The 55,739-nt window shown below is 73.8% G+C and carries 53 protein-coding genes (1 of these 53 running past the window's edge); 19 read left to right on the forward strand and 34 right to left on the reverse strand.

Translation table 11 applies throughout. The features are described 5' to 3' along the window. Positions 1-90: 90 nt before the first annotated feature. From ABZ923_RS07550 to ABZ923_RS07560, 3 genes are all read right to left on the reverse strand, one after another. Positions 91-720, reverse strand: coding sequence for a hypothetical protein (locus ABZ923_RS07550; protein WP_361468010.1), 630 nt, complete (start codon positions 718-720; stop codon positions 91-93). Between the two features lie 124 nt (positions 721-844). After that, positions 845-3,205, reverse strand: a complete 2,361-nt coding sequence (locus tag ABZ923_RS07555; RefSeq protein WP_361468013.1) for a PQQ-binding-like beta-propeller repeat protein — start codon at positions 3,203-3,205, stop codon at positions 845-847. A 179-nt stretch (positions 3,206-3,384) separates the two neighbouring features. Then, positions 3,385-4,119, reverse strand: coding sequence for a VOC family protein (locus ABZ923_RS07560; RefSeq protein WP_361468016.1), 735 nt, complete (start codon positions 4,117-4,119; stop codon positions 3,385-3,387). A 122-nt stretch (positions 4,120-4,241) separates the two neighbouring features. Between ABZ923_RS07560 and ABZ923_RS07565 the strand changes: the two genes are divergently transcribed. Next, on the forward strand, positions 4,242-4,889 hold the full coding sequence (locus tag ABZ923_RS07565; protein ID WP_361468018.1) for a TetR family transcriptional regulator: 648 nt from the start codon (positions 4,242-4,244) through the stop codon (positions 4,887-4,889). A gap of 76 nt (positions 4,890-4,965) precedes the next feature. On the opposite strand, the gene ABZ923_RS07570 is transcribed toward ABZ923_RS07565, so the two are convergent. Continuing rightward, positions 4,966-5,418 (reverse strand): Lrp/AsnC family transcriptional regulator, encoded by a 453-nt coding sequence (locus ABZ923_RS07570; RefSeq protein WP_030341781.1) that lies wholly within the window; start codon positions 5,416-5,418, stop codon positions 4,966-4,968. Between the two features lie 82 nt (positions 5,419-5,500). Here ABZ923_RS07570 and ABZ923_RS07575 point away from each other — a divergent pair, with 82 nt between their 5' ends. Together ABZ923_RS07575 and ABZ923_RS07580 are read left to right on the forward strand one after the other, a co-directional pair. Further along, on the forward strand, positions 5,501-6,118 hold the full coding sequence (locus ABZ923_RS07575; protein ID WP_361468021.1) for a LysE family transporter: 618 nt from the start codon (positions 5,501-5,503) through the stop codon (positions 6,116-6,118). Between the two features lie 87 nt (positions 6,119-6,205). After that, positions 6,206-6,589, forward strand: a complete 384-nt coding sequence (locus ABZ923_RS07580; RefSeq protein WP_361468023.1) for a VOC family protein — start codon at positions 6,206-6,208, stop codon at positions 6,587-6,589. Between the two features lie 15 nt (positions 6,590-6,604). On the opposite strand, the gene ABZ923_RS07585 is transcribed toward ABZ923_RS07580, so the two are convergent. Both ABZ923_RS07585 and ABZ923_RS07590 read right to left on the reverse strand, forming a co-directional pair. Further along, complete coding sequence (locus ABZ923_RS07585; RefSeq protein ID WP_361468026.1) at positions 6,605-7,123, reverse strand: nitroreductase/quinone reductase family protein; 519 nt, start codon at positions 7,121-7,123, stop codon at positions 6,605-6,607. After that, positions 7,123-8,310 (reverse strand): acyl-CoA dehydrogenase family protein, encoded by a 1,188-nt coding sequence (locus tag ABZ923_RS07590; RefSeq protein ID WP_361468028.1) that lies wholly within the window; start codon positions 8,308-8,310, stop codon positions 7,123-7,125. The genes ABZ923_RS07585 and ABZ923_RS07590 overlap by 1 nt, the downstream gene beginning before the upstream one ends. A gap of 74 nt (positions 8,311-8,384) precedes the next feature. Here ABZ923_RS07590 and ABZ923_RS07595 point away from each other — a divergent pair, with 74 nt between their 5' ends. From ABZ923_RS07595 to ABZ923_RS07605, 3 genes are all read left to right on the forward strand, one after another. Next, on the forward strand, positions 8,385-9,557 hold the full coding sequence (locus tag ABZ923_RS07595) for an acetyl-CoA acetyltransferase (RefSeq protein WP_361468031.1): 1,173 nt from the start codon (positions 8,385-8,387) through the stop codon (positions 9,555-9,557). A 28-nt stretch (positions 9,558-9,585) separates the two neighbouring features. Then, positions 9,586-10,254 carry a pyridoxal 5'-phosphate synthase gene (locus tag ABZ923_RS07600; protein WP_361468034.1) on the forward strand — a complete coding sequence of 223 codons (669 nt, stop codon included), beginning with the start codon at positions 9,586-9,588 and terminating at the stop codon, positions 10,252-10,254. 134 nt (positions 10,255-10,388) lie between these two features. Further along, entirely contained in the window at positions 10,389-10,895 is a 507-nt protein-coding gene (locus ABZ923_RS07605; RefSeq protein ID WP_361468037.1) for a carboxymuconolactone decarboxylase family protein, read from the forward strand. Here the strand turns inward: ABZ923_RS07605 and ABZ923_RS07610 are convergent. After that, positions 10,876-11,316, reverse strand: a complete 441-nt coding sequence (locus tag ABZ923_RS07610) for a Zn-ribbon domain-containing OB-fold protein (RefSeq protein WP_361468040.1) — start codon at positions 11,314-11,316, stop codon at positions 10,876-10,878. The two genes, ABZ923_RS07605 and ABZ923_RS07610, sit on opposite strands and share 20 nt — an antisense overlap. Then, positions 11,316-11,765 (reverse strand): DoxX family protein, encoded by a 450-nt coding sequence (locus ABZ923_RS07615; protein WP_361468043.1) that lies wholly within the window; start codon positions 11,763-11,765, stop codon positions 11,316-11,318. The genes ABZ923_RS07610 and ABZ923_RS07615 overlap by 1 nt, the downstream gene beginning before the upstream one ends. A gap of 198 nt (positions 11,766-11,963) precedes the next feature. On the opposite strand from ABZ923_RS07615, the gene ABZ923_RS07620 reads away from it, so the two are divergent. From ABZ923_RS07620 to ABZ923_RS07635, 4 genes are all read left to right on the forward strand, one after another. After that, positions 11,964-13,151, forward strand: a complete 1,188-nt coding sequence (locus ABZ923_RS07620; RefSeq protein ID WP_361468045.1) for an NAD(P)/FAD-dependent oxidoreductase — start codon at positions 11,964-11,966, stop codon at positions 13,149-13,151. 105 nt (positions 13,152-13,256) lie between these two features. Further along, positions 13,257-15,476 (forward strand): acetate--CoA ligase family protein, encoded by a 2,220-nt coding sequence (locus tag ABZ923_RS07625; protein ID WP_361468275.1) that lies wholly within the window; start codon positions 13,257-13,259, stop codon positions 15,474-15,476. Then, complete coding sequence (locus ABZ923_RS07630) at positions 15,467-16,261, forward strand: enoyl-CoA hydratase-related protein (protein WP_361468047.1); 795 nt, start codon at positions 15,467-15,469, stop codon at positions 16,259-16,261. Before ABZ923_RS07625 ends, ABZ923_RS07630 begins: the two co-directional genes overlap by 10 nt. A 50-nt stretch (positions 16,262-16,311) precedes the next feature. Continuing rightward, positions 16,312-16,908 (forward strand): flavin reductase family protein, encoded by a 597-nt coding sequence (locus ABZ923_RS07635; protein ID WP_361468278.1) that lies wholly within the window; start codon positions 16,312-16,314, stop codon positions 16,906-16,908. 157 nt (positions 16,909-17,065) lie between these two features. Here ABZ923_RS07635 and ABZ923_RS07640 read toward each other — a convergent pair whose 3' ends face one another. After that, complete coding sequence (locus ABZ923_RS07640; protein WP_361468050.1) at positions 17,066-18,373, reverse strand: MFS transporter; 1,308 nt, start codon at positions 18,371-18,373, stop codon at positions 17,066-17,068. 71 nt (positions 18,374-18,444) lie between these two features. On the opposite strand from ABZ923_RS07640, the gene ABZ923_RS07645 reads away from it, so the two are divergent. After that, positions 18,445-19,470, forward strand: a complete 1,026-nt coding sequence (locus ABZ923_RS07645; RefSeq protein WP_361468053.1) for a helix-turn-helix domain-containing protein — start codon at positions 18,445-18,447, stop codon at positions 19,468-19,470. Here ABZ923_RS07645 and ABZ923_RS07650 read toward each other — a convergent pair. From ABZ923_RS07650 to ABZ923_RS07665, 4 genes are all read right to left on the reverse strand, one after another. Further along, positions 19,372-20,637, reverse strand: coding sequence for an MFS transporter (locus ABZ923_RS07650; RefSeq protein WP_361468056.1), 1,266 nt, complete (start codon positions 20,635-20,637; stop codon positions 19,372-19,374). The two genes, ABZ923_RS07645 and ABZ923_RS07650, sit on opposite strands and share 99 nt — an antisense overlap. 119 nt (positions 20,638-20,756) lie before the next feature. Then, positions 20,757-21,806, reverse strand: coding sequence for an alcohol dehydrogenase catalytic domain-containing protein (locus ABZ923_RS07655; RefSeq protein WP_361468059.1), 1,050 nt, complete (start codon positions 21,804-21,806; stop codon positions 20,757-20,759). Continuing rightward, on the reverse strand, positions 21,806-22,954 hold the full coding sequence (locus tag ABZ923_RS07660) for an acyl-CoA dehydrogenase family protein (RefSeq protein ID WP_361468062.1): 1,149 nt from the start codon (positions 22,952-22,954) through the stop codon (positions 21,806-21,808). Before ABZ923_RS07660 ends, ABZ923_RS07655 begins: the two co-directional genes overlap by 1 nt. A 161-nt stretch (positions 22,955-23,115) precedes the next feature. After that, entirely contained in the window at positions 23,116-24,027 is a 912-nt protein-coding gene (locus ABZ923_RS07665; protein WP_361468065.1) for an SDR family NAD(P)-dependent oxidoreductase, read from the reverse strand. 102 nt (positions 24,028-24,129) lie between these two features. On the opposite strand from ABZ923_RS07665, the gene ABZ923_RS07670 reads away from it, so the two are divergent. Beyond that, a complete protein-coding gene (locus ABZ923_RS07670) occupies positions 24,130-25,056 on the forward strand; it encodes a cyclase family protein (protein WP_361468068.1) in 927 nt (308 codons plus the stop codon). Between the two features lie 275 nt (positions 25,057-25,331). Here ABZ923_RS07670 and ABZ923_RS07675 read toward each other — a convergent pair whose 3' ends face one another. The 4 genes from ABZ923_RS07675 to ABZ923_RS07690 all read right to left on the reverse strand — a co-directional run bounded on the left by ABZ923_RS07675 (position 25,332) and on the right by ABZ923_RS07690 (position 29,554). Continuing rightward, positions 25,332-25,805: an ATP-binding protein gene (locus tag ABZ923_RS07675; protein WP_361468281.1), complete on the reverse strand. Its 474-nt coding sequence runs from the start codon at positions 25,803-25,805 to the stop codon at positions 25,332-25,334. A 553-nt stretch (positions 25,806-26,358) separates the two neighbouring features. Then, positions 26,359-27,225, reverse strand: coding sequence for an acyl-CoA dehydrogenase family protein (locus tag ABZ923_RS07680; RefSeq protein WP_361468070.1), 867 nt, complete (start codon positions 27,223-27,225; stop codon positions 26,359-26,361). A gap of 2 nt (positions 27,226-27,227) precedes the next feature. Then, positions 27,228-28,361 (reverse strand): acyl-CoA dehydrogenase family protein, encoded by a 1,134-nt coding sequence (locus ABZ923_RS07685; RefSeq protein ID WP_361468073.1) that lies wholly within the window; start codon positions 28,359-28,361, stop codon positions 27,228-27,230. Further along, on the reverse strand, positions 28,361-29,554 hold the full coding sequence (locus ABZ923_RS07690; RefSeq protein WP_361468284.1) for an amidohydrolase family protein: 1,194 nt from the start codon (positions 29,552-29,554) through the stop codon (positions 28,361-28,363). The genes ABZ923_RS07685 and ABZ923_RS07690 overlap by 1 nt, the downstream gene beginning before the upstream one ends. A gap of 88 nt (positions 29,555-29,642) precedes the next feature. On the opposite strand from ABZ923_RS07690, the gene ABZ923_RS07695 reads away from it, so the two are divergent. After that, entirely contained in the window at positions 29,643-31,154 is a 1,512-nt protein-coding gene (locus tag ABZ923_RS07695; protein WP_361468287.1) for an AMP-binding protein, read from the forward strand. On the opposite strand, the gene ABZ923_RS07700 is transcribed toward ABZ923_RS07695, so the two are convergent. Continuing rightward, positions 31,138-31,650, reverse strand: coding sequence for an EF-hand domain-containing protein (locus ABZ923_RS07700; RefSeq protein ID WP_361468074.1), 513 nt, complete (start codon positions 31,648-31,650; stop codon positions 31,138-31,140). The two genes, ABZ923_RS07695 and ABZ923_RS07700, sit on opposite strands and share 17 nt — an antisense overlap. A 146-nt stretch (positions 31,651-31,796) precedes the next feature. Next, positions 31,797-32,177, reverse strand: coding sequence for an STAS domain-containing protein (locus tag ABZ923_RS07705; RefSeq protein ID WP_361468076.1), 381 nt, complete (start codon positions 32,175-32,177; stop codon positions 31,797-31,799). Positions 32,178-32,512: 335 nt separating this feature from the next. Between ABZ923_RS07705 and ABZ923_RS07710 the strand changes: the two genes are divergently transcribed. Beyond that, positions 32,513-33,070 (forward strand): sigma-70 family RNA polymerase sigma factor, encoded by a 558-nt coding sequence (locus ABZ923_RS07710; protein WP_361468078.1) that lies wholly within the window; start codon positions 32,513-32,515, stop codon positions 33,068-33,070. Between the two features lie 143 nt (positions 33,071-33,213). Further along, on the forward strand, positions 33,214-34,425 hold the full coding sequence (locus ABZ923_RS07715; protein WP_361468290.1) for a zf-HC2 domain-containing protein: 1,212 nt from the start codon (positions 33,214-33,216) through the stop codon (positions 34,423-34,425). A gap of 48 nt (positions 34,426-34,473) precedes the next feature. Here ABZ923_RS07715 and purU read toward each other — a convergent pair whose 3' ends face one another. Continuing rightward, positions 34,474-35,358, reverse strand: a complete 885-nt coding sequence (gene purU, locus ABZ923_RS07720) for a formyltetrahydrofolate deformylase (RefSeq protein ID WP_361468080.1) — start codon at positions 35,356-35,358, stop codon at positions 34,474-34,476. Positions 35,359-35,404: 46 nt separating this feature from the next. Beyond that, complete coding sequence (locus ABZ923_RS07725) at positions 35,405-35,905, reverse strand: hypothetical protein (protein ID WP_361468082.1); 501 nt, start codon at positions 35,903-35,905, stop codon at positions 35,405-35,407. A 117-nt stretch (positions 35,906-36,022) separates the two neighbouring features. Here ABZ923_RS07725 and ABZ923_RS07730 point away from each other — a divergent pair, with 117 nt between their 5' ends. Then, on the forward strand, positions 36,023-37,348 hold the full coding sequence (locus tag ABZ923_RS07730; protein WP_361468085.1) for an ABC transporter substrate-binding protein: 1,326 nt from the start codon (positions 36,023-36,025) through the stop codon (positions 37,346-37,348). 40 nt (positions 37,349-37,388) lie between these two features. Here the strand turns inward: ABZ923_RS07730 and ABZ923_RS07735 are convergent, their stop codons facing one another. Together ABZ923_RS07735 and ABZ923_RS07740 are read right to left on the reverse strand one after the other, a co-directional pair. Beyond that, on the reverse strand, positions 37,389-39,047 hold the full coding sequence (locus ABZ923_RS07735; RefSeq protein ID WP_361468088.1) for a hypothetical protein: 1,659 nt from the start codon (positions 39,045-39,047) through the stop codon (positions 37,389-37,391). A 200-nt stretch (positions 39,048-39,247) separates the two neighbouring features. Next, positions 39,248-40,633 (reverse strand): transcriptional regulator, encoded by a 1,386-nt coding sequence (locus ABZ923_RS07740; RefSeq protein ID WP_361468091.1) that lies wholly within the window; start codon positions 40,631-40,633, stop codon positions 39,248-39,250. A gap of 295 nt (positions 40,634-40,928) precedes the next feature. Between ABZ923_RS07740 and ABZ923_RS07745 the strand changes: the two genes are divergently transcribed. Next, the gene (locus ABZ923_RS07745; protein WP_361468093.1) at positions 40,929-41,594 is read left to right on the forward strand and encodes a bifunctional DNA primase/polymerase; all 666 of its coding nucleotides are present in this window, start codon (positions 40,929-40,931) and stop codon (positions 41,592-41,594) included. 95 nt (positions 41,595-41,689) lie between these two features. Here the strand turns inward: ABZ923_RS07745 and ABZ923_RS07750 are convergent, their stop codons facing one another. Continuing rightward, a complete protein-coding gene (locus ABZ923_RS07750) occupies positions 41,690-42,574 on the reverse strand; it encodes an alpha/beta hydrolase (RefSeq protein WP_361468095.1) in 885 nt (294 codons plus the stop codon). A gap of 291 nt (positions 42,575-42,865) precedes the next feature. After that, a complete protein-coding gene (locus ABZ923_RS07755; protein ID WP_361468097.1) occupies positions 42,866-43,558 on the reverse strand; it encodes a metal-dependent transcriptional regulator in 693 nt (230 codons plus the stop codon). Between the two features lie 248 nt (positions 43,559-43,806). On the opposite strand from ABZ923_RS07755, the gene ABZ923_RS07760 reads away from it, so the two are divergent. After that, positions 43,807-44,562 carry an SIS domain-containing protein gene (locus tag ABZ923_RS07760; protein ID WP_361468100.1) on the forward strand — a complete coding sequence of 252 codons (756 nt, stop codon included), beginning with the start codon at positions 43,807-43,809 and terminating at the stop codon, positions 44,560-44,562. Between the two features lie 21 nt (positions 44,563-44,583). On the opposite strand, the gene ABZ923_RS07765 is transcribed toward ABZ923_RS07760, so the two are convergent. Next, positions 44,584-45,978 (reverse strand): PAS domain-containing protein, encoded by a 1,395-nt coding sequence (locus ABZ923_RS07765; protein ID WP_361468101.1) that lies wholly within the window; start codon positions 45,976-45,978, stop codon positions 44,584-44,586. 379 nt (positions 45,979-46,357) lie between these two features. Further along, positions 46,358-47,044: a pyridoxamine 5'-phosphate oxidase gene (gene pdxH, locus ABZ923_RS07770; protein ID WP_361468103.1), complete on the reverse strand. Its 687-nt coding sequence runs from the start codon at positions 47,042-47,044 to the stop codon at positions 46,358-46,360. A 176-nt stretch (positions 47,045-47,220) separates the two neighbouring features. Here pdxH and ABZ923_RS07775 point away from each other — a divergent pair, with 176 nt between their 5' ends. After that, complete coding sequence (locus tag ABZ923_RS07775; RefSeq protein ID WP_361468105.1) at positions 47,221-48,321, forward strand: citrate synthase 2; 1,101 nt, start codon at positions 47,221-47,223, stop codon at positions 48,319-48,321. Between the two features lie 81 nt (positions 48,322-48,402). On the opposite strand, the gene ABZ923_RS07780 is transcribed toward ABZ923_RS07775, so the two are convergent. The 7 genes from ABZ923_RS07780 to ABZ923_RS07810 all read right to left on the reverse strand — a co-directional run. Next, entirely contained in the window at positions 48,403-49,428 is a 1,026-nt protein-coding gene (locus ABZ923_RS07780; RefSeq protein WP_361468108.1) for a 2-oxoglutarate and iron-dependent oxygenase domain-containing protein, read from the reverse strand. Between the two features lie 218 nt (positions 49,429-49,646). After that, positions 49,647-50,252 (reverse strand): TetR/AcrR family transcriptional regulator, encoded by a 606-nt coding sequence (locus tag ABZ923_RS07785; RefSeq protein WP_361468111.1) that lies wholly within the window; start codon positions 50,250-50,252, stop codon positions 49,647-49,649. Beyond that, complete coding sequence (locus tag ABZ923_RS07790) at positions 50,240-50,986, reverse strand: enoyl-CoA hydratase family protein (protein WP_361468114.1); 747 nt, start codon at positions 50,984-50,986, stop codon at positions 50,240-50,242. Before ABZ923_RS07790 ends, ABZ923_RS07785 begins: the two co-directional genes overlap by 13 nt. Beyond that, on the reverse strand, positions 50,983-52,551 hold the full coding sequence (locus ABZ923_RS07795; protein WP_361468116.1) for a 4-coumarate--CoA ligase family protein: 1,569 nt from the start codon (positions 52,549-52,551) through the stop codon (positions 50,983-50,985). Before ABZ923_RS07795 ends, ABZ923_RS07790 begins: the two co-directional genes overlap by 4 nt. Before the next feature lie 23 nt (positions 52,552-52,574). Further along, entirely contained in the window at positions 52,575-53,735 is a 1,161-nt protein-coding gene (locus ABZ923_RS07800; RefSeq protein ID WP_361468118.1) for an acyl-CoA dehydrogenase family protein, read from the reverse strand. A gap of 7 nt (positions 53,736-53,742) precedes the next feature. Continuing rightward, positions 53,743-55,590 (reverse strand): biotin carboxylase N-terminal domain-containing protein, encoded by a 1,848-nt coding sequence (locus tag ABZ923_RS07805; protein ID WP_361468121.1) that lies wholly within the window; start codon positions 55,588-55,590, stop codon positions 53,743-53,745. Between the two features lie 8 nt (positions 55,591-55,598). Then, positions 55,599-55,739, reverse strand: the end of a protein-coding gene (locus tag ABZ923_RS07810) for a carboxyl transferase domain-containing protein (protein ID WP_361468124.1). 1,458 nt of this gene lie beyond the right edge of the window; 141 of the gene's 1,599 nt are visible here — the last part of the coding sequence; the start codon falls outside the window, past its right edge; its stop codon occupies positions 55,599-55,601.

Below are 55,739 nucleotides of genomic sequence, written 5' to 3' on the forward strand. Positions count from 1 at the left end.
CCCTCGTACTGGACGTACTTGGGTCTGCGCCCGGTGCGGCGAGAGTGCGTGCCAGGCGTCGCGGGGCAGGAGGGACTTTGCGGACACGGCCTAGGGCTCGACCTCGGCCTTAGGGCGTGCCTCGCAGTGGTCGACCTTCAGCAGGAGGCGGTCGCCGACCGGCACCCGGGTGGTCGCCCTGCCGTTCGCGGGCACCGTGACCGTGTAGGACGAGTTGGAGAGGATCTGGGTGCCCTCGTCGTCGTAGAAGGTGACCCAGGCCTGGAAGCCGGCCTTGCGGTCGTTCGGGTTCGTGATCTCGACCGTGGCGTAGGGCCGCTTGGCGGTCGCGCAGCCGACCAGCCTGGCCGTCCCGTCCTTCAGCGGGGCGCTGCTGCCGCTGCCGGACGCCGTGGAGGTGGGGCGGTGGGTGCGCCGGTAGGAGCCGCCGCCCGTGCTGCCGGTGCTGCCGTAGTCGTCGTCGTCCGAGCCGTACGAGGAGCCGCCCGAGGAGCCACCGGAGGAGCCGTACGACCCGCCGGACGAGGAGCCGTACGACCCGCCGCCCGAGGTGGACGACGAACCGTCGTGGTCCTGGTGGGAGCTGCTGCACCCGCCCCCGCCGCCTGAGCTGCCCCGGCTGCCGTGGTGCCGGCCGGACGAGAAGCCGGTCAGGCTGAGCACCACCAGGGTCAGTACGGCCGTGAACTTGAGCGCGCGCGTCCGTGTAGGCATGTGCATGCCAGCACCCTAGCGGCCGGGCGCATCGCATGGCGGCCGCCGTGCACCAGGGGTAGCGTCAGCCCTGGACGGCCGCCGTCTGGAACCCTTCCGTGCAGACCCGGTACGACGGCCGTCGCGCGACTCACGCGGTCCGCGCGGTCCCCGTGCCCTTCTCCGCGTCCAGCGCGTACACGCACCGGTCCTTGCTGCACGCGTACACCACGCCGTCCTTGACCACCGGGGAGCCGGTGATCTCGCCGCCGGTGGCGAGCTTCCAGCGCAGCCGGCCGTCGTCGGCCTTCAGCGTGTAGAGGAGGTGGTCGGTGGAGCCGAAGTGGATACGGCCCTCCGCCACCGCGGGCGCGCCCACGACGTCGCCGCCCGCCTGGAACCGCCACTTGGGGGTGCCGGTGACCGCGTCCAGGGTGTAGAGACCCTTGCCGCTGCCGACGTGCACGTGCCCGGCGGCCACCAGGACCGGCTCGATGGAGGCACGGGCCTCGGTGGCGATGCGCCAGCGGTCGCGGCCGTCGGCGGCGTCGAGGGCGTAGACCGTGCCGAGGTAGTCGGCGAGGTAGACACCGCCGCCGGTGACGGCCGGGCCGGGGGTGAAGGCGGGCGGGCTCAGGAAGACCGCCGGGGCCTCGAAGTGCCAGCGGACCCTGCCGCTGACCGCCTCGACGGCGAGCACGCGGGTGCCGGCGGAGATGTAGACGTGCCCGTCGGGCGCCGGGGTGAGGCGCACCGGGACACCGCCGCAGGAGGCCGCGTCGCCGATGGGGTACGACCAGCGTTCCTCGCCGGTGCGGGCCTCCAGGGCGCGCAGCCGGGCGTCCTGCCAGACGTACACCGTGCCGTCGTGCACGACCGGGCCGGCCTCCGGGGACTCGAAGTCGGTCTGGCAGCCGGTGATCTCCCACAGCTTCTGCCCGCCCAGGGCCTCCCAGGCCTGGACGCCGCCGCCGCGGGTGCCGGTGACGACCGTGCCGCGGTCGGCCTGGAGGGAGTACACCCAGGCGTCCGTGGACAGCCGCCACAGGTCGGTGCCCTCGCGGGCGTCCAGGGCGAACAGGGTGGGGCCGTCGGAGGCGTGGATACGGCCGTCCGCCACCGCCATGGACCAGGCGACGTCCCGGGTCTTGAAGCGGCGGCGGCCGGTGCCCACGTCCAGGGCGTGCACCTCGAAGGAGGTGACGTAGACCAGGTCGCCGTCGACGGACGGGGTGCCCCACACGTCGTTGGACATGCGGAACCGCCAGGGGCGCCAGCCGCTCGCCGTCTCCGGGGGCGCCGGCGGTACGGGCGGTACGGCGGGGTCGGCGCCGGCCACTCCGGGGCGCGGCCGGGACCAGCCGGCCACCAGGCCGGCCTCGGGCGGGGGCGCCTTGACGGCGGCGGCGCGGGCGTCGGCGACCCGGGGGCCGGGGCCGATGGGCACCTGGGCGCCGGCCAGCCGGACCGGGCCGGTGTCGGGGGCGCCGACCGGGACGGGCACGGGCGTGGGGGCCGGGACCGGGGGGTCGTACGGCGGCGGCGGGGGCACGGCGGCCTGCCGGTCGCCGCTGCGCGGGCCGCCGGCCGGGGCCGGGGAGGGCTTGGCGGCGGGACGGCCGCCGCGGCGGGACTCGATGAGGGCGACGGCCTTCTCGGGCAGCCAGGCGGAGGCGGTGCCGCTGTCGTCGGAGCCGGAGCCGAACAGGTGCGGGGCGAGCTGGGCCTGGAGGTCGGCCGGGGTGGGGCGGGCGGTGGCCTCCATCTGCATGCAGAGCTCGATGAGCGGGCGCAGCTCGTCGGGCAGGCCGGTGAGGTCCGGGCCCTCCCGGAGCAGCATGAAGACGGTCTCGACCGGGTTGGCGCCGTGGAACGGCGGGTGGCCGGTGGCCGCGAAGACCAGCATGGAGCCGAGGGAGAAGACGTCGCTGGCGCCGGTGACGCTGCGGGAGTCCTTGGCCTGCTCGGGGGACATGTAGGCGGGGGTGCCGACGGCGACGTTCGTCATCGTCAGACGGGTGTTCGAGACACCGGAGGCGATGCCGAAGTCGATCACCCGGGGGCCGTCCTCGACCACGAGCACGTTGGAGGGCTTGAGGTCGCGGTGGACCAGCCCGGCGCCGTGGATGGACTGGAGGGCCTCCGCGACGCCCGCCGCGAGCCAGCGCACGGCCTGGGCCGGGAGCGGCCCGCACTCGTTCACTATCTCTTCCAGCGAGGGCGCGGGAACGTAGGCGGTGGCCAGCCAGGGCACGGCGGCGCGCGGGTCGGCGTCGACCACGGCCGCGGTGTAGAAGCCGGAGACCGCGCGGGCAGCCTCCACCTCGCGCGTGAAGCGGACGCGGAAGAGCTGGTCCTCGGCCAGCTCGGTGCGCACTGTCTTGATCGCCACGCGCCGGCCGGACGCCGAGCGCGCGAGATAGACCAGCCCCATGCCGCCGGCCCCCAGCCGGCCCAGCACCTCGAACGGCCCGATCCGCCGCGGATCGTGCTGCGTCAGCTGATCCACCACTTGCCTGCCACCTCCCCGTACGAGCCGCGCCACTCTCCATATGTACGCGACCGGAGTGCAGCGTCTCACCACCGCACCGCCGTGGCGGTACGCACCCCGATTCTTCCTGGCCGGGCGGCTGGTTGCGAACCCGGTGACAATCGGGGTGTCTCATGCTGTATCGACCCAAAGCGGACCGGTCAGCGCTGCAGCAGTGCGAACGATGCCCCCTGATTGTCGGTGACGACGGCCACTCGTCCGTACGACGTCTCGAAGGGTGGCGCCTGGACGCGCCCGTCGAGCCGCTGTACGGCCCCCAGCGCCTCCGTCAGGTCCGTGACCCGGAAGTGGACGAGGAAGTGCGGGGGCATCTCGGCCGGGAAGACGTCGGTGACGTCCGCGCGTCCGAAGTCGGGTTCGGCGCCGGTGCCGAACAGGGCGTCGCGGAAGAGGCCGCCGTAGAAGGTGTTCGCGGCGGCGGTGTCCCGGGTGTACAGCTCGGCCCAGACGAAGGTGCCCGGCTCGCGCCGCCGCCCGAAGCCGGTGTGGGTGCCGGGCTGCCACAGGCCGAAGACCGCGCCCTCGGGGTCGGCGGCGAGGGCCGCCGTGCCGAGTCCGCCGACCGGGAACGGGGCCATGACCATCTGCCCGCCGGCCGCCGTGATCCGCCGGCCGAGGGCCTCGGCGTCGGAGGTCGCGAAGGACACCGTCCAGACGGTGGGCATACGGCCGTCCGTCTTGGGTGCCAGCGAGGCGACGAGGTCGCCGTCCAGCCGGGCCCACACCGAGGAGCCGTACGCCGCCTCGAAGGTCCACCCGAAGAGTTCACCGTAGAACCGCTTGCCCGCCTCGACGTCGGGCAGCTGGGCGTCCACCCAGCAGGGGACGCCCTCCTTGTATGTCTCTTCGTTCGCGGATGCCCTGTTTTCGGCCATGCCGTCAAAGTAACCGGGCCGCGCGCACCCCGCAGACCAGGCACACCATCCCCGAGAGCCCCGTGCACCCCATTTGCAGTCGGCCGAATCGCGCTCCGATCACCCCTCGGTAAGCTGACGACATGACAGGACAAGTGCGTACCGTCGACGGCCGCGTGGCCGGCCGGCGTGGGCAGGCGACCCGGCAGAAGCTGCTCGACTGCCTCAGCGAGATGCTCAGCTCCTCCCCCTACCGGGACGTCAAGGTCATCGATGTCGCCCGGAAGGCGGGCACTTCGCCCGCGACCTTCTACCAGTACTTCCCCGACGTCGAGGGCGCCGTCCTGGAGATCGCCGAGCGGATGGCGGCCGAGGGTGCCGGGTTGACCGAACTGGTCCAGGGACGCAGCTGGGCCGGCAAGTCCGGCTGGGCCACCGCGCAGGAACTCGTGGACGGTTTCCTGGAGTTCTGGCGCAAGAACGATGCGATCCTGCGGGTGGTGGACCTCGGCGCGGCCGAGGGGGACAAACGGTTCTACAAGATCCGCATGAAGATCCTGAACTCGGTCAACAACTCCCTCGCGGACTCCATCACGGAACTCCAGTCCAAGGGCCGGGTCGACAAGGACGTGAACCCGGCCGCGGTGGCCGGTTCGCTGGTCGCGATGCTCGCGGCGGTGGCGGCCCACCAGAAGGGCTTCACCTCCTGGGGTGTGAAGCAGGCCGAACTCAAGCCGAACCTGGCGCTGTTGGTACACCTCGGCGTGACCGGGAAGAAGCCGAGCAAGTAGCCTCCGCCTTTTGTCCTTGCACCGAAGTCCTGTCTGGCAGGCGGCGGTTCACCGAGGTGAGCTACCGCCTGCCGTGCTACGCGGGCAGCGGGCGGTCCCGCACCACGTGCTTCATCACCAGGGTCGACGTCAGCCGCTGCACCCCCGGCAGGGTCGCCAGCCGCTCGTCGTAGAGCCGCTGGAAGGCGGCCAGGTCCGCGGTGGCCACCCGGAGCAGGTAGTCCGGCTCGCCGAACAGCCGCTGGGCGTCCAGCACATGCTCCAACTCGCCGACCGCCCGCTCGAACTCCGCGACCGTGTCCCGGTCCTCCTGGCGCATGGACACGAAGACCAGCGCCTCGAAGTTCAGGCCGAGCGCGGCCGGGTCCACCACCGCGCGGTAGCCCTGGACGGCGCCGGAGCGCTCCAGCTCGCGCAGCCGCCGGTGGCAGGGCGAGACGCTCAGCCGCACCCGGGCGGCCAGCTCGGTCACGGTCAGCCGCCCGTCCTGCTGGAGCTCGGCAAGGATTTTCCGGTCCACGTCGTCCATGAAGAAGATATTTGCCCAGAATACGCGATCATGGGCAAACTTCGGGAACACTTTCGGGCCATTCACGCCTAATGTCCCCGGTATGGACTCGGGCCTGCTCTTCTCCTTCCTCGTCGTGGACCTGCTGCTGGTGTGCGTACCGGGCGCCGACTGGGCGTACGTCATCACCACCGCCCTGCGCGGCGGCTCGGTGGCGCGCGCGGTGGCGGGCCTGGTCGGCGGTTACGCCCTGCACACGGTGCTGGCGACGGCGGGGCTCGCGGTGCTGGTGGCGGGCTCGCCCCGGCTGCTGACGGCGCTGACGGTGGCGGGCGCGGGCTATCTGCTGTGGCTGGGCTGGGGCGTGCTGCGCCGCCCGGCCGTCCCGGACGCGGACAGCGCGACGGTGCCCGACGGCCGGCTCTTCCTGCGCGGCGCCACGATCAGCGGCCTGAACCCCAAGGGCCTGCTGCTCTACCTCTCGGTGCTCCCCCAGTTCCTCACCCTCACCGGCGCGCACCTTCCCGTGCCCGCCCAGACGGGGGCCCTCGGCCTGCTCCACATGGCGTGCTGCGCGGCCGTCTACCTCACCGTCGGCGCCCTCGCCCGCGTCCTCCTCACCGCCCGCCCGGCGGCCGCCCACGCGGTGACCCGCACCTCGGGCGCGGCGATGCTCGGGATCGGCGCGCTCCTGCTGGCGGAACGGCTGACGACACTCTGAGACGGCCGCGCGAGAACGCCAATCCCCCTTCCGCAGCAACCAGTTGATCCGGACCGACGCCCCGCCCGGCTCCGTAGACTGGCGGGCATGGCATGCCGCATCAGTGAGCTGGTCCTCGACTGCGCCGACCCCGAACGGCTCGCCGCGTTCTGGAGCGAGGTCCTCGGCTACGTCGAACTCGAACGGGAACCGGACGGCAGCATCGCGATCGGGCCGCCCGACACCGGCTTCGGCGGCCCGCAGCCCGTCCTCGTCCTCAGCCCCAGCAGCGACCCGCGGGCCGGGAAGCTCCCCCTGCACATCGACGTCAACGCCACCGACCGGGAGCAGGACGCCGAGCTGGAGCGGCTGCTCGCCCTCGGCGCCAGGCCCGCCGACGTCGGCCAGACCGGCACGGAGAGCTGGCACGTCCTCGCCGACCCCGAGGGCAACGAGTTCTGCCTGCTGTGCAGCCGGCTGAAGCCCCTCTGAGCCCGGGCCCGCCGCCTAGGCACCCTCGGGGGCCCGGGTCAGCCGGAAGATCCTGAGCTCCCGTTCCACCCGCCCCTGGTACACGGCGTACGGCGGCCAGAACGCCAGCAGCGCCTGCCAGACGGCAGCCCGTTCCGCGCCGGTGAGGAGGAGGGCGGTGACGGGGACGTCCTCTCCCTGCCGGCTGATGGAGGCGTCCGGGTGGGCGAGGAGGTTGTGGGTCCAGGCGGGATGGCCCGGGCGCCCGAAGTTGGAGCCGACCAGGATCCAGCCGCTGCCGTCCGGCTCCGGCATGCAGGCCAGCGGGGTCCGGCGGGGCCGGCCGCTGCGGGCGCCGGTGGAGGTGAGGACCACGCCGGGCAGCAGCCGGGCGCTCGGCAGCACCCTGCCCCGGGTGAGCCGGTGCACGGCCCGGTCGAGGGCCGGGATCACGTGCGGGGCGACCTTGGCGAACGCCCGGGTCGAGGACACCGTCTGCACGAGACGCAGCAGCCCGGCGCCGCCCCTCCCGCGCACCGCTCCGGCCGTGCCCATCAGACGGCCACCTCCCCGCCCGGGGTGAAGATCCCGGCCGTCTCGGCGGCCCGGTCGCGCAGCCGGTGCACCGGGCCGAACAGCAGCGCGTCGCCGGCCGCCCGCTTGAAGTACAGGTGGGCGTCGTGCTCCCAGGTGAAGCCGATCCCGCCGTGCAGCTGGATGCCCTCGGCGGCGGCGCACAGCAGCGCCTCCAGCGCCTGCGCGAGCGCCAGGGCGCCGGCTCCTTCGCCGCGCCCGGCCGCCCAGGCGGCGTAGTAGGCGGCCGACCGCGCCGCCTGCACCGCCACGTGCACGTCCGCCAGCCGGTGCTTGACGGCCTGGAAGGAGCCGATGGGCCGGCCGAACTGCATCCGCTGCCCGGCGTACTCCACGGTCCGCTCCAGCACCCGGGCGGCCGCGCCCACGGCCTCGGCGGCGAGTACGGCGGCGACGGTGTCCCCGGTCGCGGCGAGGGCGGGCAGCACGTCCGTGTCCGGCGACCCCAGCACCTCGGCGGGCACGTCCCGCAGTTGCAGGCGCCCCTGCGGCCGGGTGGCGTCCAGCGCGGACTGCCGGGCGCGTACCAACCCCGGCTCGTCCCCCGCCACGAGGAACAGCAGGGTCCGCGACCGGGCGAAGCCCCCGGTGTGCGCGGCGACGACCAGCAGCCCCGCGCTGTGCCCGTCCAGCACCTGCGCGACCTCGCCGTACAGCCGCCAGCCGCCCTCCGCGCGCCGGGCCTGTACCCCGCCGGCCCGCCCGCCGCCGGCGCTGTACCCGGCGTTCGCGCCGGTCAGGGCGAGGGCGGTGGAGAGCGCGGGTCCGGCGACGGCGAGGGCGGCGGTGAGCGATCCGGCGGCGATGCGCGGCAGCAGCCCGGCGCGCTGGGCCTCGGTGCCGAGGGCGAGGACCAGCGGGGCGGTGAGCGCGGAGGTGGCGAGCAGCGGGGAGGGGGCCAGGGCGCGTCCGGTCTCCTCGCAGGCGAGGGCCAGCTCGGTGGCCGAGCAGCCGGCACCGCCGTACCGCTCGGGCAGGGCGAGGCCGGGCAGGCCGAGCCGGCCGGCGAGGGCCGACCACAGCAGGGGGTCGTGTCCGGCGGGGGTGTCGACGGCGGCCCGCAGCTCCGCCGGGCCGCAGCGTTTGCGCAGCACCTCGCGCAGGGTCCGGCGGATCTCGTCCTGCTCGGCGGTGAGGCGCGTGTCCATGGCCTTCCTCCATATCTGACGGAGCGTCATATTAGGGAGGCCGGAACCAGATGCCCAGAGGGAGGAGCCCTCTCATGAAGCGCGGGACCAGGAAGACCGCCGTGGTCGGCGTGGCGCTGTCCGACTGCGGGCGGGTGGCCGACGCGACGGCGTACGCCCTGCACGCCCAGGCCGCCCGCGGGGCGCTCGCCGACGCGGGTCTGGACCACGCGGTGGTCGACGGCTTCGCCTCGGCGGGCCTCGGCACGCTGGCCCCGGCGGAGGTCGCCGAGTACCTGGGCCTGCGCCCCACCTGGGTGGACTCCACCTCGGTCGGCGGCGCGACCTGGGAGGTCATGGCGGCGCACGCGGCGGACGCGATCGCCGCGGGCCACGCGAACGCCGTGCTGCTGGTGTACGGCTCCACGGCCCGGGCGGACATCAGGGCGGGCCGCCGCACGGGCACCCTGTCCTTCGGCGCCCGCGGCCCCCTCCAGTTCGAGGCGCCGTACGGCCACACGCTGATCGCGAAGTACGCGATGGCGGCCCGCCGGCACATGATCGAGTACGGCACGACGATCGAGCAGCTGGCGCAGGTGGCGGTCCAGGCCCGGGCGAACGCGGTCCTGAACCCGGAGGCGATGTTCCGGGACCCGGTCACCGTCGACGACGTGCTGTCCGGACCGCTGATCGCGGACCCCTTCACCCGGCTGCACTGCTGTCTGCGCTCGGACGGCGGCGCGGCGGTCCTGCTGGCGGCCGAGGAGTACGTACGGGACTGCCGTACGGCCCCCGTCTGGATCCTGGGCACCGGCGAGCACGTCTCCCACGCCGCGATGTCCGAGTGGCCGGACTTCACGGTCTCCCCGGCGGCGGTGAGCGGCCGGCTGGCCTTCGCCCGGGCGGGGGTGGGCCCGGCGGACGTCGACTTCGCGGAGATCTACGACGCCTTCACCTACATGACCCTGGTGACCCTGGAGGACCTGGGCTTCTGCGCCAAGGGCGAGGGCGGGGCCTTCGTGGAGAAGGGCCGGCTGCTGGTGCGGGGCGGGGAGCTGCCGGTGAACACGGACGGGGGCGGGCTGTCGGCGCAGCACCCGGGGATGCGCGGGCTGTTCCTGCTGGTGGAGGCGGTCCGGCAGCTGCGCGGGGAGGCCGGGGACCGCCAGGTCCGGCGCCGGGACGGCGCGTTGCCCCGGCTGGGGGTGGCGTCCGGGACCGGGGGGTGGTTCTGCTCCTCGGGGACGGTGGTGTTGGGGAAGGACTGAGCCGGGGGCCAGCGGTGATACTCGCCCCATGGAACAGCACGATCTTCACGAACTGCTCCGCTCGCTGCGGGTCTGGGACCCGGAGACGACCCGGCTGCCGCCCTTCGACCCCGATACGGCCCCTCCCACCCCGCTGGCCCTGTTCACGAGCTGGTTCGCGGAGGCGGTGGCCGCGGGGCAGCCGGAGCCGCACACCATGTCGCTGGCGACCGCGGACGAGGAGGGCAGGCCGGACGTCCGGATCGTGATGCTGCACGGCGCCGACCCGGACGGCTGGTCCTTCGCCACGCACGCCACGAGCCGCAAGGGCCGCGCGCTGGACGCCCGGCCGTACGCGGCCCTCGCCTTCTACTGGCCGGTGCTGGGCCGCCAGGTGCGGGTCCGGGGGCCGGTCACCTCGGCGCCGGCCGAGGAGAGCCAGGCCGACCTGCACGCGCGGTCCACGGGCGCGCTGGCCGCCGCGCTGACCGGCCGGCAGAGCGAGGAGCTGTCCTCGGTGGCGGAGCTGCGGCGGGCCTCGGAGGCGGCCTGGGAGCGGGCCCGGGCCCATCCCGAGGAGCCGTCGCCGACCTGGACGCTGTACCGGCTGCGCCCGGAGACCGTGGAGTTCTTCCAGGGGGACCCGCAGCGGCGGCACGTACGCCTGGAGTACCGCAGCACCGGGTTCGGCTGGAGCAGGACGCTGCTCTGGCCGTAGAAAGGTTTCTCCCCGCGCGGGTGTCCGCCCGCGCGGGTTCCCGCCCGCGCAGGGTCGCCCCTCCGCCGGTCACACTTCTCCCGCGCCGTACGTCAGGGCGGTGACAACACATCACGAGCCCCGAGGAGACGGCGATGGAGAAGCGTTCGATCACGGCCGAGGTCCCGACGGCACCCCGGATGCCCGAGGACCCCGCCCGGCTCGTGCCCGAGCTGGCCGAGGTGTCGGCGGCCCTGTTCCGGCTCACCGGCAACGGTTCGGTGCCGCGCACCACGATCAGCCTGGTCCAGTTGCGGGCCGGGCAGATCGTCGGCAGCACCTACCTGACCGTCCTGCACACCGGCTTCCTGCGCAAGGCCGGGGAGTCGCAGGAGCGGATCACGTCGGTGGCGTCCTGGTGGGACTCGCCGTACTTCACGGCCGCCGAGCGGGCCGCGCTGGCCCTGGTGGAGGCCGTGCTCCAGCCGTCCGCGGGCGGCGAGCGGGTCTCCGACGAGCTGTACGCGCGGGCGGCCGAGCACTACCCGGGCAAGGCGCTGGCCACGCTGATGCTCGCGATCGGCCAGGTCAACTTCTTCGTCCCGGTCGCGCTCATCGCCAAGCCGGTGCCGGGCCGGTCGTTCAGCGAGCCGTGGAACTGAGGGGGCCCGGGCCCGGCTCACCGCCCACCGGGCCCGGCCGGAACACCGGGATCCCGTCCCGGAACGCCACCACAAGCGGCATCCCGGCCCGCACGGTGTCCGCCGGGCAGTCCACCAGTTCCGTCATCATCCGGGGGCCCTCGGCCAGGTCGACCACCGCGGCCAGGTAGGGGACGCGGCCGGTGAACGGGGGGAGGTCGTTGTGGTGGACCGCGGACCACGTGTAGAGCGCGGCCCGGCCGCTCGCCTCCTCCCAGGCCACCTCCTCGCTCCAGCAGTGCGGGCAGAACTCCCGGGGGTAGTGGTGGGCCCGGCCGCAGGCCCCGCAGCGGCGGACCAGCAGCCGGCCGCGGGCCGCCGCCTCCCAGTAGGGGCGGGTGAGGGCGTCGGTCTCGGGGACGTCGTGGCGCGGGCCGTCCATCAGAACCACCCCAGCGCCGCGTCCAGCGACCAGGTCTGCCAGGACATGCCGAAGAAGCCGGTCAGGGAGATCAGGGCCATCATCGAGTTCTGGCCCTGCTCCGCCCAGTCGTGGATCATGAGGACGAAGTAGACCGCGTTGAGGAGCAGGCCGCCGATCAGCGCGACCGGGGTCAGGAAGCCGGCGATCAGGCCGAGGCCCAGGGACAGTTCGGCGTAGGCGACCACGTACGCCATCAGCCTCGGACGGGGTGCGACCACCGCGCCGAAGCCCGCCCGGACCGGGGCCCAGCGGTGTTCCGCCGCCACGTCCGCCGCCCAGGCGATGCCGCTGCCCCGCTCGAACCATGCCTTCTTGTCCTTGTGCCGCCAGCTCTCCAGCCACCACAGGCCCAGACCGATCCGCAGCACCGCCAGCCATTGCGCGCCGTCGAGCCATATCGAGTCCATGGATCTGACGGTACGTCAGATGGCGGCGGATGCCCACCTGTGCGTCCACCCCGACGTCACCGGCTACCGGGGCGGTGAGCGGTAAGGGGCGCGTTCCTCACGGCCGGGACACCCTTTCCGTGCACCCGTGATCAATCCGCAACCAATTCCGGTCTTGACCGAGACCCATCAACCGGGTGTGTGATTACGCTCCCGCTCATGGCCGTCTCCCGTCCCTCGCCCGCCCACCTCTCGCCGACCCCCGCCGACCGCCCGGTCTACGTCATCGGCGCCGGCCCGGGCGGTCTCGCCACCGCGTACGCGCTGCGGGCGCGGGGCGTCCGGGCCGTGGTCCTGGAGAAGTCCGACCAGGTCGGCGCCTCCTGGCGGCGGCACTACGACCGGCTGCACCTGCACACCACCCGACGGCTGTCCGCGCTGCCCGGCCTCGGCATACCCCGGAGGTTCGGCCGCTGGGTGTCCCGGGACGACCTGGTGCGCTACCTGGAGAAGTACGCCGAGCACCACGAGCTGGAGATCGTCACCGGTGTGGAGGTCCACCGCGTCGAGCGGACCGGGGACGGCACCGGCTGGCTGCTGCACGCCTCCGGCGGCCGGGAGCTGACCGGCAGCGCGGTGGTCGTCGCCACCGGCTTCAACCACACCCCCCGGCTGCCCGACTGGCCGGGGCGGGAGGGGTACGACGGCGAGCTGCTGCACGCCGGCGGCTACCGCAACGCCGAGCCGTACCGGGGCCGTGACGTGCTCGTCATCGGGATCGGCAACACGGGCGCGGAGATCGCCGTGGACCTGGTGGAGGGTGGGGCCGCGCGGGTCCGGCTGGCGGTGCGCACCCCGCCGCACATCCTGCGCCGCTCGACCCTCGGCTGGGCCGCCCAGTACACGGGCGTGCTGGTCCGGCGGCTGCCGGTGCGGCTCGTGGACCGGCTCGCCGGGCCGGTGGGGCGGCTCAGCACCCCGGACCTGTCCGCGCACGGGCTGCCGCGTCCGGACACCGGCCTGTACAGCAGGGTGCGGCAGGGTGCGATCCCGGTCCAGGACGTCGGCCTCGTCGACGCCGTGCGCGCGGGGAAGGTCGAGATCGTGGCCGCCGTGGAGGCGTTCGAGGACGGCAAGGTGGTCCTCGCCGACGGCGGCCGGATCGCGCCCGACGCGGTGATCGCGGCGACCGGGTACGTGCGGGCGCTGGAGGGGCTCGTCGGGCATCTCGGGGTGCTGGACGAGCGCGGCCGGCCGGTGGTGCACGGCGCCCGCACGCCCGCGCAGGCGCCCGGCCTGTACTTCACCGGGTTCACCAATCCCATCAGCGGGATGCTGCGGGAGCTGGCGATCGACGCGGCGAAGATCGCGCGGGCCGTCGCCAGGGCGCTATCCGCCCATCGGTAACTTTGCCGTTCCGACTTGTTCCTGACGGTTCGTCAGTTCAGTAACCTGACAAAGCGTCAGCTACAGCTGACCGTCATGGCTGTCTCACAGGAGGCGGGCGGAACGATGCTCGGATCGACCCACGGCACCCTCACCACCGACTCCCGCCGGGCCCGGGTCATCGCCTGCGGCGACCAGCGGCCCGGCCCCGCCGTCCACGACCGGGTGGCGGACCTCGACGTCAGCGGACGCCCGCTCCACGCGGACGTACCGGACCTGACCCGCTTCTTCCGGCCGGAGTCGGTCGCCGTGATCGGCGCGTCGGACGCCGAGGGCCGGCCGAACACCGGGATCACCCGGCAGCTGCTGGACTGGGCCGGGCGGGTCGGGGCGCGGGTGCACCCGGTGCACCCGACCCGGCCGTCGGTCTTCGGGCTGCCCTGCGCCTCCCGCGTCGCCGAGCTGCCCGAAGAGGTCGACCTGGCCGTGCTGCTGGTGGCCGACCCGCTCCCGCTGATCGAGGAACTGGGCGAGGCCAAGGTGAAGTTCGCGGTCGCCTTCGCCTCGGGGTTCGCGGAGACCGGGGAGGCGGGCGCCGCGGCGCAGGAGCGGCTGGCCGAGGCCGTACGGCGCTCGGGGCTGCGGCTGCTCGGGCCGAACACCAACCTCAACGCCTTCGAACGGTTCCGGAAGGACCTGTCCGGGCCGGCCGTCGCGCTGATCACCCAGTCCGGGCACCAGGGCCGGCCCGTCTTCGCCCTGCAGGAACTCGGCGTCCGGCTCTCGCACTGGGCGCCCACCGGCAACGAGGCCGACCTGGAGACCGCCGACTTCCTCTCCTGGTTCGCCGAACAGCCCGAGGTCGGCGCGATCGCCTGCTACGTGGAGGGGCTCAAGGACGGCCGGGCCTTCCTGCTGGCCGCCGACCGGGCCGCCCGCCGCGGGGTGCCGGTGGTCGCCGTGAAGGTGGGCCGCACCGAGACCGGCGCCCGGACGGCCGCCTCGCACACCGGCAAGCTCACCGGCGCCGACGACGTGGTGGACGCGGCCCTGCGGCAGTACGGGGTGATCCGCGTCGACGCCCTGGACGAACTCCAGGACACCGCGGCCCTGCTGGCGCGGGCGAGGCCGCCCCTGGCGGACGGGGTGGCCGTCTACTCCATCTCGGGCGGCACCGGCGCGCACGTCGCCGACCTGGCCGCCGGGGCGGGGCTGCGACTGCCGCGGCTGTCCCCCGGGAAACAGGCCGAGCTGCACCAGTGGATACCGGAGTACCTGCACGTGGCCAACCCGGTGGACAACGGCGGCCATCCGGTCGGCGACCGGCGCGGCCGGAAGATCATCGACGCGATCCTGGCCGATCCCGCGGTCGGCGTCCTGATCTGCCCGGTGACCGGCCCCTTCCCGCCGCTGAGCGACAAGCTCGTGCGCGACCTGGTGGACGCCGCCGAGGAGACGGACAAGCTGGTGTGCGTGGTGTGGGGATCGCCGGTGGGCACCGAGGCGGCGTACCGGGAGGTGCTGCTCGGCTCGTCGCGCGTGGCCACCTTCCGCACGGTGGGCAACTGCCTCACCGCGGTCCGCGCCTGGCTGGACCACCACCGCTTCGTGAGCGGCTACCGCTCCCCCTTCGACGAGGCCCCGCGCACCCCGTCCCCCTCCTTCCGCAAGGCCGAGGCGCTGATGCAGCCCGGCGGCCGGCTGAGCGAGCACGCCGGCAAGCAGCTGCTGCGGGCGTACGGCATCCGGGTGCCCCGCGAGCAGCTGGTGACCAGCGCGGCGGCGGCCGTACGGGCGGCCGGGCAGGTGGGCTACCCGGTGGTGATGAAGGCGTCCGGCGCGCAGCTCGCCCACAAGACCGAACTGGGCCTGGTGAAGATCGGGCTGACCTCGGCGAGCCAGGTCCGCGACGCGTACCGCGAACTGACCGACATCGCCCGCTACGAGGGCGTCGGTCTGGACGGGGTCCTGGTGTGCCAGATGGTCGGGCAGGGCGTGGAGATGATGGTCGGCGTCACCCACGACGACCTCTTCGGGCCGACGGTGACGGTCGGGCTCGGCGGGATCCTGGTGGAGGTGCTGCACGACGCTGCGGTCCGCGTGCCGCCCTTCGGCGAGGACCAGGCCCGCGCCATGCTCGGCGAACTCCGCGGCCGGGCCCTGCTGTCCGGCGTCCGCGGCCGCCCGCCGGCCGACACGGAGGCGCTGGTGGAGGTGGTCCTGCGGGTCCAGCGCATGGCGCTGGAACTCGGTGACTCGATCGCGGAGCTGGACATCAACCCGCTGCTGGTGCTGCCCCGGGGGCAGGGCGCGGTGGCGCTGGACGCGCTGGTGGTGTGCCGGTGAGCGAGGCCGTACGCCACGAGATCCGCGACCACGTCTCGTACCTCACCCTGGACCGGCCGGAGTCGCTGAACGCCCTCACCCCGGACATGCGCGACCGCCTCGCCGACCTGCTGGCGCAGGCCTCCGCGGCCCCGGACGTCCGGGCGGTGGTCCTCACGGGCACCGGCCGGGGCTTCTGCGCGGGAGCGGACCTGCGGGGCGCAGCCGGCTCGGGCGGCCGGGTGCCGGGCGATGTGGCGCGGGTGCTGCGGCTGGGCGCGCAGCGGCTGATCTGCGCCGTGCTGGACTGCGAGAAGCCGGTCCTGGCCGCGGTGAACGGCACGGCGGCCGGTCTCGGCGCGCACCTGGCCTTCGCCTGCGACCTGGTGCTGGCCGCCGAGTCGGCCCGTTTCGTCGAGGTGTTCGTCCGCCGCGGCCTGGTCCCGGACGCGGCCGGCGCCTACCTCCTGCCCCGGCTGATCGGCCCGCAACGGGCGAAGGAGCTGATGTTCCTCGGCGACGCGGTGCCGGCGCCGGAGGCGCACCGCCTGGGGCTGGTCAACCGGGTCGTCCCGGACCCCGGCCTGCCGGAGGCGGCCCGGGAGTGGGCGACGCGCTTGGCGGCCGGCCCGACGAGGGCCCTGGCCCTGGCCAAACACCTCGTGAACACCTCCCTGGACACCGACCGGGGCTCCGCCCTCGCGGCGGAGGCCTGGGCCCAGGAGATCAACATGACGACAGCGGACGCCGGGGAGGGCCTGCGGGCGTTCGCGGAGCGCCGGGACGCGCAGTTCCGGGGACGGTGACACCCGCAGGGCTTCCTATCTGACGTGCCGTCAGTTTCAATGGGCTCGTGATGGGACACGCAGGGGCGGCGGCCGCCGCCGTCCGGTATCTGGGGGCCGGGCCCGTCGAGGCGCTGCCGCGGCCGGAGTTGCGGTGCGTCCGGGAGGACGAGCCGCCGCCCGTGGGGCAGGCGGAGTTCCGGCGGGTGCTGGGGAGCTTCGCCACCGGGGTCACCGTGATCACCGCGCCCGGCACGGAGGGTGCGGTCGGCCCCGCCGGGTTCGCCTGCCAGTCCTTCTCCTCCCTCTCCCTCGAACCGCCCCTCGTGTGCTTCCTGGTGGGCCGCACCTCCACGACCTGGCCGCGCATCGCCCGTGCCGGCGTCTTCTGCGTCAACGTGCTGAGCGCCGGCCAGGACGAGCTGTGCCGGGCCTTCGCGGTGAGCGGCGCCGACAAGTTCGCGGGGGTGGCGTACGACCCCGCGCCCGTCTCCGGGTCGCCGCGGCTCGCCGGTGCCGCCGCCTGGGTCGACTGCGCCGTCCACGCCGTGCACACCGGCGGCGACCACCTCATCGTCGTGGGACGGGTGGCCGCCCTCGGTGCGGACACCGCGGCGGAGCCGCTGCTCTTCCACCGGGGGCGGTTCGCGCGGCTCCGGGACCACTGAGACCGTCAGCGCCGGGCCAGCCGCCACAGGGACGTGACCTCGGCGGCGCGGGCCGGGTGCAGCGGGTCGGCCGGGTCGGCCGCCCGGGGGTGGCGGGGACGGGTGTCCGTGCGGGACGGCGCGGAAGGCCCGCCTCGTCGATCGCCCCGAGGTGCGTTCAGGATACGGCGAGGGCGCGGACGGCCGGCGTGCCGCGTCGGATGACCAGCGCCATCAGGGCCGCCGCCGCGCACAGCGTGCCGGAGGCGTACCAGACGACGTCGTAGGAGCCGAAGACGTCCCGGGCGGCTCCGCCGAGGTAGGCGACGAGGGCCGCGCCGATCTGGTGGGAGGCGAGCACCCAGCCGAAGACGATGGCGCTGTCCTCGCCGAACTGCTCGCGGCACAGGGCCAGCGTGGGCGGGACGGTGGCCACCCAGTCCAGGCCGTAGAACACGATGAAGAAGAGCATCGGCGGGTGGACGGCGGGGCCCAGCAGCATCGGCAGGAAGAGCAGGGACAGCCCGCGCAGGGCGTAGTAGACGGCGAGCAGGCGGCGCGGTTCGAAGCGGTCGGTGAACCAGCCGGAGGCGATCGTGCCGACGACGTCGAACACGCCGATCACCGCGAGCAGCGAGGCCGCCGTCGTCACGGGCATCCCGTGGTCGTGCTCGGCGGGCACGAAGTGGGTCTGCACCAGGCCGTTGGTGGACGCGCCGCAGATCGCGAAGGTGCCGGCGAGCAGCCAGAAGGTGCCCGTACGGACGGAGGAGGACAGCACGCCGAGCGTGCGGCGGGCGGCGCCGGTGACGGGCGCCGGCTTGGGGACGAACTCCCGCGCGCCGTACGGCGCCACGCCCACGTCGGCCGGGTGGTCGCGCAGCAGCAGCCAGACGAAGGGGACCACGGCGAACGCGGCCAGGGCGACCGTGACCGCGGCGGGCCGCCAGTCGTGGCGCTCGACGATCCAGGACAGCAGCGGCAGGAAGACCAGCTGGCCGGAGGCGGAGGCCGCGGTGAGGATGCCGCTGACCAGGCCGCGCCGCTCGGTGAACCAGCGGTTGGTGACCGTCGCGGCGAAGGCCAGCGCCATGGACCCGGTGCCGAGTCCCACCAGCAGGCCCCAGCACAGCAGCAGCTGCCAGGCCGCCGTCATCCACACGGTCAGGCCCGAGCCGACCGCGATCACGGTGAGCGCGGCGGCGACCACGCGGCGGATGCCGAAGCGGTCCATCAGCGCGGCGGCGAACGGCGCGGTGAGGCCGTACAGCGCCAGGTTGACGGAGACGGCCGCGCCGATCGTGCCGCGCGACCAGCCGAACTCCTGGTGCAGCGGGTCGATGAGCAGGCCGGGCAGGGAGCGGAAGGCCGCCGCGCCGGTGATCGTGACGAACGTGACGGCGGCGACGAACCAGGCGCGGTGCACGCGGTGGCGCCGGCCGGGCGGGGCCTGGACGGGGACGGCGGCGGGTCTTGTCTGAGTCACGTCATCCAGCCTCCGGTACCCGCCTCCGCCCATCGAGTGGCCCGGAGGACAGCCTTCGCTACGATCGGGCCATGAGCACCACAGGGGAATACCGGCCGCACCGGGTCGCCGTCCTCGCCCTGGACGGCCTGCTGCCCTTCGAGCTGGGCATCCCGCACCGCATCTTCGGCCGCCCCAAGGACGCGCGGGGCCGGCACCTGTACGAGGTCGTGACCTGCTCGGTACGGCCGCCCGGCCCGGTCGAGACGGACGCCGACTTCGCCGTGCACGTCGCCCACGGCCCCGAGACCCTGGCCACCGCCGACACGGTGATCGTGCCGGCCTCGTACGAGCGCGGCCCGCTCTACGACGAGGGCCGGCTCACCGACGACCTGGCCGCCGCCCTCGCCCGCATCCGCCCCGGCACCCGGCTCGCCTCCATCTGCACCGGCGTCTACGTCCTCGCCGCCGCCGGCCGCCTGGACGGCCGCCCGGCGACCACGCACTGGGCCGACGCCGAGCGCTTCCAGCGGATGTTCCCGAAGGTCAGGGTGGATCCGGACGTGCTCTTCATCGACGACGGTGACGTGCTGACCTCGGCCGGCGTGGCCGCCGGGATCGACCTGTGCCTGCACATGGTCCGCCGCGACTTCGGCACGGCCGTCGCCAACGACGTGGCCCGCCGCACGGTCGTACCGCCCCACCGCGACGGCGGCCAGGCCCAGTACATCCACCGCCCGGTCCCCGACCCCCAGCTGGCCACGACGACCGCCGCCCGGGCCTGGGCGCTGGCCCGGCTGGACGAGCCGATCCAGCTGCGCGACCTGGCCGAGCGGGAGGCCATGTCGGTCCGCACCTTCACCCGCCGCTTCCGCGAGGAGGTCGGCGTCAGCCCCGGCCAGTGGCTCACCCAGCAGCGCGTGGAGCGCGCCCGGCACCTGCTGGAGACCACCGACCTGTCGATGGACCAGGTGGCCCGGGAATCGGGCTTCGGCACGGCCCAGTCGATGCGCCAGCACCTACAGGCGGCGCTCGGGGTCACGCCCACCGCCTACCGGCGTACCTTCCGCACCGGCGGCGGCGCCGAGCGGCACGGTGGCGCCGGCGCCCGGCACTGACCGGGCCAGGCGTATCTCGCCCCACCAGCCGACCGCCGTCAGCAGCAGGGTCAGGGCCACCCCGGCGAGGATCGCCGTCGAGGGTGCGGCGAGCGGCAGCAGGGCGCCGGCGAGGGAGCCGGTGGCCGCGTAACCGGCTCCGACGGCCGCGTACATGACCGAGTAACCGGCGGCCAGCGCTCCCGGCGGGAGCACCTCGCGCAGGGACAGGTTGCGGGTGAGCATCGCGCCGGACTGGAGCAGCCCGGCCACGCCCAGCGCCGCCGCGATGCCCGGCGCGCCGGGTACGAGGGCGACCGCGGTCACCGCGGCGGCCGTCCCGGCCATCAGGACCACGCTGCGGGTGCTGAGCCGCCCCGGCCAGGTCCGCAGGCCGTACAGGAAGGCACCGACGGCCGAGGCCACCGACATCACCGTCAGCAGCGGGCCCGCCCAGCCGACGCCGATGCCGCGCTGTTCGAGCAGGGCGGGCAGCACGAGTTCGGCAAGGGCCAGCAGGGACAGGCTGGCCGCGCCCGTGACGTACACCGGCCAGGCCCGGGCCAGCACGCGCAGTCTCGACGTGCCCTTCCCGTCCCGCTCGCCCTGCCCGTCCGCCGCCCAGCCGGCCGGCAGGAGCCACAGGCCCACCACGGACGCGGCCATCAGGGCGGCTTCGAGCAGCAGCGGGAAGCGGGGGCCGGCGCCGAGGGCGAGGCCGGTGACGGTGGCCGGGGAGACGGCCCAGACGCCGAACGTGAGCATCGACTCCACGGACAGCGCCTGGGCGGCCGCGTGCCCCGGCACCAGGGAGGTGAGCAGCGCGCGCAGTCCGCCGGGCGCCGCGGCGGGGCCGGCCCCGGCGAGGAACGCGAACGCGGCGAGCACCGCGCCGGGCGCGCCGGGGAACGCGCCGAGGCCCGCGAAACCGGCGGCGCCCGCGGCGAGTCCGGCGGCCAGGTGCGGCCGGGCCCGCCGGGCGTCCAGGCGCATGCCGAGCACGGGGGCGCCGAGGATCTCACCGACGACGTAGGCCGCGGCCAGGGCCGCGCCCAGGGAGTAGCCGCCCGGGCGCTCGCGGACCAGGAAGACCAGGGCCAGCGGGGCCATGGCCACCGGCATCCGGGCGCCGACGGCCACCAGGGCCCAGGTCAGGACCCGCCGGGAAACGACATCGCGGTAGCTCATGACTCGACGGTAGGGGCCGGCACCGACAACCGCCGACCCGATTTCCCGAGCCTGTGGACAACTTCCGGCCACCGCGCCTGACGGAGGGTCAGCACACCGCACCGGGCGGCCGGCGCGGCTCAGAACGTGAGCACCGCCCGCGCCACCCGCCCCGCCTCCGCCTCCGCCCGGGCCTTGTCGAAGTCCTCCACCGGATAGGCGGCGGTCACCAACTCGTCGAGCAGCAGACGCCCTTGCCGGTACAGCTCGGCGTACAGGGCGATGTCCCGCTGGGGCCGCGAGGAGCCGTAGCGGCAGCCGAGGACCGACTTGTCCAGGTAGAGGGAGGAGACCAGGAAGGACGCCTCGGCCGTGGCCGGGGGCACGCCGAGCAGGATCGCCTGGCCGCGCCGGTCGAGCAGGTCGACGGCCCGGCGGATCAGCTCCACCCGGCCCACGCACTCGAAGACGTGGTCGGCCCCCGTCGGCAGCAGGTCCCGCACCCCCTCCGCCGACGTCAGGAAGTCGGTGGCGCCGAACTGCCGGGCCGCCGCCTCCTTGGCCGGGTTGGCGTCCACGGCCACGATGCGCAGGGCGCCCGCGAGCCGCGCGCCCTGGAGGACGTTCAGCCCGATCCCGCCCGTGCCGATGACGACCACGCTGTCCCCGCGGTCCACCCGGGCCCGGTTCAGCACCGCGCCGACCCCGGTGAGCACCCCGCACCCGATCAGCGCGGCCGACGCCAGCGGGATGTCCTCGGGGATCCGCACCGCCTGCACGGCCTTGACGACCGTACGCTCCGCGAAGGCGGAGTTCGCGGCGAACTGGTACACCGGCTCCGCGCCCCGCGTGAACGGCTTCCCCGGGCGCCCGATCGCCTGCCGGCACATGGTCGGCCGCCCCCGGTCGCACTCCGCGCAGGTACCGCAGTTGGCGAGCGTGGACAGGGCGACGTGGTCACCGGGCGCGACATGGGTGACGCCCGCGCCCACGGCCGCCACGACCCCGGCGCCCTCATGGCCGAGCACCACCGGTACGGGGAACGGGATGGTGCCGTCCACCACCGACAGGTCGCTGTGGCACAGTCCGGCCGCCGCGACCGCGACCAGCACCTCGCCCGGCCCGGGCTCCCGCACCGCCAGGTCGTCGACGACCCGGACCTGTCTGCCGTCGAACACCACACCACGCATCACACGGCCCCCTTCGGCTCGGCCGGCAGACCGAGCACGCGCTCGGCGATGATCGTGCGCTGGATCTGGTCCGAGCCGCCGTAGAGGGTGTCGGCCCGGGAGAACAGGAACAGGTGCTGGGCCGCGTCGAGCGGGTACGGCGATGCGGCCGACCAGTCCGCGGGCCCCGCGGCCGCCGCCGCGCCCCGGACCTCGACCGCCAGCTCGCCCAGCCGCTGGTGCCAGTTCGCCCACAGCAGCTTGGCCACGCTGGGCGCGCCGGGGCCGGCCGGGCCGCCGAGGGTGCGCAGGGCGTTCCAGCGCATCACCCGCAGCTCGGCCCACTGCCGCACCAGCCGGGCGCGCAGCACCGGGTCGTGTACGGCCCCGGTCTGCACGGCGGCGTCGATGACCTGCGCCAGCTCCCGGGCGAAGCCGATCTGCTGGGCCAGCGTCGACACCCCGCGCTCGAAGCCCAGCAGGCTCATCGCCACCCGCCAGCCGTTGCCCTCCCCGCCGACGACGTGCTCCACGCGCGCGCGTGCCCCGTCGAAGAAGACCTCGTTGAAGTCGCTCGTGCCGGTCAGCTGCCGGATGGGCCGGACCTCGATCCGGCCGGGCTGGTCCATCGGCACGAGCAGGAAGCTCAGCCCGTGGTGCCGCCGCGCGTCCGGGTCGGTCCGGGCCAGCACGAAACACCAGTCGGCCTCGTGGGCGAGCGAGGTCCAGATCTTCTGCCCACGGATCCGGTACCCGTCCCGCTCCCGCACCGCCGCCGTCCGCACCCCGGCGAGATCGGACCCGGCACCGGGTTCGCTGTACCCCTGGCACCACAGCTCCTCGCCGGCGGCGACCGGCGGCAGGAACCGCTTCTTCTGCTCCTCGCTGCCGTGGGCGAGGAGGGTGGGCGCCAGCAGGTTCTCCCCGATGTGCCCGGAGCGCGGGGGCGCCCCCGACCGGGCGTACTCCTCGGCCCACACGACCTGCTGGGTGAGGGTGCCGGTGCGGTTGCCGTACCCCGGCTCCGGCCATCCGAGCCCGATCCATCCGGCGGCACCGAGGGTCCTCTCCCAGGCGCGCTTGCCCATCGAGGCGTCGACGCGCTCCCCCAGCCACGCCCGGACCTCGGCACGGAAGTCCTCGTCCTCATCGCTGAACCCGAACTCCATCGTCCACCACCTCTGGTTGGCGACCGGCGTCGGTGCCGGCCGGAGGCGCGTTCGCTCACCCGCGCCGACGGGGTGCCGCTGCGCCCCCGAAGGGGCGCGGGGAACCGCGCGACCAGCCACCACGCACCCGCAGCCGCCCCACCGCAACGCGCCCCGGGCTCTCAGGTGTTCGGCCGGCCCCCACGCCGCGCCGCCTCCTCCATCGCCCGCAGCTCGGAGAGCATCCGCATCGGATCCACCCCCACCGACCCCGGCAGCACCTCGGCGATCCGCTCCGGCGTCCAGGTCCCCTCGGCGTAAACGGAACGGATTTCCCTGGGCTGCGCCCAGACCGCGATCTTCGGTCCGGCGACCGTGTACACCTGCCCGGTGACGCCCTGCGCGGCGGCCCGCTCGGACAGCAGGTACACCACCAGCGCGGCCACGTCCTCCGGCTCGCCGATCTCCGCCAGTTCCGTCGGCACGTTCGCCGACATCCGGGTACGGGCCACCGGCGCCACCGCGTTCGCGGTCACCCCGTACTTGTGCAGCCCCAGGGCCGCGCTGCGGACCAGCGAGATGACGCCGCCCTTGGCCGCGCTGTAGTTGGCCTGCGAGACGGATCCCTGGTGGTTGCCGCTGGTGAAGCCGACGAGGGTGCCGGAGCGTTGCGCGCGCATGACGGCGGACGCGGCCCGGAACACGGTGAACGTGCCCTTCAGGTGGGTGGCGACGACCGGGTCCCACTCCTCCTCGGTCATGTTGAACAGCATGCGTTCGCGCAGGATGCCCGCCACGCACACGGCCCCGTCGATGCGGCCGTAGGACTGCACCGCCGTGTCCACGACCCGCTGCCCGCCGGCCATGGTGGAGATGTCGTCGGCGACCGCGACGGCCGCCCCGCCCGCCGCCTCGATCTCCTTGACGACGGCCTCCGCGACCTCGCTGGTGGGCGAGGCGCCGTCCACCGCCACGCCGTGGTCGTTGACGACGACCTTCGCCCCTTCGGCCGCCGCCGCCAGGGCCACCGCCCGCCCGATGCCGCGCCCGGCACCCGTCACGGCGATGACCTTGCCTGCCAAGAAGTTCCCCACGCCCGGCCCCTTCCCGCAGTTTCTGACGGTTCGTTAGATTGACGGTCCGTTAGATTTTATGGCCCGCCGCACGCGCGGGCACAAGCCCCGGGGAGGCACCGGATGGCACTGGCGGAGGAGTTCCACGCGATCGCGGGGCGCGTGAACAACTGGGGGCGCTGGGGCGCCGACGACGAGATCGGCACCCTGAACCTGATCACGGACGAGGTGGTGCGCGAGGCCGCCGCCGAGGTGCGCACCGGCCGCCGCGTCCCGCTCGCCCTCCCCCTCCGGCAGGACGGCGTGCAGACGGGGATGATCCCGGGCCGGCTCAACCCGCTGCACGCGATGGTGCAGCTCAACCAGGAACTGTTCGGGCCGGGAACGGTGGCGTGCAACGACGACGCGGTCACCATGGGCCTGCAGGCCGGCACCCACTGGGACGCGCTGCCCCACGTCTCGCACTCCGGGAAGCTCTACAACGGCCGCCCGGCGCACACGGTCACCGCACACGGCGGTGCGGAGTTCGGCGGCATCGACAAGGTGCGCCACCTCGTCTCGCGCGGGGTGCTGCTGGACGTGGCCCGCGCGCGCGGGGTGGACCGGCTGGCGGGCGGCCACGCGGTGACGCCGGAGGACCTCCGGGCGGCCGAGGAGTTCGCCGGTACGCGCGTGCGTGCCGGGGACGTCGTGCTCGTACGGACCGGGCAGGTGCAGGTCTATCTGGCCGGGGACAAGCACGGGTACGGCTATCCGTCGCCGGGGCTCTCGGTGCGCTGCCCGGAGTGGTTCCACGCGCGCGACGTGGCGGCGGTCGCGAACGACACGCTCACGTTTGAGATATTTCCGCCCGAGATCGAAGATCTGTGGCTGCCCGTGCACGCCCTGCACCTGGTGGAGATGGGGATGCTGCAGGGCCAGAACTGGAATCTCGAAGAGTTGTCCACAGCCTGTGGAGAAACGGGACGGTACACGTTCCTGCTGTCGGCGATGCCCGAGCCGTTCGTGGGCGCGACGGGCACACCGGTGGCGCCGGTGGCGATCCTCTGAAGCGCGACGCGGCCACGGCCGCGCCGGCACGGTAGCGGTTGGCGGCGCGCCTCCCCCACCGTCCTACGCACGCGCCGCCACCCGCTGCGACCCGCCTTCGACGAGGACCACCGAACCCCCGGGCGGCCCTCGCCGTCCCCTCGCGGCGAATCGTCGCCCCCAAGCCTGATCAGCCGCCCAGAAGACGTCAACGCCGGTACGGGGATGTGTTGCGACACCATGCTCGCGGGGCCCGCGCACGGTTGCACCCCCCGGCGCATCACCGCTCCCGGTGACTACACGGCTTCGAAGGCGAGACCCTCGTACGCGGACGAACCGCCCCCGTACGCCAGCGCCGCGCTCTCCCGGGGTGCTGAACAGCGGTCCAGCTCGCACCAGATGCTCTTGCCCGCGCCGTCGGGGCTCCAGCCCCAGCGGTCGGCCAGGCAGTCCACGAGGGCCAGGCCGCGCCCGCCGGTGGCGTCACCGCCGGCGCAACGGGGCACGGGGGCGCGCGAGCTGCCGTCCGCGACCTCGACCCGGACCGTGGCCGACGGGCACTCCCCGGCGGCCGGGGCCGGCAGGCACAGCCGCAGCACGGCCGGACGGCCGGTGTGCACCACGGCGTTGGTCACCAGCTCGGAGACGAGCAGGATCAGGGTCTCGGCCAGCGGCTCGTCGGCCGTTATCCCCGATCCGGCGAGCCGCGAGCGGGCCCACCTCCTGGCTCGCCCCACCTCCGCGGGGTCGGGCCGGATCTCCAGCTGCACTTGAAGCACCTGCACCGCTCACACCATCCGAACCGGCGGACACATGACCCCACGCCGACCGCGTGCCACGGCGGCAGCCGTGGCGACGATCACGACGAGGGCCACGATCGTAGCCATTTTCTGCATGGCCAGAACAACGGCCAGAGCAGGGGTCACGGACTGTGACTCCCTTGCGAGACAGCATGGTTGACGTACAGTCACCCCAACAAGCGCTTCGGGCATATTCCCGCGCGAAGGAGTACGCGTGCGGCATACTGTGCGACGCTCGTGCCGGGGGTTCGAACAAGCGGCGGCCACGACCGCGACCGCCCCGCGAGCAGCGGCGCACACCGCGCGGCCCGGCACCGTCCCAGGGGGACCGCCGGCACGGCTCGTACGCGCAGCCACTCGCATCCCACACAAGGTACCGGAGCACCCGCCCGACTCCAGGCCGTGACGAGTCTCAAGCAGGACACAACCCGGTATCAACGCTCCGTGATTCCAGTACGCCACGATCCGCGACATCGTGGGCCATGGCTTCGGGCGTACCGCGGCCCGGGGCGCGGCCGTCGGGTCAGCCCGCCAGCGCGGCGGCGAGCAGTTCCGCCCCCTGCGTGCTCCCCCCGGCGCGCCGGGCCCGCACCCAGGCCCGTTTCAGGTGCAGATGCACGTCAGCCTCCCAGGTGAAACCCATGCCGCCGTGCACCTGGAGGCAGTCGCGCGCCCCCTGCACGGCGGCCTCGTCGGCGAGCAGCCGGGCGGCGGCGATGTCGGCGGGGTCGGCGGTGACGGCGGCGGCGTAGACGGCGACCCGGGCGGTCTCGGCCCGCACCAGCAGGTCGGCGCACAGGTGCTGGACGGCCTGGAAGGCGCCGACCGGCCGCCCGAACTGCTCGCGCCGCCGGGCGTGTTGCACGGCCAGCTCGCACACCCGTCCAGCCGTGCCCAGCTGTTCGGCGGCGGTCAGGAGCACGACGACGGGGTCCGGGGGGCCGGGGACCGGCACCCGGTGCAGCGGGGTGAGCGGATCCACCGACCGCAGCGGTACGGCTCCGGAGGCGTCCCCGCGGACCACGTCGGCCGCGTCCAGCCACTCCGCCAGCTCCCCGTCGACGGCCGCCACGACCGTCTCCCCGCGCGCCGCCCCGGGCACGCGCGCGGCCGCGAGGTGCGTGGCGACCAGCGGCCCGGGCAGCAGCGCCCGGCCCGCCTCCTCGAAGACCAGCACCGCCTCGGGCAGCCCCAGCCCGACCCCGCCGTCCGCCTCCGGCAGCCGCAGGGCGAAGAAACCGGCCTCGCCGAGCGTCCGCCACAGGGCCCGGTCGAGCCGGCCGGGCGTGTCGACGGCCGCGCGCAGCGCCTCCCGGCCGAAGCACCGCCCCAGCAGCTCCCGTGTGCCCGCCCGCAGGGCCTCCTGGTCGTCCGTGAGCCGGAAGCGCACGGTCACCTCCCCCTGGGCAGGCCGAGGATCCGCTCGGCCACGATGGTGCGCTGGATCTGCGAGGTGCCGGCGGCGATCGTGTACGACAGCGAGGACAGCCGGTCGAGCACCCAGGGGCGGTCCAGGTCCAGGCCGTCCGGGCCGAGGACCTCGGCGGCGGTGTCGTACAGCTCCTGCCGGGCGTGCGAGTAGCGGAGCTTGAACACCGAGCCGCCCACGCCCGGCACCCCGCCGCTCGCCTCCGCCGCGCTCACGTTCCACTGGGTCAGCCGCCACAGCGCCCGGAACTCCGCGTCGAGCCGGCCCAGCCGGCGGCGCAGCACGGGATCGTCCCAGCGCCCGTTGCCGCGTGCGGTGCGGGCGAGTTCGGCGAGGACGCGGCGGCAGGCGACGACCTCGCCGACGAAGGCGGTGCCGCGTTCGAAGGAGAGGGTGACCATGGTGACGCGCCAGCCGTCGTTCTCCTCCCCCACCCGGTTGGCGACCGGCACCCGCACCTCGTCCAGGAACACCTCGGCGAACTCCGCCGATCCGGCGAGGGTGCGCAGCGGCCGTACGGTGACGCCCTCGGCGTCCATCGGCATCGCCAGCCAGGTGATGCCCCGGTGCCGGGGCGCGGCGGGGTCGGTGCGGACCAGCAGCTCGCACCAGTCGGCGACTTCGGCGTGCGAGGTCCAGATCTTGGACCCGGTCACCACGTAGGCGTCGCCGTCCCTCCGCGCGCGCGTGCGCAGCGACGCGAGGTCGGACCCGGCGTCCGGTTCGCTGAACCCCTGGCACCACACCTGCTCGCCGCGCAGGATCGGCGGCAGCCAGCGCGCCCGCTGCCCGGCGGTGCCCTCGGCGGCGATCGTCGGCCCGGCGTGCAGCAGTCCGACGAAGTTGGCGCCCACATAGGGCGCGCCCGCCTGCTCGGTCTCCTCCAGGAAGATCAGCCGGAGGGTCGGGGAGGCGTCCCAGTGCACGTGGGCGTACCCGGCGTCGTACAGCATCCGCTGCCAGCCGAGGTCGTAGGCGCGGCGGCCGGGCCAGTCGTCCGGGGACGGCCTGGCCGGCAGGGTGGGCAGCACCGTGCCGAGCCACGCGCGCAGCCGGGCCCGGAACTCCTCCTCCTCGGGCGTGCAGGACAGGTCCACTAGCGGTCCAGGTCCAGGCCGAGCATGCGGATGGCGTTGCCCCGCATCAGCTTGTACACGGTCTCGTCGTCGAGGCCCTTCACATGGTCGAGGGCGACCTCCTTGGTGTGCGGGAAGGTCGAGTCGACGTGCGGGTAGTCGGTCTCGAAGGTGGCGTTGTCGCGGCCGACCACGTCCAGCGAGGCGACGCCGTGCCTGTCGCGGAAGAAGCAGCAGTAGATCTGCCGGTAGTAGTACGTCGACGGCGGTTCGGGGATCAGGTCCCTGACCCCGCCCCAGGCGCGGTGCTCCTCCCACACGTCGTCGGCGCGTTCCAGGGCGTACGGGATCCAGCCCATCTGGCCCTCCGAGTAGGCCAGTGTGAGTTGCGGGAAGCGCACCAGGACCCCGCTGAAGAGGTAGTCCATCATCGAGGCCATGGCGTTGTTGAAGCTCAGGGACGCCTGGACGGCGGGCGGTGCGTCGGGGGAGGCGGCGGGCATCTGGGAGCTGCTGCCGATGTGCATGTTGACGACCGTGCCGGTCTCCTGGCAGACGGCGAAGAACGGGTCCCAGTAGCCGGAGTGGATGGAGGGCAGCCCGAGGTGGGTGGGGATCTCGGAGAAGGTGACGGCCCGCACCCCGCGCGCGGCGTTGCGCCGGATCTCGGCGACGGCCAGTTCGACGTCCCACAGCGGGATCAGGCACAGCGGGATCAGCCGGCCGCCGCTGTCCCCGCACCACTCCTCCACCATCCAGTCGTTGTAGGCGCGGACGCAGGCGAGGGCGACCTCCTTGTCGTGGGCCTCGGCGAAGGTCTGCCCGCAGAAGCGCGGGAAGGTCGGGAAGCAGAGGGAGGCCTCGACGTGGTTGAGGTCCATGTCCTTGAGGCGCTCGGCCGGGTCCCAGCACCCGGGGCGCATCTGTTCCCGGGTGATCCCCTCCAGGGTCATCTCGTCCCGGTCGAAGCCGACGGCGGCGATGTTCCGCTTGTACGGGAACTTCAGGTCCTCGTAGATCCACCAGTCGGTGGGCTGGCCCTGCGGGTCCATGGTGATCTGGTACTTCCCGCCGACGTAGGCCAGTTCGCCGATGCCGGCGGTCAGCGGACGCGGCCCCCGGTCGCGGTACCTGGCGGGCAGCCACGTCGCGAAGAGGTGGGCGGGCTCGATCACGTGGTCGTCGACGCTGATGATGCGGGGCAGTTCGGTCACCATGGTCCCCTCCGCCGGACGGTACTTATCTGATGGTCCGTCAGATAGCATGGCAGCTGACGAGCCGTCAGCCAAGCAGGGGGCACCCGTGGACGAGACCCCGCACACCCTGAGTTCCGCCCGCACGCTGTGGGAGCTGGCCGACCGGCGGGCCCGGCTCACCCCCGACCGCCCGGTGCTGCTCCAGGGCGGCCGGACGCTCACCTTCGGGGGGCTGCGGGAGGGCGCCGAGCGGGTCGCGGCGGGCCTGTACGGCATGGGGGTGCGCCCCGGCACGGTGGTCGCCTGGCAGCTGCCCACCCGCATCGAGACCGCCCTGCTGTCCTTCGCGCTGGCCCGCCTGGGTGCCGTGCAGTCCCCGCTGATCCCCTACTACCGGGAACGGGAGACCGGGTTCGCGCTGCGCGAGTCGAAGGCGGAGTTCTTCGCCGTACCGGGCGTGTGGCGCGGCCACGACCACACCGGGATGGCGCACCGCCTCGGCGCCAAGGGCGTCTTCGAGGCGTACGGCACCCTCCCCGACGGCGACCCCTCCGTGCTGCCCCCGCCGCCCGCGGAGGGCACCTCGGTCCGCTGGATCTACTGGACCTCGGGCACCACCTCCGACCCCAAGGGCGTGCTGCACACGGACCGTTCCCTGATCGCGGGCGGCTCCTGCCTGGCCCACGCCCTGCGCCTGTCGGCGGACGACGTCGGCTCCATGGCCTTCCCGTACGCCCACATAGCCGGCCCCGACTACACGGTGATGCTCCTGCTGTACGGCTTCCCGGCGGTGATGTTCGAGCACTTCGCGCTGCCGGAGGCACTGGCGGAGTACCGGCGGCACGGCGTGACGGTGGCCGGCGGCTCCACGGCCTTCTACTCCATGTTCCTGGCCGAGCAGCGCAGGCGGCCGGGCGAGAAGGTGATCCCCTCCCTGCGCCTCCTCGCGGGCGGCGGCGCCCCCAAGCCGCCCGAGCTGTACCACGCCGTGGTCCGCGAGATGGGCGTCCGGCTCACCCACGGCTACGGCATGACCGAGGTCCCGATGATCACCATGGGCGACCCCGAGGACACCCCCGAGAACCTGGCGACGACCGAGGGACGGCCGCCCGGGGGCATGGAGATCCGGATCGTCGACGGCGAGGTACGGCTGCGCGGGGAGGCCGTCTGCCAGGGCTACCTGGACCCCGCCCAGACGGCCGCGGCCTTCGACGCCGACGGCTTCCTGCGCACCGGCGACCTGGGGCACCTCACCCCGTCCGGGCACCTGGTGCTCACCGGCCGCCTCAAGGACGTGATCATCCGCAAGGGCGAGAACATCTCCGCCAAGGAGATCGAGGACCTGCTCGCCACCCACCCGGCGATCGCCGACGCGGCCGTCGTCGGCCTCCCGGACCCCGACCGCGGCGAACTGGTCTGCGCGGTGCTCGAACAGCGCCCGGGCACCCCGCCGTTGACCCTCCCGGACATCGTGTCCCACCTCCGCGCCCAGGGCCTGTCCGTCCACAAACTCCCGGAACGGCTGGAGGTACTGGAGGCCCTGCCGCGGAACGACACCCTGCGGAAGGTACTGAAGTACAAGCTGCGGGAACGGTTCTCGGCTACTCCGGGACGGTGAAGTAGCGGGCGAACGCCGGTACGAGGTCGGTTTCGGTGATGTGGCCGTCGGTGTCGGTGTCGAGGGCGGCGGCCACCGCCTGGGCGGTGTCGGCGGGTACGTGGAGCACCTGGAGGACGCGGGCGGCGTCGGCGACCGTGACGCGGCCGTCGGCGTCCGTGTCGGCCACGGCGAGGGCCGCGTGCAGGAAGGGGCGGGCGATCTCGGCGAAACGGCCGGGGTTGTCGCGCAGCCGCTTGACCGCGCCGGTGACGAACTCCTCGCGGGTGATGCGCTGGTCGCCGTCCCGGTCGGCGATGCCGGCCATGCCCTGCCAGAACGCCTCCGCGCCGGCGTAGAGCGCCTGCCCCTTGTCGGAGCGGGCGGGCACGGCGAACTCGGCGAGCAGGGCCTTGGCCGCGGCGCTGAAGTCCTCGCGGTCGATGTAGCCGTTGCCGTCCTGGTCGAAGGTGGCGAACCGGGCGGCGATCCTGCGCTCGTACTCGGTGCTGACCATGTCTTTCGGGCCGCCTTACGTTGACGTGGGGGTTGATCCGGGTGGAGCGTACGTCGCGGGGGCGGTGAAGTGTCGGCGAAGCGTCGATTGTGCCAAAACCGGGGGAATTCCGGGACAACCCTGTGGCGGCGGGCCGAGGAACGTGCTCAGGCCGACAGCGGGTCCGCGTCCTCGGAGGTGGCGGACTCCACGTCGGGGCGGACGTCGAAGAGGCGGCGGACGCCGAGCGCGCCGAGGACGCGGTTGACGTGCGAGCCGTCGTCGGCGCCCCGGTCCGGCAGGATCAGCCGCAGCCGGCCCTGACAGGAGCGGATCAGCCGGCGGGCGGCGACGAGCACGCCGACCCCGCTGGAGTCGCAGAAGAACACGTCGGAGAGGTCCACGACGAGGCTGTGGTGCCCCTCCGCCACGACGTCGTGCACCCGTTGTCGCAGCACCGGCGACGTCATCAGGTCGAGTTCCCCGGACACCCGGAGCACGGCCCACTCGCCCCGTTCGACGCCGGTCACGTTGAATGCCACGGCCATGCCCCTCCGCTCGCCGGATCTCCCGGAACCGCCCGGAAACGGAAGCAGTTCCTACGTTTCTTTCCGCGCGGCTGCCCAGCGGCCGTTCCCTGAAACTTGATGCGGCAAACGGCAGGTGATCGTCAAGGGACTTGTTTCGGTCACTATCGATCGTGTTCGATCAGGGATGTACGCGTCCAGTGTGAAGGTTATGTGGAGGGGGCACTATCACCTGCGGCCCTTCCGGGGGCGCACATTGACACAAAGGGGCGTGCGCTGTCAGACGTGCCGACTACATTCGAGAGGGCAGGACCGACAGGCTGGACGGGCCGGACAGGGTGAGGGGAGGGGACCGCATGGCCGGGAAGGACGTACCGCCCCGCTGGGACCGCAAGATGCAGCAGCGGCTGGCCCGCGGCGAGGCAGCCGCCCTGGGCGAGCTGTACGACCGCTTCGCCTCCCTGGTGCACAGCCTCGCCCACCGCGTCCTCGGTGACGAGCAGGCCGCCGACGCCGTCACCCGCGAGGTCTTCGCCCACGTCTGGGAACACCCCGAGCTGTTCGACCCCAAGCAGGGCACGTTGCGCTCCTGGGTCGCCGCCGTCACCCACCGGGTCGCCGTGCAGCGGCTGCGGGACCGGGAGGAGCGGGAGCAGCCGCGGCGCGAGGAACGGGAGAGCACGGTCCGCCGCGCCTCCGTCGCTGCCCGCGCCGACTACATCGTCCACTCCATGCCGGCCCCGCTGCGCGCCGCCCTGGACCTGGCCTACTTCCAGCGCCGTGACTACCGCCAGACCGCGGCCGACCTCGGTGTCACCGAGGACGAGGCCCGCCGCCGGCTCCGCCTCGGCCTCCAACTCCTGTCCACCGCCCACGACACCGGCACACCGCCGGGATACCGGGGTGCGGTGTGAACAACGGAGCGGACCGGTTCGACTCGCACGACGAACACGGCGCACACGGCAAGCGCGACGGCCGCGGGGCAGGCGGGCCCGGCGGTGGCGCGGGGGGCGTCCCGCGCGGTGCCGGCGGGCCCGACCCGGCACCGGTCCCGCGCATACCCACGCCCCGCGCATCCGTGGAGGACAGCGGGCTCCCGCTGCCCGACCTCGCCGACCTGGGGGACCTCGCACCCGTGCCGCTCGACCTCTCGCACGACGTCCTGAAGTCGCTGCTCGGCGCCTGGGCGCTGGCCGCCTGCTCCGCGGCGGAGACGGCGGCCGTCGAACACCACCTGGGCGGCTGCGGCGGCTGCGCCGACGAGGCCCGCCGGCTGCGCGAGGCGGTCGGTCTGCTGCACCAGCCGGAGAGCCTGGACCTGGACCCCGGGCTGCGCACCCGCGTCCTGGAGAGCTGCCTGAACCGCCGGCCGCCGCGCATCCCGGTGCCCGACTGGGCGGCGCCCTACGACGCGGAGACCGCGCGACTGGACGCGCTGCTCCAGGACTTCGGGGACGCGGAGTGGCATGCGCCGGTGCGGCTGCGCTGGTTCGAGGCGGACGCGCCGACGAGCCGTCGTACGACCGTCGCCGGGGTGATCGCGCACCTGCTGTCGGTGGACGGCATGGTGGCCACGGCACTCGGCCTGGACGATCCGCTGACCGAGGTGGTCGGCGCGGCGGAACAGGGCGCCACCGGGCCGGCCGGGCGGACGGAGGCGTACTGGCGGGCCTCGCACTTCCCGCCGACGCGCTCGGTGCGCGGGCCGTGGCGGGAGCAGAGCCACAGCCTGGTGCGCACGGTGTCCTTCACCGGCGGCCACGCGGGCGGACTGGAGGTGTCGTACGGCGATTTCGCGCTGCCGCTGCACGACGCGATGCTGGACCGCGCCTTCGAGTGCTGGGTGCACGCCGAGGACATCGCGGAGGCGGTGGACTACCCGTACGAGCCGCCGGCGCCGCGGCACCTGAACCGGATGATCGACCTCGCGGTCCGGGTGCTGCCGACGGTGCTGGCCGAGCGCCGCCGCGCGGGCCTGTCGGCGCCGGGCCGCCGCACCCCGCACCTGGTCCCGGCCGGCGCGCCCGGCCGCAGCCTGCGCCTGGAGATCGAGGGCTCGGGTGGCGGCGAGTGGCTGATCCCCCTGGACTCACCGGCGGCCCGCGGCTCCGCGGACCTGGAGGTGGCCCATGTGGCGCTGGACGGCGCGGAGTTCTGCCGGCTGGCGGCGGGCCATGTGCCGCCGGCGGACGCGGCGGCCGGTCAGGTCGGCGACCGGGAGGCGATCAGGGACGTCCTGCTCGCGGTCGCCTCGCTCAGCCGTATGTGAACCCGGGGGGCGGGGCAGCTGCCCGGAGGGGCGCGGGCCCCCGCCCTCCTAGGCGAACACCACCGTGCGGCGCCCGTTGAGCAGGATCCTCCGCTCCGCGTGCCACTTCACCGCCCGCGCCAGCGCCTGGCACTCCACATCGCGTCCGATGGCCACCAGCTGGTCCGGCGTCACTCCGTGCCCGACCCGCTCGACCTCCTGCTCGATGATCGGGCCCTCGTCGAGGTCCGCGGTGACGTAGTGCGCCGTCGCGCCGATCAGCTTCACACCCCGCGCGTGCGCCTGGTGGTACGGCTTCGCGCCCTTGAAGCTCGGCAGGAACGAGTGGTGGATGTTGATGATCCGGCCGCTCAGCTGCTTGCACAGGTCGTCCGAGAGGACCTGCATGTAGCGGGCGAGGACGACCAGTTCGACCTTCTCCTCGCGCACGATCTCCAGCAGCCTGGCCTCGGACTCCGACTTCGTGTCCTTCGTCACCGGGATGTGGTGGAAGGGGATGTTGTAGGAGCCCACCAGCTCCTCGAAGTCGGTGTGGTTCGACACCACGGCCACGATCTCCACCGGCAGCGCGCCGATCCGCGCCCGGAAGAGCAGGTCGTTCAGGCAGTGCCCGAACTTGCTGACCATGAGCAGGATGCGCATCTTCTGGTCGGCCCGGTGGATCTGCCAGTCCATGTGGAAGGTGTCACCGATCGCGGCGAAGCTCGCCCGCAGCTTGTCCACCGTCACCGGCGCCTCGGCCGAGAAGTGGACGCGCATGAAGAACAGTCCCGTGTCGTGGTCGCCGAACTGCTGGCTGTCCTCGATGTTGCAGCCGGTCATGAACAGATAGCTGGACACGGCGTGCACGATGCCCTTTTTGTCCGGGCAGGACAGCGTGAGGACGTACTGGTCGGCCGGTGCGGCGGCGGAAGAGGCGGACTGATCGGTCATGCACTACAGGGTCCCACACCGGTCCCCCTGCGCGGGCCGCCGTCCGCTACGCGGACCTCGTGAGGATCCGCAGCACCTCCAGGCTCTTCGGCGGCGCGTCCGGGTCCTCGCCGTCGCTCACCGACATGCGCACGTGCGCGTCCCGCGCCGCCCGCACCGCGTCCGGCCAGCCGGTGTGTTCCATGTACACGGCGACCGGCGCGTCCGGGCCGACCTGGTGCATGATCCGCAGCACCCGCAGCACGGCGGTGTCGACGAGCGCCGCCTCCTGCGAGTCCCGGAATATGGTGCCGACGTACTTCTCGGCCGACCAGTTGTCCAGCCAGGTGTCCTCCACCAGCCGGTACACGGCGTCCGTGACGTCACCGTAGCCGTCCACGCCGGCCAGCCAGACGTCCCGCTGGAACACCGGGTCGGAGAGCATGTGCAGCGCCGAGCGCACGTTGCTGCGCCACCGCCACCACGGCATGTCGTTCAGGGGCATGCCGCCCATGGTGGAGGAGCGACGGCCGCGACGGGAAGTGTTCTCCGAACCTTGCACGGTCATCGATCGTACGTTCCTCGTCCCAGGAGCATCATCTGCCCCTGTAATTCACCTCAGCGTCACCTTTCGTTGACCGAAGGTCACTCCCAGGTTAGTCCTGTGAGGGAATCGTGCGTGTGCATGACCGGCAGGCGACGCACGCGCAGCACCCCTTCTCCCGCCCTTCCCCGCCCCGTCAGAGCCACCGCCCTCGCCGTGGGCGCGGTGGCCCTCTGCGCGTCGCTCACCGCCGCATGCGGGGTCATCCCCGGTGCCACGGGGGGCTCCGGGGATGACCCGGTCCGGGTGATGACCTGGGCACCCCAGGACACCGACGCGACCAACAAGCCGGGCATGCCCGCGATGGCCCGTGCCTACGCGAAGTGGGTCAACTCCCACGGCGGCATCGAAGGCCGCCGGCTGGAGGTGCTGACCTGCAACGACCACAACGACAGCGTGGGCGCCGCCAAGTGCGCCCGGCGCGCGGCGGCCGAGAACGTGGTCGCGGTCGTCGGCTCCTACAGCCAGTTCGGCGACTCCTACCTCGCCCCGCTGGAGGGCGCCGGCATCCCCTACATCGGCGGCTACGGCGTCACGAACGACGAGTTCACGGGCGCCATGTCGTACCCGGTCAACGGCGGCCAGCCCGCCCTGCTGGCCGGCCTCGGCAGGGCGCTCGCCGCCGAGTGCGGCCACGTCGCCCTGGTCCGCCCCGACAGCATCGCCGGCGACGAGCTGCCCGCGATGCTCGACTCGGGGCTGAAGGCGGGCAGGCACCCGGACGCCGGCGACCAGCTCGCCGCGGAGGACGCCACCGAGTACGGCGGGCAGGCCGAGCAGGCGCTGCGGTACGCCACCAGGGACGTGACGAAGAAGGGCTGTGTGGTGCCCGCGCTCGGGGACCGCACGGACACCTTCATGGACTCCTTCCGGCGGGCCCGCGCGAACTTCCCGGACGTGCGCACGGCGACCGTGCTCGGCAGCGTCGACCAGACCGTGATCAACGCCACGGGCGGGGCGACGGGGCCGTACGAGGGGGCGTACATCACCGGCTGGTACCCGGTCGTCTCCGACCCGCGCTGGGACCCGATGAAGAAGGTGATCAACGAGGAGGCCTTCGGCGACAACCGCATCGACCCCGCGGACGCCGGCGTGCAGACCACGTGGATCGCCTACACCGTGCTCAGGGCCGTCCTGGAGCGGATCGGCGCCGGGGAGGTGAGCGCCGACACCGTGCGCCACACCCTCGACGACGGCCTGCGGGTCTCCACCGGCGGGCTCACGCCGACCCTGCACTGGCCCTACGAGGGCAGGCTCGCCGGCGTCGGCTTCCCGCGGCTGGTCAACGCCGACGTCACCCTCCAGGTGGTGCGGGACGGCAAGCTGGTCGCGGCCCGCAGGGGCATCGGCGGCGCCAACGGGATCGCCGACATGACCTCGACCCTGGAGAAGGCGGACGTGCCCTGACGGACCCCGCGGGCGGGGCCCGTCCACGCCGGGCGGCCGGTCAGAGCTGGGTGGGCTGGCGCTGGGTCAGGCCGTACTTCTGCGCGATGGTGTTCCACAGCGCCGCCGCCTTCGTCTTCTGCGCGCTGGCGGTGCCGCTCTCCCGGTTGCCGGCCTGGGTCTCCCCGGTGGTGCGGGCGTGCCCCTTGTGGCAGACCTTGCGGTTCTTGGCCTGGCCGGCCCAGGCCGCGTAGTGGTTGTCGGCCGCGGCCGACGCCTGCCAGGCCTTGGTCAGCGCGGCCGTCAGGTCGGCGTTGCCCGGCAGCTTGTCCACGGACAGCTTGCCGAGCCGGGTGACCAGCTCGCCCCGCTGCCCGGCCGCGTCCCGCAGGTTGGTGGCGGCCTGGTCGAGGTTGTCGCACCGCCTGACGTCGGCGACGGCCTGGATCACCGAGGTCCGGCTGCTGCCGCTGTCGGCGAGCAGCTTGTCCAGCTCGACCGCCTGCTGCCGGGCCGGGTCGGCGGCGGGCGAGGCGGAGCCCTCGGTGGTGGCCGGGGACGCGGCGGCGACCGTCTTGTCGGCACCGCCCTTGTCCTTGTCGCCCCCGCCGCTCAGCAGCGCGCCGGCGCCCACGCCGAGCACGACGATGCCCACGCCGACCGCCGCGAGCAGCGGCACCCGCGACCGGCCCCCGCGCCGCCCGCCGTCGTCGTCCGGGCCCTCGTCGTACGACGGCTGCGCCGGGCGGTACGACGCCTGCGCCGGACCGGGGTAGGCGTCCTGCTGCTGCACGCGCGGGAGCTGCTGGGTGGACCCGGCCGGGCCGTCGCCCCCCGGGCCGCCGCGGAAGAGGTTGTCGAACTCGGCGGGCGGCTGCCGGTCACCCCCCTGGGCCTGGACCTGCGGCTGGGTCTGCGTCTGGGCGGCGTAGGGCGGGATGTACTGGGTGGCCTCCGCGTCGGAGGGCGCGGGCGCGGCCTGCCGGGGCACCTGGCCGAGGTACCGCGTCTCCTCGCCGCCCGACTCCGGCGGCAGCGCACCGGCCGCGACGGGCGGTATGTACTGGGTGGCCGCCTCGGCGGGGCCGGCCTGGACCGGCGGGAGGTACTGGGTGGCGCCGTCGGCCGGCGCGGCCTGCACGGGCGGGATGTACTGGGTGGCGCCCTCGTCAGCGGCCGCCGTGGGGCCGGCGGGGACCGGCGGGAGGTACTGGGTCGCGCCGTCCGCCGTCGGGGGCAGCGGGACGCCCGCGCCCGGGTGGGCGGGCGGCTGCGGCGCGGCGGCGGGCTGCGCTCCGGGGTACGGCTGCTGGGGCTGCGGCGCCTGGGGGTGCTGCTGGTAGGCGTCGGGCGCGCCGAAGCCCTGCTGCTGCGCGGCGCCGTAGCCGCCGTACGAGGCTTCCTGGCCGCCGTAGGCCGGTGCCTGGCCGCCGTATGCCGGGGCGCCCTCCGGGGGCAGCGGGCCCGGGTTCGCGGCGGACGGGGGCTGCTCCTGGCCGCCCCACTGCGGGGCCGGGGCCCAGCCCTGGCCCTGGTCCTGCTGGGGCGTCTGCTGCCCGGGGCCCCAGGAACCGCCCCAGGCCTGCCCGCCGGCCGGGGTGGCGGGGGCGGGCGTCGCGGTCATGCCCGGCAGCAGGGGCTCGCCTCCGTCGGAAGGCAGCACGATGCCTTCGCGCGCGGGCCGCGCCGAGGGCTCCTCGCCCTGTCCACTCTGCGTCACCGGGACTCCTACTAATGGGGGACCTTGTGAATCGTCGGCTCACGCTACCGGGTCCCCCGAGCCGCGTGCCACGCAGCTCGGAACGCGACCTCCTTCCCTGTGACAGCAGTAACAAAACCACCCCGCGAGGCGCTGATCACGGCACCCGGCGCACGCCGGGTGCCGTTCGCTTCCCGTTCACGCTCCCGCGGGGCCGGTGTTCACGCGGCCTGCTGGAGATCGAGGCGTGCGCCGAACTCCCGAACCACCGCCTCGTCCCGGAAGGGCTCAAGGCGCTGCTGGAGGTCGTCCAGGTACTCGGCGCCCCGGTTGGAGCGCAGTGTCTCCAGCAACTCGACCGCCTTCATGCCGGTGTTGCAGGCCTGCTCGACCTCCCGCTGCTGCACCTGGGCCGTGGCGAGCAGCACATAGCCGATCGCGCGCCGGCGGGCCCGGGACTCGGGGTGCCGGGCCAGCGCCTCCTCGGCGTACTGCGCCGCCTGCTCGGCCTGCCCGAGATCGCGGTGGCAGTGCGCCAGCTCGTCGGCCAGGTAGGCCTCGTCGAAGTGCCTGATCCACACCGGGTCGTTCCCGGCGGCGCCGTCCGCCCGTTCCATCGCGTCGGCCGCCCGTCCGCCGGCCGCCTGCGCGGAGCGCACGTCGCCGAGCAGGGCGTGCCCGCGCGCCTCGGCGGCGTGGAACATCGCCTCCACCCGCGGGGTCACATGCCCGCGCGCGCCCTCCTGCGCCGCCCGCGCCAACTGGGCGATCTCCCGCGGGTTGCCGAGCTGCGCGGCGAGATGGCTCATGGAGGCGGCGAGGACATAGCCGCCGTAGCCGCGGTCCCCGGCGGCCTGGGCGAGCCGCAGCGACTGGATGTAGTACCGCTGGGCGAGGCCCGGTTGGCCGGTGTCGACGGCCATGTACCCGGCCAGTTCCGTCAACCGGGCGACCGCCGCGAAGAGTTCGCGGCCGACCGCCTCCCGGTACGACCCCGCCAGCAGCCCGGAGACGACGCTGTTGAGGTAGTGCACGACGACCGGGCGCACATGCCCGCTGCCGTACTGATGGTCGAGGTCCACCAGCGCCTGCGTCATGGACCGTACGGCGGCCACGTCGGACTGGCCCACGCGCGGGCCCGCCTGCCGGGCCACCTGGGCGTCCGGTGCCGAGATCAGCCAGTCGCGGCTGGGCTCGACCAGCGCGGAGGCGGCGACGGAGGAGCCGGACAGGAAGTCCCGGCGCCCCACGTCGCTGCGCCACAGCTCGCAGACCTGCTCGATGGCCCCCAGTACCGTCGGCGAGAACTGGAGACCCACGCCCGAGGCGAGGTTCTTGCCGTTGGCCATGCCGATCTCGTCGATCGTGACCGTCCGGCCGAGCTTGCGCCCGAGCGCCTCGGCGATGATCGCCGGGGCGCGGCCCCGTGGCTGCTGGCCGCGGAGCCAGCGGGCCACGGACGTCTTGTCGTAGCGCAGGTCGAGACCGTGCTCGGCGCCGCACATGTTGACCCGCCGGGCCAGCCCGGCGTTCGAGCACCCCGCTTCCTGGATGAGTGCCTGCAGCCGTTCGTTCGGCTGCCTCGCCACGAGAGGCCTTGCGGCCATGTGCTTACCCCCTGCGTTGCGATCCCCTGGAGCGTGAAATTCCGGTCGGGAGGATCCGGCCGAGACGATCCGTTCGGGAAGATCACTGCCCCGCTGACATACCGTCAATGCGCGACATGTGCGGTTTGCCGGGGTAACAGCGGATGCCACCCCACCCCTGGCTACCCGCCTCACGCCCCGTCTCCTCCCGCGCGCCCCCGGACGTGCACCCATGCGCCCCGACTGCCGAATCGATGCTCCTCCCCCGCGCGCGGTACAGCCGTAACTCCAGGTGGGCGCGGGAGTTGAGTGGGGCGTGGAAGAGACGATCGCGGGCGCCCAGGACAGTCAGATTGCCGGTCACATTCCGCAGCAGCGCGGGGAATCGCTGCTGGAGACGGCCGTACGGTACGCCGAGGAGCGGCACTGGGACGTGTTCCCGGGCACCTGGCTGGAAGCCGTCGACGGGATGCAGCGCTGCTCGTGCGGTGACGCCTCCTGCCCTGCGCCGGGTGCGCACCCCGCGCGCCCCGACTGGGCGACCCAGGCGACCGGCAGCGCGACCGTCGCGCGCCGGATGTGGCAGAAGCAGCCGACGGCGTCGATCCTGCTGCCGACCGGGCGGACCTTCGACGCGTTGTCCGTCCCGGAGAGCGCGGGGTTCCTGGCGCTCGCCCGGATGGAGCGGATGGAGCTGACGCTCGGGCCGGTCACGCTGACCCCGGACCGGCGGATGCACTTCTTCGTCCTGCCCGGCGCCTCCGCGAAGGTGCCGGAGCTGGTGCGCAAGATCGGGTGGTCGCTGTCGTCACTGGATCTGGTGGCCCAGGGCGAGGGCGCGTACGTGGCCGCGCCGCCCACGCGGTTCGGGTCGCGGGGGGCCGTGCAGTGGGCCTGCCGGCCCACGCCCGCGAATCGGTGGCTGCCGGACGCGGAGGAGCTGATCTCGCCGCTGGCCTACGCGTGCGGGAGGGATCGGTAGCCCCCGCGCCCCTGAAGGGGCGCGGGGAACTGCGCGAACAACCACGATGAACCGGTGGCCGCCGACGAGACAGAACCCGGCAGACGAGCAGGCGCTCAATCCCCGAGCAAGCCGTCGAGAAACGGCGAGACCGCACCCCGCCAAGCCTCCGGCAGGTCGTAGTGGGCGAGATGCCCCGCGTCCGGCACCTCCGCGTACTCCCCGCGCGGCAGCACCCGCACCATCTCCTGCGCCTCCGCCCGGCCCAGCTCGCCGTCCACACCACGCACCACCAGGGTCGGGCACCGCACCTGGGCCAGCTCCTCCCAGTGGGCGTCGTAGACCCACGTCTCGCGGGAGCTGAGCATGTGCTGCGGCTCGAAGACCGGCCGCCAGCCGTCCTCGCGCTCGTGCATCACCTCGGCGTAGAACGCGCCGCGCGCGGGGCTGGGCCGCTCCACCCAGGGGTCGTCCTCGCCGAACCACTTGCGGACGTCGGCGAGGCTGGCGAAGGGGACGGGCCAGGAACGGAACCAGTCGGCCCACTCGCGCTGCGAGGCCGCGCCCAGCGCGGACGCCCGCATGTCGCAGATGATCAGGCCGCGGACCAGCTCGGGGCGCTTGGCGGCGAGCTGCCAGGCGGTCAGCGCGCCCATGGCGTGGCCGATGAGGACGACGGGGGCGAGGCCGAGCTGTTCCACGGCGGCCTCGGCGTCCTCGACGTAGGCCTCGCGGGTGTAGGCGGCCTCGGGGGGCTTGTCGCTGCGGCCGTGGCCGCGCTGGTCGAGCGCCACGGCCCGGTGGCGGCCGGCGAGCCAGCGGGCGGTGGACGCCCAGTGGGAGGCGCGGCCCATCAGGCCGTGGAGTAACAGCACTCCCGGAGCGCCGGACTCCGGCCCAGCCGCACCGCCCGGCTCCGCCTCCGGTTTCGGAGGGTCGGCGAACTCCCAGGCGGCCAGGCGCAGCCCGCCCGCTCCCGTCACATCGATACGCCGTGCCATCGGCCTGGCACCCCCCAGTGCTCCGCCTGCCTCGTCGTGGAGGACCTCGTCGTCCAGCTGCTTCAGGCTATCGAATACCTATTCGAAAATTGCGTCTCCGCGGACAACACCCCTCATTCGAGTGACACCTCCCCAGGAATGATCGCCGCAGCCGAGGGGATCTTTCTGGCAGGAGGCGGACCGCTCGGGGAAAAGCCGGTCCGAGGGGAATGACCCTGAGAGCTCGGGGCTCCGGGTCAGCACAGGGGAGGACAGGCCCCGGCGCCGCTCAGCGCCGGGGCCCTCTCCTTGTCAGCGCTTGGCGACGAACACGTGGGAGGCGATGTCCGCCTCCAGCTCGGCCGCCTCGCCACCGCTGCCCACCAGCACACCGCCGGGCGACTCCGTCACGCTCACCACGGAACCGGGCTGCACACCCGCCCGCCGCAGCGTGTACATCAACTGCGCGTCCGTCTGGATCGGCTCGCCGATGCGGCGGACGACGACCGTCTTGCCGTCCGAACCCGGGTCCAGGTCGGCCAGCGACACCATGCTCGCGTCCAGGAACGGGTCCGCCCCGTCCTTCTCGCCCAGCTCCTCCAGGCCCGGGATCGGGTTGCCGTACGGCGACTCGGTGGGGTGCCGCAGCAGCTCCAGCACGCGGCGCTCGACGGCCTCGCTCATCACGTGCTCCCAGCGGCACGCCTCCGCGTGCACCTGCTCCCACTCCAGCCCGATCACGTCCACGAGCAGACACTCGGCCAGGCGGTGCTTGCGCATCACGCGCGTCGCCAGCCGGCGGCCCTCGTCCGTCAGCTCCAGGTGCCGGTCGCTGGCCACGGAGACCAGGCCGTCGCGCTCCATCCGCGCCACCGTCTGGCTCACCGTCGGCCCGCTCTGGTCCAGCCGCTCCGCGATGCGGGCGCGCATGGGGACGACGCCTTCCTCTTCGAGTTCGAGGATGGTGCGGAGATACATCTCCGTGGTGTCGATCAGTCCGGACATACGTGCCCCTCGATTACCTCTGCCGGCCGCCGGCCGCGTGCGCTGGCCCTGGCACCAATTCTGCCGGATCCCACTGACAAGCGGGCGGTACCGGGGAAACGGGGCCCCGGCGAGGGACGCGGGACCGTTTCCGACCGCGGGGGCGCGGGCCCGCCCGCGGAGCGCTCCCCACCCTCCGGCCGTATTGACACCGCGATGGTCCAGACCGCACCGTGATCCGCGACACAGACGCTGCGAAGGGGCACCGCATGAGCGACGGCACGCCGGCCGACCTGTTCTTCGACGCCGCCATCGGCCTGCTGCAACGGGTCCGCGACGAGGAGGCCGAAGCGATCACCGCGGCCGGCACCCTGCTCGCCGACACCGTCGCGGCCGGCGGCCGCCTGTTCGCCTTCGGTGCCGGGCACTCCTCGCTGGCCGCACAGGACGTCGTCTACCGCGCGGGCGGCCTCGCCCTCATGAACCTGCTCGCCGTACCCGGCGTCGTCGGCGTCGACGTCACCCCGGCCACGCTCGGCTCCGCCCTCGAACGCGTCGACGGCCTCGCGAGCGCCGTCCTGGACACCTCCCCGGTCCGCGCCGGCGACGCCCTCGTGATCATCTCGCTCTCCGGGCGCAACGCCCTGCCCGTGGAGATGGCCCGGGGCGCCCGCGCCCTCGGCGTGAAGGTCATCGGCGTGACCTCGGTGGCGTACGCCACGGAGACGAAGTCCCGGCACGCCTCCGGCACCTTCCTCAAGGACCACTGCGACATCGTCCTCGACTCGAAGATCGCCGTCGGCGACGCGGAACTCACCCTCGACACCATCCCGGCGCCGTTCGCCCCTGCCTCCACGGTCGTCACCACCGCCCTGATGCAGGCCGTCCTGGCGACCACCGCCGCCACCCTCGCCGACCGCGGCATCGAACCCCCGCTGCTGCGCTCCGGCAACGTCGACGGCGGCCACGAGTGGAACAGCCGGGTGATGACGGAGTACGGCGACCGGATCTTCTACCGCCACTGACACGGCACCGGCACCGGCGCGCTACCGGTCCCGCACCGCCTCCGCCAGGTCCAGCGACGTCGCGATCCGTACGGCCACGTCCTCGGCGTAGGCCGTGTCGGAACGCTCGAAGCGGCTGCGGCCGGCGGTGCGCAGGAAGGTCACCACGCCCAGCGTGCGCCCCCGGCTGCGCAGCACCGCGCACAGCGCGTGCACCGCGTCACCGGGCCACTGCCGCTCCAGCGCCCACTCCCGCGCCCGTTCGGGCGACACCGGCCCCGCGTCCGCGCGCACCGTCCCGGCCCGCTCCACGCACCGCAGCGCCGGATGCTCCTCCGGGTAGCGCACGGGCAGTCCGGCCGCGCCCGTGAGCAGGCTCGGCCCCGGTGCCCCGGCGGGCGTGGCGGCGAGCCGGACCAGCCGGACCGGGCCCGGGGCGGCCTCGCCCTCCGCGCGCGGACCGCCCGCCACCCGGTCGACGAGGGCGTGGTCGGCGAAGCCGGCGAGGGCGAAGTCCAGGTGGACGGTGGCCGCCTCCGCCGGGTCCTCGCACTCGGCCGCGGCCCGGGCCGCGCGGTGCAGCTGGCTCGTCCGGAACCGCAGCAGGGCCGCCTCCTGCTCACTGTGCTTGGCCTCGGTGACGTCCTCGAACAGCCAGCCCACCCCGAGCGGCACGGGCTCCTCCGCGAGCGGCGAGGCCAGCCGCAGGAACCCGCTGCGCCAGCAGCGCCGCCGCTCGCCCTCCGGGCTGCGGACGGTCACCCACATCTCGGCCGGCGCGGGCGGCGCACCCTCGGCGAGGACGTGGATCAGCGCCGCCTCCAGTTCCTCCACGCCCTGGGTGAGCAGCTCGCCCAGCGGACGCCCCAGCACGGACGTGCGGCCCACCCCCAGCGCCCGGGCCGCGTGCGCGTTCACCAGGGCGGGCCGCAGATCGGCGTCGACCAGGACGACACCCCAGGACGCGTCCTCGAACAGCGCCTCGCTCAACGCGATCGACCGCTCCAGATCGATCTGCGCGTGCACCTCGCTGAACGCGCAGTACACCCCGGCGGGCTTCCCGTCGGGCCCCCGCACGGCGGCCGACTGGGTCCGTACGAGCACCCGCCCGCCGCCCTTGGTGACCAGCGCGAACTCGTGCACCTGCCGGCCCGGCGCGTGCATCGCCGACATCAGGCGGGCCTGCACGTCCCCGGCGTCGGCGCTGCGCACCGCCCAGCCGGCGAACCCGTGCCGCCCGACGGCCTCGGCGGCCGTCCACCCCAGGATCCGCTCGGCCTCCCGGTTCCAGTGGGTCACGACCCCGTCGGCGTCGAAGGCGCACAGGGCCGCGTCCATGCCGTCCAGCAGCGCGGCGAGCAGATCGGATCCGCCGGACTCACCGGGCTCGTCCGGCCCCAGCTCGTCCGTGGTCCCACTCCGCCGCGAAGCACTCACCTGGACCCCCTGGAAACCACGTCCGCGCGCGCACGGCGCTCGGTTCGCTCACTGGCCCTCATTCAACTGGAACGTGACCCACCCCACATACTGTTCCCGCAAGAAAACCGGTTGAGCCCTCCTCGTCGGCTTCTTAGGGTGTCGGGTACACGAGAAGGGAGGTGGTTCGGCAGATGTATGGATACCGGACGCGTGAGGTGGCTGCGGGCTAGCGGCCCGTCCCCACACCATGTGCGGTGCCGGACCAGCATGCGACAGATGCGTGCAGCCGGCCCAATCCCAAGCAGTCACCCGACCCGCGGGCTGCCGGTACGTCCGGCCGGCTCCTCCTTGAGGAACCCAGCCCGCGGGTCGTCTGCGTTTTCGGGGGCGGTCGCCGTCAGGGGCTGAGGCGTTCGACCCGCCAGGTGCCGTCGGGCCGGGCGACGTAGCGCAGGCGGTCGTGGAGGCGGTTCGCGCGGCCCTGCCAGAACTCGATCGTCTCCGGAACGATGCGGAAGCCGCCCCAGTGCGGCGGGACGGGGACCTGTTCGTCCTCGGGGTAGCGGGCGGCGAGTTCGGCGTAGGCCGTGTCGAGTTCGCTGCGGGAGGCGATCACCGCGGACTGGGCGCTGGCCCAGGCGCCCAGCTGGGAGCCGTGCGGGCGGGTGCGGAAGTAGGCGGCGGTCTCGTCGCGGCCGGTGCGCCGGGCGGTGCCGGTGACGATGACCTGGCGGGCCAGCGGGTGCCACGGGAAGAGCAGCGAGACGTGGGGGTTCTCCGCGAGGTCGCGGCCCTTGCGGGACTCGTAGTTGGTGAAGAAGACGAAGCCCTCGGTGTCGTACTGCTTCATGAGCACCGTGCGGGCGCTCGGGCGGCCCGTCGCGTCCGCCGTGGAGACGACCATCGCGTTGGGTTCGTAGAGGGTGCCGTGCAGGGCCGCCCGGGCGGCATCCTCGAACCAGCGGGCGAACTGGTCCATGGGATGGGTGGCGAGGTCCTCTTCGGCGAGGCCGTCGGCCCGGTACTGCTTGCGCATGGCGGCGGGGTCGAGGACGGGGTCCAGAAGCGGGTCGCGGTCGGTCACGCGGTCATCTTGCCGTATCGAACGGGTATGGCACCGGGTGTCGTGTGGTCTCCCCATCCATGGCACCGGGAGTTATCGTTCTGCTCCCTTTGCGGTTGGGTTGACCACGGGTGACCACCGGCAGATCGGGGCATCACCGGGGTGACCGCCGCCCACACATCACGAGGAGCCGCCTGATGTCCGATTTCGTACCCGGGCTCGAAGGAGTCGTCGCGTTCGAGACGGAGATCGCCGAACCGGACAAGGAGGGCGGTGCCCTGCGCTACCGGGGCGTCGACATCGAGGACCTGGTCGGGCACGTCTCGTTCGGGAACGTGTGGGGGCTGCTGGTCGACGGCGCCTTCAACCCCGGACTGCCGCCCGCCGAGCCGTTCCCGATCCCCGTGCACTCCGGTGACATCCGCGTGGACGTGCAGTCGGCGCTCGCCATGCTGGCGCCCGTCTGGGGGCTGCGTCCGCTGCTCGACATCGACGAGCGGCAGGCCCGCGAGGACCTGGCGCGCGCCGCCGTCATGGCGCTGTCGTACGTCGCCCAGTCGGCGCGCGGGCAGGGGCTGCCGATGGTGCCGCAGCGGGAGATCGACAAGGCGAGCTCGGTGGTGGAGCGGTTCATGATCCGGTGGCGCGGGGAGCCGGATCCCAAGCACGTCGCGGCCGTGGACGCCTACTGGACCTCCGCCGCCGAGCACGGCATGAACGCCTCCACGTTCACCGCGCGGGTCATCGCCTCCACGGGGGCGGACGTGGCCGCCGCGCTGTCCGGTGCGGTGGGCGCGATGTCCGGTCCGCTGCACGGCGGTGCGCCGTCGCGGGTGCTCGGGATGATCGAGGAGATCGAGCGCACGGGGGACGCGGAGGCGTACGTGAAGCAGACCCTGGACCGTGGTGAGCGGCTGATGGGCTTCGGGCACCGGGTGTACCGGGCGGAGGACCCGCGGGCGCGGGTGCTGCGGCGTACGGCCCGGGAGCTGGGTGCTCCGCGGTTCGAGGTGGCCGAGGCGCTGGAGAAGGCCGCGCTGGAGGAGCTGCACAACCGGCGGCCGGACCGGGTGCTGGCCACGAACGTGGAGTTCTGGGCGGCGATCATGCTGGACTTCGCCGAGGTGCCCGCGCACATGTTCACGTCGATGTTCACGTGCGCGAGGACCGCCGGGTGGTCGGCGCACATCCTGGAGCAGAAGCGGACGGGGAGGCTGGTGCGGCCGTCCGCGCGGTACGTGGGGCCGGGTCCGCGGCGGCCCGAGGACATCGAGGGGTACGAGGACATCGCCCACTGAGAGGGGTGCCTCGGGAGCGCGGGCGACCGCGGGCCGGCTGTGGCCGGTCGCGTGGTTTCCCGCGCTCCTTCGGCGGGCTGCTCACGCCGGTGTCAGAAGGCTCCCGTGGTGTCGCTGCGCCACCAGCGGGTGGGCCCTGAGCTTGCCCTTGAGTTCGTTGTAGCCGTACTCGGCGTACAGGGGGTTCGTCGGGTCCGTCGTGATGCCGGGGGCCGTCGACGCGTGGGGGAAGGGGAGCGGGGCGATCCTCGCGTCGAGGCGGGGGTTGTAGAAGAACGGGACCGAGAAGCGTTCCGTCGCGCCGGGCGGGCTGACCACGCGGTGGTTGGTGGCGAGCAGGTAGCCGTTGGTCGCCACCTCCAGCAGTTCGCCGAGGTTGACGACGAACGCGCCCTCGATGGGCGGTACGTCGTGGAAGCGGCCGTCCTCGCGCTGGACCTGGAGGCCGCCGACCGTGTCCTGCAGGAGCAGGGTCAGGAAGCCGTAGTCCTTGTGGGCGCCGACGCCCTGGCCGGTGCCGTCGTCCGCGCTGCCGGGGTAGCGGACGAGCTTGAGGTGCGGGTGGGCGTGCGGGCCGAAGACCGGGTCGTAGAAGTCGGCCGGGGCGCCGATGGCGGTCAGCAGTTCGTGCAGGAGGCGGTGGGCGACCTCGCTCAGCCGGTCGATCCAGGCGAGGGCGGCCGTGCGCAGTTCGGGCAGGGCGGCCGGCCACTGGTTGGGGCCCTGCAGCCACCAGTACGGGGGCTCGCCGGGGCCGGGGGCCCGGGCGGGGCGTTCGGCGCCGATGTCGAGCTGGTCGCGCCAGTCGCGGGCGCCGCCGGTGCGCTCGTCGCCGGTGCGGGTGTAGCCGCGGAAGTGCGGGGAGCCGACGTTGTCGAGGGCGAGCCGGTCGGCCTCGGGGAGGGCGAAGAAGGCGCGCATGGCGGTGAGCAGCGCGTCGGTCTCGGCCCGGGTGACGCCGTGTCCGACGAGCTGGAAGAAGCCGACGTCATGGGCGGCGCTGTGCAGCTGGGCGTGGAGCAGGGACCGGGCCTGGGGGCCGCGGTCGGCGGCCGACAGGTCGATGATCGGGAGCTGGTGGTACGACGTCGCTGTGTGCGTGGTCATGGTGCGTCCGCTGGGTGTACGGGGCACGGGTGGCCGCCGAGGGTAGGGCGGGCCCCCGGGTGCCGGAAAAAGGGAAGAAGAAGGGTGCTGCGGGGGGCTGGTCAGGCGGAGAGGTGACGACAGCCCATGCTCGTGACGCGCACGTAGTCCACGTGGCGGCGGCGGACGAGCATCGGAAGCATGGGCCAAGGGTAACGCGCCCCCGGGATCGCTCCCCCTCAGCCCAGAGCTTCGTCCAGCAGGGCCGCCCACTGGGCGACGACGCGTTCGCGGCGGGCGGTGTCGTCGGTGAGCAGGTTGGCGAGGCCGAGGCCGCGGGCCATGTCGAGGAGGCCCTGGACGGTTTCGCGGACGCCGGGGCGGGATTCGTCGGCGCCGAGGAGTTCGACGGCGATGCGGTGGGTCTCGCGGCCGACGCGGGCCTCCAGCTCGGTGACGCGCGGGCGCAGCTGGTCTTCGTCGGAGGCGGCGACCCACAGGTGCAGGGCGGCGCGGAAGAGGGGGCCGGTGTAGAGGTCGACCAGGGCCGCGACGACGGCCCGGCGGTCGGCGGGGCCGTCCGGGAAGAGGGCGCGCAGGGCGAGGGAGCGTTCCTCGGAGACGTATTCGACGGCGGCGGTGAAGAGGTCCTCCCGGGTCGGGAAGTGGTGCTGGGCGGCGCCCCGGGAGACGCCGGCGCGTTCGGCGACGGCGGCGACCGTGGAGCCCGCCCAGCCGTGCTCGGCGAGGCAGGCCACGGCGGCCTCCAGGAGCCGCTGCCGGGTGGCCCGGCTGCGGTCCTGCTTGGGAACGCGGTCGCGTTCGGTCGTACTCACACCACCCATGCCGCATCACGTCTTTCCAGGAAGGCCGTCATTCCCTCCCGGGCCTGGGGGGAGGCGAACAGCCGGGCCGAGAGCGCGGTCAGCTCGGCCGCGTCGCGGTCGAATGTCTCCAGCACCCTAGCCGTGAGCAGCCGTTTCGTCTCGGCCAGGGCCTGCGGGGCGGAGTGGCGCAGGCCGTCCAGGACGGGGGCGAGGGCGGTGTCGACGTCGTCCGCGGCCGCCGTCAGCAGGCCCAGGCGTACGGCCTCGGCGGGGCCGAAGCGTTCGCCGGTGAGGTAGTAGCGGGCGAGGGCGCGGGGGTCGGCGCGCGGGATCACCGGCAGGGAGATCACGGCGGGGGCGACGCCGATGCGTACCTCGGTGAAGGCGAAGGTGGCGTCGGTGGAGGCGGCGGCGATGTCGCAGGCGGCGAGCAGGCCGAGACCGCCGGCGCGGACGTGACCGGTGACCCGGGCTAGGACCGGTTTGGGCAGTTCGACGATCTGCCGGAGCAGGGCCACCAGGGCGTCGGGGTCGGGCGGGTCGCGCAGGTCCGCGCCGGCGCAGAACGTCGTGCCGGTGTGGGTGAGGACCACGGCCCGTACGTCCGGGTCCTTGCCGCAGTCGGTGAGGGCGTCGGCGAGTTCGGTGACGAGCGCGGCGGACAGGGCGTTGCGGGTGCCGGTGGCGTCGAGGCTGAGGGTGTGGACGGCACGCGCGTGCGTGCGGCCGATCAGCGGGGTGGGGTCGGTCATGTGTGCTCCCTGAGCTGCCGGCGCAGGATCTTGCCGGAGGCGGCGCGCGGGACGGTGTCGATGAAGGTGATCCGGCGGACGCGTTTGTAGGGGGCGACGCGTTCGGCGACGTACAGCAGGACGTCGTTCTCGGTGAGGTCGCCGGCGGTGGGGTGGCGGACGACGAAGGCGTGCGGGATCTCGTTGCCGTCGTCGTTGTGGGCGCCGATGACGGCGGCGTCGGCGATGCCGGGGTGGGTGAGCAGGAGGGCCTCCAGTTCGGCGGGGGCCACCTGGAAGCCCTTGTACTTGATCAGTTCCTTCACGCGGTCGACGACGAACAGCCAGCCGTCGGCGTCGACGTGTCCGACGTCCCCGGTGTGCAGCCAGCCGTCGGTGTCGATCAGGGCGGCGGTGGCGTCGGGGCGGCCGAGGTAGCCCTTCATCACCTGGGGGCCGCGGATGAGGATCTCGCCGGGTTCGCCGGTGCCGAGGTCCTTGCCGGGGTCGTCCAGGGAGACGATCCGCATCTCGGTGCCGGCGATGAGCCGGCCGACCGTGCCGGCGGGGGCCTCGCGGAGCCGGTCCAGGGGGACGACATGGGTGCCGGGGGACAGTTCGGTCATGCCGTAGGCCTGGCCGATCGGGGGCAGGCCGAGGCGTTCGGCGCAGGCGAGGGCGAGCCGGGCGTCCAGCGGGGCGGCGGCGCTGATGACGTACCGCAGCGAGGAGAGGTCGTAGCGGCTGACCGCCGGGTGCTTGGCGAGGGCGAGGACGATCGGCGGGGCGACGTACAGGCCGGTGATGCGGTGCTTCTCGATCGCGGCGAGGAAGGTCTCCAGGTCGAAGCGCGGCAGGACGACGACGGTGGCGCCCTTGCGCAGGGGCGCGTTCATCAGGGCGGTGAGGCCGTAGATGTGGAAGAAGGGCAGGACGGCGAGGATGCGGTCGCCGGGTCCGGCGGGGACGGCGGGTTCCAGCTGGGCGAGGTTGGTGGCGATCTGCCGGTGGGTGAGCATGACGCCCTTGGGGGTGCCGGTGGTGCCGGAGGAGTACGGCAGTGCGGCGATGTCCTCGGCCGGGTCGATGCCGGGCTCGGGTTCGGGGGCGGTGGTGGCGAGCAGGTCGATCAGCGAGCGGTGGCCGGACGCGCTGTCGCACACGAGGATCTCCCGTACGCCGCCCGCGATCTCGGCGGCCCGGCGGGCGGTCTGCAGCAGGGGGGAGACGGTGACGATCCAGCGCGCGCCGCTGTCGCCGAGCTGTTTGGCGAACTCCTCGGCGGTGGCGAGCGGGTGCACGGTGGTGACGGTGGCGCCCGCGCGCGTGGCCGCGTAGAAGGCGGTCGGGAAGGTGATCGTGTTGGGGCTGTGCAGGGCGAGGACGTCGCCCTTGCGGACGCCGGTGTCGGCGAGGGCGGCGGCCAGGCGCCGGTGGAACCGGTCCACCTGCTCGTACGTGAGGGTGGTGCCGTCCGTGCCGTCGATGAGGGCGGGCCGGTCGCCGAAGGCGGCGGCGTGGCCCAGGACGGCTTCGTGGATGGGGAGTTCTACGGGCGGAACGTCTGCGTACTCGCTGCGGAACACGGTTCCTCCTCGCACGGGCCGCCTCAGTAGGACTTGGGCAGGCCCAGGGTCTGGTGGGAGACGTAGTTGAGAATCATCTCCCGGCTCACCGGGGCGATACGAGCCACGCGCGCTGCCGTTATCAGCGAGGCGAGCCCGAATTCCCGGGTGAGGCCGTTGCCGCCGAGGGTGTGCACGGCCTGGTCGACGGCCTTCACGCAGGCCTCCCCGGCCGCGTACTTGGCCATGTTGGCGGCCTCGCCCGCGCCGATGTCGTCGCCGGCGTCGTAGAGGTGTGCCGCTTTCTGCGTCATCAGCCGGGCCAGTTCCAGGTCGATGTGGGCCTGCGCGAGGGGGTGCGCGATGGCCTGGTGGGCGCCGATGGGGGCCTTCCACACCGTGCGGTCGCGGGCGTACTCGACGGCTTTGGACAGGGCGTACCGGCCCATGCCGATGGCGAACGCGGCGGTCATGATCCGCTCGGGGTTGAGGCCCGCGAACAGTTGGAGGAGTCCTGCGTCCTCGTCGCCGACGAGTGCGTCGGCGGGCAGCCGTACGTCGTCCAGGACCAGCTCGAACTGTTTCTCCGCCGCGCTCAGTTCCATGTCGATGGGGCGCTTCTGGAAGCCTTCGGCGTCCGTCGGCACGATGAACAGGCAGGGCTTGAGGCTGCCGGTGCGGGCGTCTTCGGTCCGGCCGACGATCAGGACGGCGTCGGCCATGTCGACCCCGGAGATGAAGACCTTGCGGCCGGTGAGCAGCCAGTCGGTGCCGTCCCGGCGGGCGGTGGTGGTGATGCGGTGGCTGTTGGAGCCGGCGTCGGGTTCGGTGATGCCGAAGGCCATGAGGCGGGTTCCGTCGGCGATCCCGGGGAGCCAGGTCCGCTTCTGGTCCTCCGTGCCGAAGCGGGAGATCACGGTGCCGCAGATGGCCGGGGAGACGACCAGCATGAGCAGGGGCGAGCCCGCGGCGCCCAGTTCCTCCAGCACGATGGCGAGGTCGGCTACGCCCCCGCCGCCGCCTCCGTGCTCCTCGGGGAGGCTGACGCCGAGGTAGCCGAGTTTGCCGGCCTCCGCCCAGAGTTCGGCGGGTGGCTTGCCCTCGGCGACGGTGCGGGTGAGGTACGCGCGGCCGTAGCGCTTGCCGAGGGCGGCCACCGCGGATCGCAGGGCCTTGTGCTCTTCGGATTCGATGACGGCGGTCATGGGGCTCCTAGGAAGAGGTTTCCTGCACTACTGCCAGCAAGGTGCCGGGCTCCACCTGCCGGCCCGGTTCGGCGTGCAGGGCGGTGAGCGTTCCTGTCGTCGGCGCCGAGATCACGTGCTGCATCTTCATCGCCTCCAACCAGATGAGGCCCTGACCGGCCTGAACCGTTGCCCCTTCGGCCAGCCCTTCGGCGACGCGTACGACCGTGCCGGGCATCGGCGCGAGCAGGGAGCCCGGGGCGAGCTGGGCGGCGGGGTCGGGGAAGCGGGGCAGGGCGGTGAGGCGGGTGGCGCCCACATGGACCTGGTCGCCGTACCGGGCCACCGCGAACCTGCGCTGCACGCCGTCGACTTCGAGGACGACGAGGTGCGCGTCGGCGTGGACGACCCGGACCCCGTCCGCCACGAGGCCGTCCCGGGTGTGCCGGTAGCGGACCTCGTGCTCCTGCCCCGCCATCTCGTACCGCTTCACCTGCGGCTGGGCGGGTACGTTGCGCCAGCCGCCGAAGCGGGAGCGGCCGTGGGCGTCGGCGAGGGCGGCGGCCAGCGGTGCGTGGGGGTCGGTGGCGGGCTCGGCGAGTTCGCCGAGGTGGCGGTCGTAGAAGCCGGTGTCCATGCGGGCGTCCGTGAACTCCGGGTGCCGCAGGGAGCGCACCAGCAGGTCCCGGTTGGTGACCGGACCGTGGATCGCGGCGGACTCCAGGGCGCCGGCGAGCCTGCGGATCGCCTCCGCGCGCGTGGGGGCGTGCGCGACGACCTTGGCGAGCATCGGGTCGTAGTGGACTCCGATCGGGTCGCCGTCGGTGTAGCCGGTGTCCAGGCGGACGCCGGCCGGTACGGCGAGGCGGTGCAGGGTGCCGGTCTGGGGGGCCCAGTCGCGGGCGGGGTCCTCGGCGTAGAGGCGGGCCTCGATCGCGTGGCCCCGCGCGTGTGGGGGCTCGGTCCCCAGGGCGTGGCCCTCGGCGATCCTGATCTGTTCCGCGACCAGGTCGAGGCCGAACACGGCCTCGGTGACGGGGTGTTCGACCTGGAGGCGGGTGTTCATCTCCAGGAAGTGGGCGCGGCCGTCGGCGACCAGGAACTCGACGGTGCCGGCGCCGGTGTAGGAGACGGCGCGGGCGGCGCGTACGGCCAGCGTGCGCAGTTCGTCCGCGAGCGACGGGGGGAGCCCGGGCGCCGGCGCCTCCTCGATCACCTTCTGGTGGCGGCGCTGGAGGGAGCAGTCGCGGGTGCCGAGCGGCCAGACGGTGCCGTGGGTGTCGGCGAGGATCTGCACCTCCACATGACGGCCGTGTTCGAGGTACGGCTCCACGAACACCTCGCCGTCACCGAAGGCGCTCGCGGCCTCGGCGCGCGCGCCCTCCAGCGCGGCCGGCAGCTCCTCCAGGCGGCGCACGATCCGCATCCCGCGCCCGCCGCCGCCCGCCGCCGCCTTCACCAGTACGGGCAGGTCGGCCTCGGTCACCTCGGACAGGGGCTCGATGCCCAGCAGCCGCTTGGCGCGGGTCTTGGACGCCATGGCCTCGATGGCCTGCGGGGGCGGGCCGATCCAGACCAGGCCGGCGTCGCGGACCGCGCGGGCGAAGCCGGGGTTCTCGGAGAGGAAGCCGTACCCGGGGTGCACGGCGTCGGCGCCGGCGGCGAGGGCCGCCTTCACGATCAGGTCGCCGCGCAGGTAGGTCTCCGCGGGTGCGGCGCCCGGCAGCCGTACCGCCGTGTCGGCCACGCGCGCGTGGAGCGCGTTCCCGTCGGCGTCGGAGTGCACCGCGACCGTGCGGATGCCGAGGTCGGCGCAGGTGCGGAAGATGCGGCAGGCGATCTCGCCCCGGTTGGCGACGAGCACACTGGAAATCACGTGATCCCTCACATCCGGAAGACGCCGAAGCCGCCGCGCGCGCCCTCGTAGGGCGCGGTGTGCAGGGCGGAGAGGCACAGGCCGAGGACGGTGCGGGTGTCGCGCGGGTCGATGACGCCGTCGTCGTACAGCCGCCCGGACAGGAACAT

The organism is Streptomyces sp. NPDC046881 (assembly GCF_040645015.1).
Classification (GTDB): Bacteria; Actinomycetota; Actinomycetes; order Streptomycetales; family Streptomycetaceae; genus Streptomyces.

Coding starts and splice junctions, on each gene's coding strand:
- ABZ923_RS07560 (WP_361468016.1), bottom strand. CDS start 4,119: ATGGCCGAAAACAGGGCATCCGCGAACGAAGAGACATACAAGGAGGGC.
- ABZ923_RS07725 (WP_361468082.1), bottom strand. CDS start 35,905: ATGACCGTGCAAGGTTCGGAGAACACTTCCCGTCGCGGCCGTCGCTCC.
- ABZ923_RS07710 (WP_361468078.1), top strand. CDS start 32,513: ATGGCCGGGAAGGACGTACCGCCCCGCTGGGACCGCAAGATGCAGCAG.
- ABZ923_RS07750 (WP_361468095.1), bottom strand. CDS start 42,574: ATGGCACGGCGTATCGATGTGACGGGAGCGGGCGGGCTGCGCCTGGCC.
- ABZ923_RS07570 (WP_030341781.1), bottom strand. CDS start 5,418: ATGGACGACGTGGACCGGAAAATCCTTGCCGAGCTCCAGCAGGACGGG.
- ABZ923_RS07590 (WP_361468028.1), bottom strand. CDS start 8,310: ATGGACACGCGCCTCACCGCCGAGCAGGACGAGATCCGCCGGACCCTG.
- ABZ923_RS07550 (WP_361468010.1), bottom strand. CDS start 720: ATGCACATGCCTACACGGACGCGCGCGCTCAAGTTCACGGCCGTACTG.
- ABZ923_RS07755 (WP_361468097.1), bottom strand. CDS start 43,558: ATGTCCGGACTGATCGACACCACGGAGATGTATCTCCGCACCATCCTC.
- ABZ923_RS07650 (WP_361468056.1), bottom strand. CDS start 20,637: ATGAGCTACCGCGATGTCGTTTCCCGGCGGGTCCTGACCTGGGCCCTG.
- ABZ923_RS07780 (WP_361468108.1), bottom strand. CDS start 49,428: ATGACCACGCACACAGCGACGTCGTACCACCAGCTCCCGATCATCGAC.
- ABZ923_RS07700 (WP_361468074.1), bottom strand. CDS start 31,650: ATGGTCAGCACCGAGTACGAGCGCAGGATCGCCGCCCGGTTCGCCACC.
- ABZ923_RS07565 (WP_361468018.1), top strand. CDS start 4,242: ATGACAGGACAAGTGCGTACCGTCGACGGCCGCGTGGCCGGCCGGCGT.
- ABZ923_RS07790 (WP_361468114.1), bottom strand. CDS start 50,986: ATGACCGACCCCACCCCGCTGATCGGCCGCACGCACGCGCGTGCCGTC.
- purU (WP_361468080.1), bottom strand. CDS start 35,358: ATGACCGATCAGTCCGCCTCTTCCGCCGCCGCACCGGCCGACCAGTAC.
- ABZ923_RS07730 (WP_361468085.1), top strand. CDS start 36,023: ATGACCGGCAGGCGACGCACGCGCAGCACCCCTTCTCCCGCCCTTCCC.
- ABZ923_RS07600 (WP_361468034.1), top strand. CDS start 9,586: ATGGAACAGCACGATCTTCACGAACTGCTCCGCTCGCTGCGGGTCTGG.
- ABZ923_RS07620 (WP_361468045.1), top strand. CDS start 11,964: ATGGCCGTCTCCCGTCCCTCGCCCGCCCACCTCTCGCCGACCCCCGCC.
- ABZ923_RS07595 (WP_361468031.1), top strand. CDS start 8,385: ATGAAGCGCGGGACCAGGAAGACCGCCGTGGTCGGCGTGGCGCTGTCC.
- ABZ923_RS07605 (WP_361468037.1), top strand. CDS start 10,389: ATGGAGAAGCGTTCGATCACGGCCGAGGTCCCGACGGCACCCCGGATG.
- ABZ923_RS07670 (WP_361468068.1), top strand. CDS start 24,130: ATGGCACTGGCGGAGGAGTTCCACGCGATCGCGGGGCGCGTGAACAAC.
- ABZ923_RS07625 (WP_361468275.1), top strand. CDS start 13,257: ATGCTCGGATCGACCCACGGCACCCTCACCACCGACTCCCGCCGGGCC.
- ABZ923_RS07585 (WP_361468026.1), bottom strand. CDS start 7,123: ATGGGCACGGCCGGAGCGGTGCGCGGGAGGGGCGGCGCCGGGCTGCTG.
- ABZ923_RS07660 (WP_361468062.1), bottom strand. CDS start 22,954: ATGGAGTTCGGGTTCAGCGATGAGGACGAGGACTTCCGTGCCGAGGTC.
- ABZ923_RS07610 (WP_361468040.1), bottom strand. CDS start 11,316: ATGGACGGCCCGCGCCACGACGTCCCCGAGACCGACGCCCTCACCCGC.
- ABZ923_RS07800 (WP_361468118.1), bottom strand. CDS start 53,735: ATGACCGCCGTCATCGAATCCGAAGAGCACAAGGCCCTGCGATCCGCG.
- ABZ923_RS07645 (WP_361468053.1), top strand. CDS start 18,445: ATGAGCACCACAGGGGAATACCGGCCGCACCGGGTCGCCGTCCTCGCC.
- ABZ923_RS07655 (WP_361468059.1), bottom strand. CDS start 21,806: ATGCGTGGTGTGGTGTTCGACGGCAGACAGGTCCGGGTCGTCGACGAC.
- ABZ923_RS07615 (WP_361468043.1), bottom strand. CDS start 11,765: ATGGACTCGATATGGCTCGACGGCGCGCAATGGCTGGCGGTGCTGCGG.
- ABZ923_RS07635 (WP_361468278.1), top strand. CDS start 16,312: ATGGGACACGCAGGGGCGGCGGCCGCCGCCGTCCGGTATCTGGGGGCC.
- ABZ923_RS07740 (WP_361468091.1), bottom strand. CDS start 40,633: ATGGCCGCAAGGCCTCTCGTGGCGAGGCAGCCGAACGAACGGCTGCAG.
- ABZ923_RS07705 (WP_361468076.1), bottom strand. CDS start 32,177: ATGGCCGTGGCATTCAACGTGACCGGCGTCGAACGGGGCGAGTGGGCC.
- ABZ923_RS07775 (WP_361468105.1), top strand. CDS start 47,221: ATGTCCGATTTCGTACCCGGGCTCGAAGGAGTCGTCGCGTTCGAGACG.
- ABZ923_RS07580 (WP_361468023.1), top strand. CDS start 6,206: ATGGCATGCCGCATCAGTGAGCTGGTCCTCGACTGCGCCGACCCCGAA.
- ABZ923_RS07760 (WP_361468100.1), top strand. CDS start 43,807: ATGAGCGACGGCACGCCGGCCGACCTGTTCTTCGACGCCGCCATCGGC.
- ABZ923_RS07785 (WP_361468111.1), bottom strand. CDS start 50,252: ATGGGTGGTGTGAGTACGACCGAACGCGACCGCGTTCCCAAGCAGGAC.
- ABZ923_RS07575 (WP_361468021.1), top strand. CDS start 5,501: ATGGACTCGGGCCTGCTCTTCTCCTTCCTCGTCGTGGACCTGCTGCTG.